The organism is Streptococcus sp. HMSC061D10 (genome assembly GCF_001808865.1).
Classification (GTDB): Bacteria; Bacillota; Bacilli; order Lactobacillales; family Streptococcaceae; genus Streptococcus.
The window spans coordinates 81,076-130,530 of sequence record NZ_KV795020.1; the positions used below are offsets into that span (position 1 = coordinate 81,076).

At 40.8% G+C, this 49,455-nt stretch carries 42 protein-coding genes; 10 read left to right on the top strand and 32 right to left on the bottom strand.

Annotated features, from left to right (window positions below; genetic code table 11):
- Nucleotides 1-238: 238 nt before the first annotated feature.
- Nucleotides 239-508 carry a 30S ribosomal protein S15 gene (gene rpsO, locus HMPREF2728_RS07070; RefSeq protein WP_001018251.1) on the bottom strand — a complete coding sequence of 90 codons (270 nt, stop codon included), beginning with the start codon at nt 506-508 and terminating at the stop codon, nt 239-241.
- Nucleotides 509-712: 204 nt separating this feature from the next.
- Between rpsO and HMPREF2728_RS10985 the strand changes: the two genes are divergently transcribed.
- Both HMPREF2728_RS10985 and thrS read left to right on the top strand, forming a co-directional pair.
- Complete coding sequence (locus tag HMPREF2728_RS10985) at nt 713-1,084, top strand: hypothetical protein (protein WP_075227468.1); 372 nt, start codon at nt 713-715, stop codon at nt 1,082-1,084.
- A gap of 318 nt (nt 1,085-1,402) precedes the next feature.
- Nucleotides 1,403-3,346, top strand: coding sequence for a threonine--tRNA ligase (gene thrS / locus HMPREF2728_RS07080; protein WP_075227469.1), 1,944 nt, complete (start codon nt 1,403-1,405; stop codon nt 3,344-3,346).
- A gap of 210 nt (nt 3,347-3,556) precedes the next feature.
- Here thrS and HMPREF2728_RS07085 read toward each other — a convergent pair whose 3' ends face one another.
- The 5 genes from HMPREF2728_RS07085 to HMPREF2728_RS07105 form a co-directional block, all read right to left on the bottom strand.
- Nucleotides 3,557-4,606, bottom strand: a complete 1,050-nt coding sequence (locus HMPREF2728_RS07085; RefSeq protein ID WP_075227470.1) for a DUF389 domain-containing protein — start codon at nt 4,604-4,606, stop codon at nt 3,557-3,559.
- Between the two features lie 426 nt (nt 4,607-5,032).
- Nucleotides 5,033-7,024: an ABC transporter permease gene (locus tag HMPREF2728_RS07090; RefSeq protein WP_075227471.1), complete on the bottom strand. Its 1,992-nt coding sequence runs from the start codon at nt 7,022-7,024 to the stop codon at nt 5,033-5,035.
- 1 nt (nt 7,025) lies between these two features.
- Complete coding sequence (locus HMPREF2728_RS07095) at nt 7,026-7,784, bottom strand: ABC transporter ATP-binding protein (protein WP_000173364.1); 759 nt, start codon at nt 7,782-7,784, stop codon at nt 7,026-7,028.
- 325 nt (nt 7,785-8,109) lie between these two features.
- Nucleotides 8,110-9,084, bottom strand: coding sequence for a sensor histidine kinase (locus HMPREF2728_RS07100; protein WP_075227472.1), 975 nt, complete (start codon nt 9,082-9,084; stop codon nt 8,110-8,112).
- Nucleotides 9,077-9,754, bottom strand: a complete 678-nt coding sequence (locus HMPREF2728_RS07105) for a response regulator transcription factor (protein ID WP_000548968.1) — start codon at nt 9,752-9,754, stop codon at nt 9,077-9,079. Before HMPREF2728_RS07105 ends, HMPREF2728_RS07100 begins: the two co-directional genes overlap by 8 nt.
- A gap of 95 nt (nt 9,755-9,849) precedes the next feature.
- Between HMPREF2728_RS07105 and HMPREF2728_RS07110 the strand changes: the two genes are divergently transcribed.
- Both HMPREF2728_RS07110 and HMPREF2728_RS07115 read left to right on the top strand, forming a co-directional pair.
- Nucleotides 9,850-10,926 (top strand): DUF2974 domain-containing protein, encoded by a 1,077-nt coding sequence (locus tag HMPREF2728_RS07110; protein WP_075227473.1) that lies wholly within the window; start codon nt 9,850-9,852, stop codon nt 10,924-10,926.
- 105 nt (nt 10,927-11,031) lie between these two features.
- Entirely contained in the window at nt 11,032-11,661 is a 630-nt protein-coding gene (locus HMPREF2728_RS07115; RefSeq protein ID WP_075227474.1) for an MBL fold metallo-hydrolase, read from the top strand.
- A 39-nt stretch (nt 11,662-11,700) separates the two neighbouring features.
- Here HMPREF2728_RS07115 and HMPREF2728_RS07120 read toward each other — a convergent pair whose 3' ends face one another.
- Nucleotides 11,701-13,593: a M13 family metallopeptidase gene (locus HMPREF2728_RS07120; RefSeq protein WP_075227475.1), complete on the bottom strand. Its 1,893-nt coding sequence runs from the start codon at nt 13,591-13,593 to the stop codon at nt 11,701-11,703.
- Between the two features lie 177 nt (nt 13,594-13,770).
- Between HMPREF2728_RS07120 and HMPREF2728_RS07125 the strand changes: the two genes are divergently transcribed.
- From HMPREF2728_RS07125 to HMPREF2728_RS07145, 5 genes are all read left to right on the top strand, one after another.
- Nucleotides 13,771-14,493 (top strand): metal ABC transporter ATP-binding protein, encoded by a 723-nt coding sequence (locus tag HMPREF2728_RS07125; RefSeq protein ID WP_000619164.1) that lies wholly within the window; start codon nt 13,771-13,773, stop codon nt 14,491-14,493.
- On the top strand, nt 14,490-15,338 hold the full coding sequence (locus HMPREF2728_RS07130; RefSeq protein ID WP_075227476.1) for a metal ABC transporter permease: 849 nt from the start codon (nt 14,490-14,492) through the stop codon (nt 15,336-15,338). Before HMPREF2728_RS07125 ends, HMPREF2728_RS07130 begins: the two co-directional genes overlap by 4 nt.
- A 31-nt stretch (nt 15,339-15,369) precedes the next feature.
- Nucleotides 15,370-16,299: a metal ABC transporter substrate-binding lipoprotein/adhesin PsaA gene (gene psaA / locus HMPREF2728_RS07135; protein WP_075227477.1), complete on the top strand. Its 930-nt coding sequence runs from the start codon at nt 15,370-15,372 to the stop codon at nt 16,297-16,299.
- Between the two features lie 122 nt (nt 16,300-16,421).
- Nucleotides 16,422-16,916 carry a thiol peroxidase gene (tpx, locus tag HMPREF2728_RS07140; protein ID WP_075227647.1) on the top strand — a complete coding sequence of 165 codons (495 nt, stop codon included), beginning with the start codon at nt 16,422-16,424 and terminating at the stop codon, nt 16,914-16,916.
- Between the two features lie 89 nt (nt 16,917-17,005).
- Nucleotides 17,006-17,656 (top strand): metal-dependent transcriptional regulator, encoded by a 651-nt coding sequence (locus HMPREF2728_RS07145; protein WP_075227478.1) that lies wholly within the window; start codon nt 17,006-17,008, stop codon nt 17,654-17,656.
- 72 nt (nt 17,657-17,728) lie between these two features.
- Here the strand turns inward: HMPREF2728_RS07145 and dtd are convergent, their stop codons facing one another.
- The 24 genes from dtd to HMPREF2728_RS07265 all read right to left on the bottom strand — a co-directional run bounded on the left by dtd (nt 17,729) and on the right by HMPREF2728_RS07265 (nt 47,084).
- On the bottom strand, nt 17,729-18,172 hold the full coding sequence (gene dtd, locus HMPREF2728_RS07150) for a D-aminoacyl-tRNA deacylase (RefSeq protein ID WP_075227479.1): 444 nt from the start codon (nt 18,170-18,172) through the stop codon (nt 17,729-17,731).
- A gap of 30 nt (nt 18,173-18,202) precedes the next feature.
- Nucleotides 18,203-20,419, bottom strand: a complete 2,217-nt coding sequence (locus tag HMPREF2728_RS07155; RefSeq protein WP_075227480.1) for a RelA/SpoT family protein — start codon at nt 20,417-20,419, stop codon at nt 18,203-18,205.
- Between the two features lie 144 nt (nt 20,420-20,563).
- A complete protein-coding gene (locus HMPREF2728_RS07160) occupies nt 20,564-21,694 on the bottom strand; it encodes an ABC transporter ATP-binding protein (protein WP_075227481.1) in 1,131 nt (376 codons plus the stop codon).
- Between the two features lie 113 nt (nt 21,695-21,807).
- Nucleotides 21,808-22,677 carry a helix-turn-helix domain-containing protein gene (locus HMPREF2728_RS07165; protein ID WP_075227482.1) on the bottom strand — a complete coding sequence of 290 codons (870 nt, stop codon included), beginning with the start codon at nt 22,675-22,677 and terminating at the stop codon, nt 21,808-21,810.
- A gap of 2 nt (nt 22,678-22,679) precedes the next feature.
- Nucleotides 22,680-23,066, bottom strand: a complete 387-nt coding sequence (locus HMPREF2728_RS07170) for a Mini-ribonuclease 3 (RefSeq protein ID WP_045763483.1) — start codon at nt 23,064-23,066, stop codon at nt 22,680-22,682.
- Nucleotides 23,059-24,402, bottom strand: coding sequence for a cysteine--tRNA ligase (gene cysS, locus HMPREF2728_RS07175; RefSeq protein ID WP_070460268.1), 1,344 nt, complete (start codon nt 24,400-24,402; stop codon nt 23,059-23,061). Before cysS ends, HMPREF2728_RS07170 begins: the two co-directional genes overlap by 8 nt.
- 228 nt (nt 24,403-24,630) lie before the next feature.
- Entirely contained in the window at nt 24,631-25,392 is a 762-nt protein-coding gene (locus HMPREF2728_RS07180) for a nucleoside phosphorylase (protein ID WP_075227483.1), read from the bottom strand.
- A gap of 3 nt (nt 25,393-25,395) precedes the next feature.
- Entirely contained in the window at nt 25,396-26,262 is an 867-nt protein-coding gene (locus HMPREF2728_RS07185; RefSeq protein ID WP_075227484.1) for a GNAT family N-acetyltransferase, read from the bottom strand.
- 11 nt (nt 26,263-26,273) lie between these two features.
- Nucleotides 26,274-26,891 (bottom strand): serine O-acetyltransferase, encoded by a 618-nt coding sequence (gene cysE / locus HMPREF2728_RS07190; RefSeq protein WP_075227485.1) that lies wholly within the window; start codon nt 26,889-26,891, stop codon nt 26,274-26,276.
- 15 nt (nt 26,892-26,906) lie between these two features.
- Entirely contained in the window at nt 26,907-29,129 is a 2,223-nt protein-coding gene (pnp, locus tag HMPREF2728_RS07195) for a polyribonucleotide nucleotidyltransferase (protein WP_075227486.1), read from the bottom strand.
- Between the two features lie 449 nt (nt 29,130-29,578).
- Entirely contained in the window at nt 29,579-30,445 is an 867-nt protein-coding gene (metF, locus tag HMPREF2728_RS07200) for a methylenetetrahydrofolate reductase [NAD(P)H] (protein WP_075227487.1), read from the bottom strand.
- Nucleotides 30,446-30,507: 62 nt separating this feature from the next.
- Entirely contained in the window at nt 30,508-32,757 is a 2,250-nt protein-coding gene (gene metE / locus HMPREF2728_RS07205; protein ID WP_075227488.1) for a 5-methyltetrahydropteroyltriglutamate--homocysteine S-methyltransferase, read from the bottom strand.
- Between the two features lie 258 nt (nt 32,758-33,015).
- A complete protein-coding gene (locus tag HMPREF2728_RS07210; RefSeq protein ID WP_000797748.1) occupies nt 33,016-33,309 on the bottom strand; it encodes a helix-turn-helix domain-containing protein in 294 nt (97 codons plus the stop codon).
- Nucleotides 33,299-33,664 (bottom strand): type II toxin-antitoxin system RelE/ParE family toxin, encoded by a 366-nt coding sequence (locus HMPREF2728_RS07215; protein WP_075227489.1) that lies wholly within the window; start codon nt 33,662-33,664, stop codon nt 33,299-33,301. Before HMPREF2728_RS07215 ends, HMPREF2728_RS07210 begins: the two co-directional genes overlap by 11 nt.
- A 144-nt stretch (nt 33,665-33,808) precedes the next feature.
- The gene (locus HMPREF2728_RS07220; RefSeq protein ID WP_075227490.1) at nt 33,809-34,174 is read right to left on the bottom strand and encodes a TIGR02328 family protein; all 366 of its coding nucleotides are present in this window, start codon (nt 34,172-34,174) and stop codon (nt 33,809-33,811) included.
- Entirely contained in the window at nt 34,158-34,562 is a 405-nt protein-coding gene (locus tag HMPREF2728_RS07225) for a YbgA family protein (RefSeq protein WP_075227491.1), read from the bottom strand. Before HMPREF2728_RS07225 ends, HMPREF2728_RS07220 begins: the two co-directional genes overlap by 17 nt.
- Before the next feature lie 130 nt (nt 34,563-34,692).
- Complete coding sequence (locus HMPREF2728_RS07230) at nt 34,693-35,778, bottom strand: HigA family addiction module antitoxin (protein ID WP_075227492.1); 1,086 nt, start codon at nt 35,776-35,778, stop codon at nt 34,693-34,695.
- On the bottom strand, nt 35,771-36,109 hold the full coding sequence (locus tag HMPREF2728_RS07235; protein WP_075227493.1) for a type II toxin-antitoxin system RelE/ParE family toxin: 339 nt from the start codon (nt 36,107-36,109) through the stop codon (nt 35,771-35,773). The genes HMPREF2728_RS07230 and HMPREF2728_RS07235 overlap by 8 nt, the downstream gene beginning before the upstream one ends.
- A 139-nt stretch (nt 36,110-36,248) precedes the next feature.
- Nucleotides 36,249-37,109 (bottom strand): hypothetical protein, encoded by an 861-nt coding sequence (locus tag HMPREF2728_RS07240; RefSeq protein ID WP_075227494.1) that lies wholly within the window; start codon nt 37,107-37,109, stop codon nt 36,249-36,251.
- A 5-nt stretch (nt 37,110-37,114) separates the two neighbouring features.
- Nucleotides 37,115-38,389 (bottom strand): DUF262 domain-containing protein, encoded by a 1,275-nt coding sequence (locus HMPREF2728_RS07245; protein WP_083280568.1) that lies wholly within the window; start codon nt 38,387-38,389, stop codon nt 37,115-37,117.
- Between the two features lie 19 nt (nt 38,390-38,408).
- The gene (locus HMPREF2728_RS07250) at nt 38,409-39,647 is read right to left on the bottom strand and encodes a restriction endonuclease subunit S (protein WP_075227496.1); all 1,239 of its coding nucleotides are present in this window, start codon (nt 39,645-39,647) and stop codon (nt 38,409-38,411) included.
- Entirely contained in the window at nt 39,640-41,244 is a 1,605-nt protein-coding gene (locus tag HMPREF2728_RS07255; protein WP_075227497.1) for an HsdM family class I SAM-dependent methyltransferase, read from the bottom strand. The genes HMPREF2728_RS07250 and HMPREF2728_RS07255 overlap by 8 nt, the downstream gene beginning before the upstream one ends.
- On the bottom strand, nt 41,244-44,306 hold the full coding sequence (locus tag HMPREF2728_RS07260) for a type I restriction endonuclease subunit R (RefSeq protein ID WP_075227498.1): 3,063 nt from the start codon (nt 44,304-44,306) through the stop codon (nt 41,244-41,246). Before HMPREF2728_RS07260 ends, HMPREF2728_RS07255 begins: the two co-directional genes overlap by 1 nt.
- 132 nt (nt 44,307-44,438) lie before the next feature.
- A complete protein-coding gene (locus HMPREF2728_RS07265) occupies nt 44,439-47,084 on the bottom strand; it encodes a DEAD/DEAH box helicase family protein (protein ID WP_075227499.1) in 2,646 nt (881 codons plus the stop codon).
- Nucleotides 47,085-47,220: 136 nt separating this feature from the next.
- On the opposite strand from HMPREF2728_RS07265, the gene HMPREF2728_RS07270 reads away from it, so the two are divergent.
- Nucleotides 47,221-47,841, top strand: a complete 621-nt coding sequence (locus HMPREF2728_RS07270; protein ID WP_045763499.1) for a TVP38/TMEM64 family protein — start codon at nt 47,221-47,223, stop codon at nt 47,839-47,841.
- 286 nt (nt 47,842-48,127) lie between these two features.
- Here HMPREF2728_RS07270 and HMPREF2728_RS07275 read toward each other — a convergent pair whose 3' ends face one another.
- Nucleotides 48,128-49,282 (bottom strand): MFS transporter, encoded by a 1,155-nt coding sequence (locus HMPREF2728_RS07275; protein ID WP_075227500.1) that lies wholly within the window; start codon nt 49,280-49,282, stop codon nt 48,128-48,130.
- Between the last annotated feature and the right edge of the window lie 173 nt (nt 49,283-49,455).

Sequence of the window (49,455 nt, forward strand, 5' to 3'; positions counted from 1 at the left end):
TATATCGAGGTAAGGTGACAAAAATAAAAAAAGCTACTCAACTAGAGTAGCCTTATTTTCAAGATGTGCTCAATTGAACACGGCCTTAGCACTTGGCAAAAACAAAAAAGCCCTCTGAAATCAGAGAGCTTGATTCTTGCTGGACAAAACGTTTATAGACTAGGCGGCAAGCCGAAGATTGTACTGATGGTACATCGAGGCGAAGCCAACGAAGTATAGAAACGTTTTAGACGCAAGATTAGCGACGAAGTCCAAGAGAGTTGATCAACTCACGGTAACGGTTAACGTCGTTTTTACGCAAGTATGCAAGCAAGTTACGACGACGACCGATTTTCTTCATCAAACCACGGTAAGTAGCGTGGTCTTTTTTGTGTTGTTTGATGTGTTCGTTAAGGTGGTTGATTTCCCAAGTAAGGACAGCAACTTGAACCTCTACTGAACCTGTATCACCTTCGTGACGTGCATATTGTGCGATGATTTCATTTTTTTTCTCTTTTGAGATTGCCATGATGTTTCTCCTTTTTATTTGGCTTCATCCGAGTGACAGGTTGGCATGCCTGTAACCAAGAAGAAGTTATTTGTCTTTACGACAATTTCTATTCTACCAGTAACTAACTTCTTTGTCAACTGATTTACTATTCTTACTGCAAATATGCTATAATATTCATAGGAAGGATATCTAAGTTGATAGTTTTATAACGAGGTGATTACCATGCGAAAATTCTTTAAATATCTCCCCTACTATCTGGTCGTATTTTTCTTTTATTGTCCACTTTATGGATTATTTATACTACTATTACAGAATCCAAAACTAACGGAGCTCTATCTTTTAAATATATTCATTATTTCGCCTGTTGTAGTTTTTATAGTCTCTCTTCTTTATAGCTACCGTTTTGGTTTTTCACTACATTGGCTTTTAGGTAGTTGCTTGCTCTATGGCTTTACTATCATTCCTTTCAGAGAATTTATCATTGTTTATTTCCTAGCCTATGAAATTCTTATTCTACTAGGTACAGTTATTGGTGCCACTATCAGGTATCTGGTTCAAAAACTGAAAAACAAAAAACTTTCACAAAATCCTTGAAAAATCTCGCAATCATGCTATAATAATGCATAGAGACAAGTCACTTAGAATCTTTCTTTTAGAGAGTGCGTGGTTGCTGAGAACGCATAGGAAGTCTAAACTGATACTACTCTACTGACTTTTATGCAAACATAAAACGGTGGCCACGTTAGAGCCAATCAGAGGTGTCCCTCTTTTTTGAGGAACATAAATGAAGGTGGAACCACGTTGCGACGTCCTTTTTAGGATGTCGCTTTTTGTTTTTCTTTATTTAAAACTGCAAAATAGGGAAACACTTCTACTTTAGAAATAATGGATAACCAATATAAGGAGAAAATCATGATTCAAATTACTTTCCCAGATGGCGCTGTTCGTGAATTCGAATCTGGCGTTACAACTTTTGAAATTGCCCAATCTATCAGCAATTCCCTAGCTAAGAAAGCTCTTGCTGGTAAATTTAACGGTAAATTGATTGACACCACTCGTGCCATCACCGAAGATGGAAGCATTGAAATCGTGACACCTGATCACGAAGATGCTCTTCCAATCTTGCGTCACTCAGCTGCTCACTTGTTCGCTCAAGCTGCTCGTCGCCTCTTCCCAGACATTCATTTGGGTGTCGGTCCAGCTATCGAAGATGGTTTCTACTACGATACAGATAACCAAGCTGGTCAAATCTCTAACGAAGACCTTCCTCGCATCGAAGAAGAAATGCAAAAAATCGTTAAAGAAAACTTCCCATCTATCCGTGAAGAAGTGACTAAAGACGAGGCGCGTGAAATTTTCAAAAATGATCCATACAAATTGGAATTGATCGAAGAACACTCAGAAGATGAGGGCGGTTTGACTATCTACCGTCAAGGAGAGTATGTGGACCTCTGCCGTGGACCACACGTCCCATCAACAGGTCGCATCCAAATCTTCCACCTTCTCAACGTAGCTGGTGCCTACTGGCGTGGAAATAGCGATAATGCTATGATGCAACGGATCTACGGTACAGCTTGGTTTGACAAGAAAGACTTGAAGAACTACCTTCAAATGCGTGAAGAAGCCAAAGAACGTGACCACCGTAAACTTGGTAAAGAATTGGATCTCTTTATGATTTCTCAAGAAGTTGGTCAAGGACTTCCATTCTGGTTGCCAAATGGAGCGACTATCCGTCGTGAATTGGAACGTTACATTGTCGACAAAGAGTTGGCTTCTGGCTACCAACACGTTTACACTCCACCGCTTGCTTCTGTTGAACTTTACAAAACTTCTGGTCACTGGGATCATTACCAAGAAGATATGTTCCCAACTATGGATATGGGAGATGGTGAAGAATTCGTCCTTCGTCCAATGAACTGCCCACACCACATCCAAGTTTTTAAACACCATGTTCACTCATACCGTGAATTACCAATCCGTATCGCTGAAATTGGGATGCAGCACCGCTATGAGAAATCTGGTGCTTTGACTGGTCTCCAACGTGTACGTGAAATGTCTCTTAACGACGGTCACCTCTTTGTGACTCCAGAACAAATCCAAGAAGAATTCCAACGTGCCCTTCAGTTGATTATTGATGTATATGGGGACTTCAACCTAAACGAATACCGCTTCCGCCTCTCTCTTCGTGACCCTCATGATACTCACAAGTACTTTGATAACGATGAGATGTGGGAAAATGCTCAAACTATGCTTCGTGCAGCCCTTGACGAGATGGGCGTGGACTACTTTGAAGCAGAAGGTGAAGCTGCCTTCTACGGACCAAAATTGGATATCCAAGTTAAGACAGCTCTTGGAAAAGAAGAAACTCTTTCTACTATCCAGCTTGACTTCTTGCTTCCAGAACGCTTCGACCTTAAATACATCGGAGCTGATGGTGAAGAACACCGTCCAGTTATGATTCACCGTGGTGTTATCTCAACGATGGAACGCTTCACAGCTATCTTGATTGAAAACTACAAGGGGGCTTTCCCAACATGGCTTGCACCTCACCAAGTAACTCTTATCCCAGTTTCGAACGAAAAACACGTGGATTACGCTTGGGAAGTAGCTAAGAAACTCCGTGATTGTGGCGTCCGTGCTGATGTGGATGAACGTAATGAAAAAATGCAATTCAAGATTCGCGCTTCTCAAACTCAAAAGATTCCTTACCAATTAATCGTTGGTGATAAGGAAATGGAAGAGCAAGCCGTAAACGTTCGCCGCTATGGTCAAAAAGAAACAGAAACCATGCCAGTAGATGCATTTGTAGAATTGATTCTTGCAGATATTGCTAACAAGTCTCGTGTTGAGAAATAAACCATTTAACCTGGAACAAAATCTCAGCCACCTAAAAAGCAACAACTATTTCAGTTGTTGCTTTTTTATATTTTGATTAAGCTGAGCTAGTAGTGATTGTCAAACTACCACAAATGGCATCCTCATCAACAATTCTTTCTATCCACTAATTTTTGGGTGTAGGATATCCTCCCAAGATTTGCTTCCATGAGTTAGATAAGTTCAATATCCTCAATCCTTGTCTGCTTCATTTTCTTTTACGAGATCTTTTTGTGAATCTTTTTCAGAGAGTTTTTGATCGATATACTTGTTAATGGTTTCATAAAATTCCTTGGTCATCTCACTATCTAATTTTGTCGAATTATGTACCTGATTGACTTTCAATTGAACAGATTGAATACCGTAAGAGGCTTGTTTTTGGCGAATGGTTTCTAATTCTTCTTCTGAAATCGGATCTCCAACAACCGTCAAGACCAATTCATTGTCCCTAGACTTGTAGACTTGATTAATGACCGTATGATTGGCGAACTCTTTTCCTACAAACTGTTTGATCCCTTCTTTTCGTGCTTGATCCATCGTCAGAGTGACTGCTGAATAGCTGGCTGGAAGAACCAATAATACAATCAAGGATATCAACCCAATTCTCATTTTAATGTTTAGCTCTTTAAATGAACTTAAAGGAGATTTTCTCATTAAAATTCTTGTTCCAACAATATTGGTTAGCATGATAAAGACACAGTTAATCAAGAAAAGATAGAGAGCCCCAAATAAAAATCGTACATTTCCATTAGCTAAACCATAGCCTGCAGTACAGATAGGTGGCATTAGAGCTGTTGCAATGGCTACTCCAGGCACGATATTGTTTGCTTCTTTTTTCCTTGAACCAATTACACCTGCTATCCCACCAGCAATAGCAATGAGAACATCCCAAATGGTTGGAGAGGTTCGTGCAATCAACTCGCTACTTGCATAAGATAAGGGAGAAATCCAGAAATACAGAGTCGAGACAAGCAAACTGACCAATACTTGAGTAAATAAAACCTCTAGAGATTGCTTGATTAAACGCGTATCAAAAATAGCTAAACCGAATCCCAGTCCAACAATCGGTGTCATAAGAGGGGAAATCAGCATGGCTCCAATAATGACAGCTGTTGAATTCATATTTAGACCTATAGAGGCAATAAAAATCGCACACATCAAAATCACTGTATCTCTTAATCGAACATGAAGGTCATCATATAGTTTCTCGCGGAATTCACGTGTTGAATAGTTTCCGGACATTGGTTACTCCTTTTATTTCATATAATCTTGTTTCTGCATGGATAATGGTAGAGAGACATCTGTCCAATTTGACATATTTTTAATTCTCACCTGTCATTCTTTTGAACATTTTCTTTTAAATATCTATCAATCCATTCTTGATATTATATCAAAAATTTTACAACCTTTCTCTGAAGAACTCAATCAATTTAAAAGATAGTGAAAGGAAGTAATTTTTGTTTCCTTAGCTGAAGAAGAAAAAACGATATCTCCTCTGAAAGAAGATAACGTTTTAATGTTTAAACATGGTGAGTTTGTAGCAGCAATCCTAGCTGATATCGCCAACAAATCACGTGTTGAGAAATAAGAGATAAAACCTGGTACAAAATGCCAGCTACAAAAAAAGCAACAACTGTTTCAGCTGTTGCTTTTTTGATGTTTCTGTTTTTACATTTGAACAATTCTACGATAGCTTCTTGAAGTAATCATAAAGATTAGGACATAAACTAAAGCAAAGATACCACAAATAGAAAGTGTTACGCTTAACATCATAGCTGTATCTACTACCCCAATAACCTTGAGAATTAAGCTCAACATATGATAGGCAAATGCCAAGTGAAGAAAGGCAAAGATTACAGGGAGGAAGAAGACGGTCAAGACCTGCTTGTTAATGGTTTGTTTGATTTGTTTTTGGTCCAAGCCAACTTTTTGCAAAATCACAAAACGTTCACGGTCTTCATAACCTTCTGAGATTTGTTTATAGTAGATAACGAGTACTGTTCCAATCATAAAGATGATAGAGAGGAAAATACCAATAAAGAGAACTCCTCCAAAGAGAGCATTCATTTGGGCAATTGCATCACTTGCAGTGCCTCCACCATAAACCATACCGTCTTTATTTTTGAGATTATGACTAAAATTATTTGCAAACTCCTCAAAATCATCAGATAGCTTTAACTGTTCCTCTAGACTAGCTGTTACATCCATACCACCGTAGAGCTGTGTGTATATAGCTGAATCCTGGTATTGTTCCAAAAAGCTTTGAAGATCAGCTACTACAAGATAGTTATAATCCGATACCAATAGTACATAAGGATTGGAAACATGATTAGCAATAAAATCCTGCTGGATTGCTTCCTTGATCGTATAGTTCTGATTGTTTAGACTAAATGCTTTCTGTCCTTTAAGTTGGTCATTTCGAACCCAAAGCCCTACTTCATCTCCAGTGAGATTTAATTTCTGACCAGTCATCTTTTCGTAATCTTTTTGGTCGAAAACTAAGAAGACAGTCTTGGGCATAACACTATTTTGCCCTTTTTCAAAGATGGTTAATTTGGTCCCGTCTTGACTCGAAAGACCGAAACTTGCATAACTGAGAACATCCTTAGTGCTGATGGTTAGGTTCTTTTCGCTAGCGTATTGAGTCAAAAGCTTGTCTAAATCCTCAACTTCTACATGTTGCCCCTTGACTTCAAAATCGTGAGGATATAGGAGTTTTTTCATGTTTTCAGAACCGTTGTAGATACTGGTTGCTGCCGACATGGTGATTAAAACCATGGTTGAAAGGATGGCAATGGTTGCTAATCCGACAGCATTTTTTTTCATACGAAAGATAAGGTTAGAAACAGAGATGAGGTTATTTGGTTGGTAGTAATATCTCTTGTTTTTCTTGAGCAACTGCAAGAAAACTGTAATACCAGCATTGAATAAGAGATAGGTCCCTACAATAACTAACATAACCGCAATAAAGAAAGTAGCTACAGCTTTGAATGCATCTGTTACGCTTAGTGCCAAGTAGTAGCCACCACCTAGTGCAATGAGCCCTACTAAAGTTTGAAGGACTAGGAAACGCCCCTTCTTCTCACCTTTTGCTTTCTCACGAGAAAGTTGCAGAGCATCCATACGGATAATGCGGAGAGCGTTTAGGAAGACAATGACTAAAAAGACAAGCCCAAATACCAGAAGGATGGAAAGGACTACGGACCATTGGAAGGTGGCTACTAACTCCACCTTCATCTTTGCAAGTTTGAGCAATAAGGCAAAGATGAGATTGTCAAAGAGAGCACCAATCCCAATACCTGCAGTGACTGTTACTAGCCCAAAAATCAAGAGTTCCTTGAAGGTCATACCAATCAAGTGACGCTTTTCTAAGCCTAACATGCCATATACACCCAGTTCTTTGGAGCGATTTTTCATGACAAAACTGTTGGCATAAAGAACGATAATGGCTGATGCAAGTGTCACTACGACAAGCCCTAGTTGTAGGGTAAATTGTATAGCAGATGCACCACGCAAATCCACAATTTTAGGATTAAAGGCTAGGGAGTAAAAGAGATAGCTAATAGTGACTGCCAAAATGACAGACAGAGCAAAAGGATAATAGAGTTTGCGGTTTTTGATTAAGTTGGATATGGCCAACTTATTGGTTAATCGAAACATACTAGTTCACCTCACTTGCCATAACAGTCAAGGTGTCAGAGATTTCTTGGAACATCTGACGTTCAGTCTTTTCACCACGGTAGATTTGATTATAGAGAATACCGTCCTTGATGAAGAGGACACGTTTTGCACGGCTGGCTGCAGCTGTTGAGTGGGTTACCATAAGAATGGTTTGTCCTTGTTCATTGATTTGATCAAAGATATCAAGGAGGGCTGCAGATGATTTAGAGTCTAGAGCTCCTGTTGGCTCGTCAGCAAGGAGAATTTCTGGTTCTGTAATGATAGCGCGGGCTACTGCTACCCGTTGCTTTTGTCCACCAGAGATTTCATAAGGGTACTTCTCCTGCAATTGATTGATGCCAAGATTTTCAGCCGTCACGACTAATTTTTTCATCATTTCTGTAATAGGCTTTCTAGACAATACCAAAGGGAGTAAGATATTGTCTTTAACAGAAAGCGTATCTAACAAATTGAAATCTTGGAAGACAAAGCCTAACTTTTCACGACGGAAGCTTGATGCTTCAGTATTTTTAATGGTAGCTGTGTCTGTTCCGTTTAGGAAGACCTGACCACGAGTTGGTTTGTCAAGCATAGCGAGAATATTGAGTAGTGTTGATTTACCTGAACCAGATTCACCCATGATGGCAACGTAGTCACCTTTTTCTACAGTAAAATGAATATCTTTCAGGGCTTCTACTTGATTGCCTTGGAAACGTGTTTTATAAATCTTTTGAACGTGTTTTACATCTAATAGTGTCATGATAATCTCCTTTTTAATATCCCATTAATTGAAACTGAGCTTGCATCATTTCGATGCCGAACTGAACTCGCTCGATATCCTTTTGACTTGGTTTACTTGTATGTTTCTTTTGTAAAATTGTTTTCATGGGTTCTCTCCTTTTTCTTTATGCTATAAGTTTACTCCCAAAAAAGAAGACTTGCCATAACATAACCTTACAAAAGAGCCCTTTAATCTTACATTTTTGTAAGATTACATTTTTTATCTAATTGAAGCCTTTTTTCTCACTATATCAAGGTCTAAAGAAGAGCCTGAAAGGATTCTTCCAAGCTCTTAGCAATTCTTTTCATTCGATCAGTAGGTTTACTTCTGAAAACTTAATGCGCACAGTCGTCCCTTGACCAAGTTCAGATTCGATACGGATTTGATGTCCTAATTCTTGGCTAATTTTTTGGGTCAGATAGAGCCCAAGTCCAGATGACTGCTGAGTCATGCGACCATTGTAGCCTGAAAATCCGCGTTCAAAAACTCGCAATTGATCACTGTTTTTAATGCCAATCCCAGTATCTTTGATGCAAAGTTCTTGATCTTCCATATAGATCTCAATTCCACCTTCATTTGTGTATTTGAGGCTATTTGAAAGGATTTGTTCAATGACTACTAGCAACCATTTTTTATCCGTTACAATGCTTCTATCCAAGTCATGCAGATTAACACTTAAACCTTTCTGGATAAAGAAAATGGCATATTTGCGAATGACTTCCTTGATCAAATCCTCCACATTTTCTTTCTTCAACACCAGATCATCATGGAAGCTCTCTAAGCGTAGATATTGGAGTACGAGATTGGTATAGGAATCAATCTTAAAAATTTCCTGCTCCAACTGTTGTTTCAGTTGGCGATCCGCCACCTCGCTCACTAGGAGTTTACTGGCTGCAATTGGTGTTTTTATCTGATGAACCCAGAGTGTATAGTAGTCCACCAAATCATTATAGCGGTTTTCAGCATCTGATTTCTTTTGATAGAGTTCAGATTCGCTTTTCTCTAATTTTTCAGTTAGAAGGACTTCCATTGGGGACTTGGCGTCTCTTTTTCCGTAAAACAATTCCTTACGATAGCGTTGCAATTCTATCAAAAAATCATAGACCAAAAACAAAAGTGTTAAAAAGGTAGATAGAAAGAAGAAATAATTAAAGTAGGGCACTTGGTTATCAAATAAGACCTCAAAGAGAAAAAGTAAACCTGTAAGTAAGAAAATAAACACGAAAAAACGGCTACGCGAACGGATATAAGCTAGAAAAAAACTTTTGAAATCAAGCATGTTTCAATCCGTACCCTATTCCTTTCTTGGTTTCGATAAAACCAATCAAACCTTCTTCCTCCAATTTCTTACGCAAGCGGGCGACATTTACGGACAGGGTATTATCATCGATAAAAAAGTCACTATTCCAGAGCTCCCGCATCAAATCGTCACGCGCTACGATATTTCCCGCATGCTCAAATAAGACACGTAAAATCTGAAATTCATTCTTGGTTAAACTGATAGCTTTGCCATTGACATGCACATCCATAGACTTGGTATTGAGGATAACTCCAGCATACTCTAAGAGACTTTCATCCCGTCCAAACTCATAGGAACGACGCAATAAGCCCTGTACCTTGGCTAAAAGAACCTGCTGGTCAAAAGGCTTGGTTACAAAGTCATCCGCCCCCATATTAATGGCCATCACGATGTCCATAGCCTGGTCTCTCGAAGACAGAAACATAATGGGAACTTTTGAAATCTTGCGAATCTCTTGGCACCAGTGATAGCCATTAAAGAGAGGCAAGCCGATATCCATGAGAACCAGATGAGGCTCAGACTGAACAAATAGTGTTAGAACTTCCATGAAGTCTTCTACCATGACTACCTCAAATCCCCATTCAGAGAGCATTTTCCCAACTTGTTGACGGATAACTGGATCATCTTCTACTAGTAAAATCTTATGCATCTGCTCCTCCTTTTTCTATATTATAGCAAAATTCTCCTCACTACTAGCGAAATTGATGTAAATCTGATAAGATAAAAGTTAAGAAAGGAGTTCCCATGACCAATATTTTCGACTACCTAACTGACGTTCAATACGATTCTTTTTACGATCTTCCCTTAAATGAACTGGATATACTTGCTTTTACAGAGCTGACTTATCTTCCTTTTGATAACTTATTGGAACAGCCTGTCAATCGTCTAAGCGATGTCGCAACCCGTGTTCCTCGTGAGACTAACATGTTGACCAATAAAGAACGTCTTCAACTCCTCGATCAGTTATCCCAGCACAAACGTTTTAAAAATAGCAAACTTTCAAATTTTGTCAATGAGATTGATACGGAGCAACAGAAACAGTTCGCTGCTATGACCTATCGCCTTGATTTAGATACTTATCTGATTGTCTTTCGAGGAACGGATGATAGTATTATTGGTTGGAAGGAAGATTTCCACATGACCTACATGAAGGAAATCCCTGCCCAAAAGCATGCTCTTGAATACTTGGAAGAATTCTTTACCCAACATCCAAAACAAAAAGTGATTGTAGCTGGACATTCTAAAGGTGGGAATCTGGCTGTCTATGCTACCAGTCAAATCCAGCCTGAATTGCAAGAAAAAGTCTCCGCAGTTTATACCTATGACGCCCCTGGTTTGCAGGTTCATCTGACTGAGACCACTGGTTATCAAGATGTTATTCCAAAAATTCACCGTTTCGTCCCACAAGGTTCTGTCATCGGCATGATGCTGGAAGTTCCTGATACTCCTATCGTCGTCAAATCTACGGCTCTCGGAGGAATCGCCCAACACAGCACCTTTAGCTGGCTAACCGAGGGACACCACTTTGTCCAACTAGAGGCCATCAGTAGCGAGAGTCTCCAAATCAAAGACACTCTTAAAGAATGGGTGGATAGTGTTCCCGATGAAGAATTGGAGCTCTACTTCGATCTCTTCTTTGGTACCATTCTAGAATCTGGAATCAGTTCCATTAATGAACTGTCTTCTAAAAATGCTATTGACCATGTTCGACAACTTGTTTCTCAAGCCCAGACACTGGAGCCCGAGCAAGTTGAAATCTTAAAAAATCTGACACAACTCCTACTGGATGCTCGTCTCCAAGCCTGGAAAAATCATTTTTAATAACAAGAAAGTCCCTTCCTTTATGGAGGGACTTTCTTGTTGATTCCTTATTTTATTCTTCTGTGTTATACTAGTAGGAGTAAATGCTTTGAAAGAGGAAATCCTATGAAAATCCATAAAACTGTGAACCCTGTTGCCTATGAAAACACTTATTATCTTGAAGGAGACCATCACCTGATTGTGGTTGATCCGGGTAGCAACTGGGAGGCTATTCGTAAGACTATCGAGACCATCAATAAACCAGTCTGTGCGATTCTTCTGACCCACACCCACTACGACCATATTATGAGTCTGGACTTGGTCAGAGATACTTTCGGAAATCCTCCCGTTTATGTGGCAGAAAGTGAAGCATCTTGGCTCTATACTCCTGTTGATAATCTTTCTGGTCTTCCTCGACACGACGATATGACAGATGTCGTATGTAGACCAGCTGAACATACCTTTGTCTTTCATGAAGAATACCAGATTGAGGAGTTCCGCTTTACTGTATTACCAACTTCAGGCCACTCTATTGGTGGTGTATCCTTTGTCTTTCCGGATGCGCAGCTAGTATTAACGGGTGATGCTCTTTTCCGTGAAACTATTGGCCGAACAGATCTACCTACAGGTAGTATGGAACAACTCCTCCATAGTATCCAAACCCAGCTCTTTACTCTTCCTAACTACGATGTCTATCCAGGTCACGGACCTGCTACGACCATCGCTCACGAAAAAACTTTTAATCCATTTTTCTAGCAAGCTAAAAACCAAGGATAATCATCCTTGGTTTTTTGATTACCAAATAATCACACGGTCTTCTGGTGAACGCCACATTCCGTCGCCTTCTTTGACATCATAGGTTGTAAAGAAATCATCAAAGTTTGGCACTTGGACATTGACACGGAGTTTAGCTGGCGCGTGCACATCGACACTTGCCATGAGTTTCATCAACTCTGGGCGGCCTTTCATACGCCAGATACGCGCAAAGTTATGGAAGAATTCTTCGGCTGAGAAGTCAGGTTCTCTCTTGGCAGCTTCAAGGGCAGCAGCAATACCTCCAAGGTCAGCAACGTTTTCTGATACGGTTAATTTACCGTTAATGGTTGCACCGTAAGATTCTTGGCCGTCAAACTGGTCGATAACCTTCTGCGTTTTCTCTTTAAAGGCTGCATAGTCGCTCTCTGTCCACCAGTCCTTGAGACTTCCATTTTCATCAAAGGAAGCTCCGTTAGTATCAAAGGCGTGAGAAATTTCATGGGCAATAACCGCACCAATACCACCATAGTTGGCAGAAGATGACTGATGCAAGTCATAGAATGGCGCCTGTAAGATAGCAGCAGGGAAGACTATCAAGTTCTTTTGTGGATTGTAGTAGGCATTGACCATATGAGCAGGCATTCCCCACTCCTTGTAGTCAACTGGCTGGTTCCACTTGCTCCAGCTGTGCTTGATTTCCACACGCGCAAAGGCGAGGGCATTCTCAAAGAGGCTAGCAGATTCATCTACTACCTTGTCCTTATAGCGGGCTGGTAGCTCCTCTGGATAACCAATATAAGGCTTGATGACATTGAGTTTGACGATGGCTTTTTCTCGTGTTTCAGGAGTCAGCCAGTCATTCTTAGCCAAACGTTCCTTATAAATGTCAATCATGGTCGCCACTTTTTTCTCTACGTCTGCCTTGGCTTCTGGAGAGAATTTTTCGTGGGCATACCAAAGGCCGAGAGCTTGTTTAAAAGGTCCTTGGGCTAAGTGGTAAGCAGCCTTGCGCTTGTCTTGAGCTTCTGGAACTCCTGAAAGGGCACGTCCATAAGCACCTGACAAGACACGAATCTCGTCTGTCAAATAGCTCGTTGAAAGATTGACCACACTCAAGATCAAGCTTGCCTTGAGCAAAGGCCAAGCTTCCTCACTATAAAATTGCTCTGCTGCTTGCCAGAAACGTTCTTCATCTACTATGACCTTATCAGGAACTTGACCAAGAACAGCTTGGAAAAAGTCATCTAAAGGAAGTGCAGGAGCAAACTTTTTGAAATCTTCATAAGAATATGGATGGTAAAGTTTGGCATATTCTGAACTTTCTTCGTTTGAAAGTACGACAGCTGCGATACGGCGGTCCAATTCCAATCGTTTCTCTAGCAAATCTTCGATTTCTTCATCTGAGAAGTTATAGGCTTTGAGGAGATTAGAAGTACTTTCTTTCCAAAGGTTCAATAATTCCTCACGCTGAGGATGGTCTTCCGCATAGTAGGTTGTATCAGGCAAGATAGTTCCTGGTGCACTAGCCCAGAGAACATTAGTTCTAGCATCCATAAAGTCTGGTGAAACACCAAATGGAAGGAAGTTTGGTTTACCAGCTAATTCGAATGCAGCTAGTTTACTTGCGAAATCCGCAAAACTTTCCAAATCTTGATATTCCTTAAGCATTGGAAGGACTGGCTCAATCCCATCAGCTTCTCGTTTGTCAAAATCTCTGACCATGCTATGGTACTTGACAAAATTTGCCAAGATAGCATCTTCTGGCACATCTTCACCTGCCAACCATTTGTCGGTTGTCGTTAGCATCAACTCTTCAATTTCTTCGTCAAGGTCGATAAAACCACCTGTTCTCGATTTATCAGCTGGAATGACGGCAGTCTTTTCCCATTCACCATTTATAGCATCATAAAAATCATCTTGATAACGTGTCATCTTGTTCTCGCTTTCATTTTTCACTTATTCCTAGCTTAGCAAAAATCCCTGGGGAATGCAATTAAAAATACCGTCTTCTTCTGATTGTTTTCTAGTTAATATTTTAAATATTTACAAAATTAACTTGACTTAATTTTTATTTTAATGTATATTAAAAGATAGGAGGAATATAACTGTATGATACGTATCGAAAACCTCAGCGTCTCCTACAAAGAAACGTTGGCACTAAAGGATATTTCACTAGTGCTCCAAGGACCAACTATTACCGGAATTATTGGTCCAAACGGTGCTGGAAAATCAACCTTATTAAAAGGTATGCTGGGAATTATCCCACATCAAGGTCAGGCATTTCTCGATGACAAGGAAGTTAAAAAATCCTTACATCGAATCGCCTATGTCGAACAAAAAATCAATATCGACTACAACTTTCCCATCAAGGTCAAGGAATGCGTCTCGTTAGGACTATTTCCCTCTATCCCTCTCTTTCGAAGTTTAAATGCTAAACATTGGAAGAAAGTGCAAGAAGCCCTTGAAATCGTCGGCCTAGCTGACTACGCTGAACGTCAAATCAGTCAACTGTCTGGAGGTCAATTCCAGCGGGTCTTGATTGCCAGATGTTTGGTTCAGGAAGCCGACTATATCCTCTTGGATGAACCTTTTGTTGGGATTGACTCTGTCAGTGAGGAAATCATCATGAATACGCTGAGAGATTTAAAAAAAGCTGGGAAGACGGTTCTCATCGTCCACCACGACCTCAGCAAGGTTCCCCACTACTTCGATCAAGTCTTGCTTGTCAATCGAGAAGTGATTGCCTTTGGTCCAACCAAAGAAACCTTTACCGAAGCCAATCTCAAAGAAGCTTACGGTAATCGACTCTTTTTCAATGGAGGTGACCTATGATTGCAGAATTTATCGATGGATTGCAAAAATTCCATTTCTTACAAAATGCCTTGATAACAGCTATTGTCGTTGGGGTCGTTGCTGGAGCTGTGGGATGTTTCATCATCCTACGCGGGATGTCACTCATGGGAGATGCCATTTCACATGCTGTCTTGCCAGGTGTTGCCCTCTCCTTTATCTTGGGCGTTGACTTCTTTATCGGAGCCATTGTCTTTGGATTGCTAGCTGCCATCATCATTACCTACATCAAGGGGAACTCGATTATCAAAAGCGATACCGCCATCGGCATTACCTTTTCTTCTTTCTTAGCCCTCGGTATCATCTTGATTAGTGTCGCTAAAAGTTCAACTGACCTTTTCCATATCCTTTTTGGTAATATCTTGGCCGTACAAGATACGGATATGTTTATTACTATGGGTGTTGGAGCAGTCATTCTCTTGTTAATCTGGATTTTCTTCAAGCAACTCTTGATAACTTCCTTTGATGAACTATTGGCTAAAGCCATGGGAATGCCTGTCAATTTCTATCACTACCTACTCATGGTACTCTTGACTCTCGTGTCTGTGACAGCCATGCAAAGTGTCGGAACTATCCTGATTGTAGCCATGCTGATTACCCCAGCTGCAACTGCTTATCTTTATGCTAATAGCCTGAAAAGCATGATTTTCCTTTCCTCAACCTTTGGAGCTACTGCTTCAGTTTTGGGACTCTTTATCGGTTATAGCTTTAACGTTGCGGCAGGTTCTAGTATCGTGCTTACAGCCGCTAGTTTCTTTCTCATTAGCTTCTTTATCGCTCCAAAACAACGATATTTGAAACTGAAAAATAAACATTTGTTAGAATAAGGGGTAAATCCCCAATAAATTGGAGGATCTAATGAAAAAATTAGGTACATTGTTCGTTCTTTTTCTTTCCGTTATTGCTCTTGTAGCATGTGCTAGCGGAAAAAAAGATGCAGCTTCTGGTCAAAAACTAAAAGTTGTTGCTACAAACTCAATCATCGCTGATATTACTAAAAATATTGCTGGTGACAAGATTGATCTTCACAGTATCGTTCCTGTTGGTCAAGACCCTCACGAATACGAACCACTTCCTGAAGACGTCAAGAAAACTTCTCAAGCCGACTTAATCTTCTACAACGGCATCAACCTTGAAACAGGTGGAAATGCCTGGTTTACAAAATTGGTAGAAAATGCTAAGAAAACTGAAAACAAAGACTACTTTGCAGTCAGCGAAGGCGTTGATGTTATCTACCTTGAAGGCCAAAACGAAAAAGGCAAAGAAGACCCACACGCTTGGCTTAACCTTGAAAATGGGATGATTTTTGCTAAAAACATCGCCAAACAATTGAGCGCTAAAGACCCTAGCAACAAGGAATTCTACGAAAAAAATCTCAAAGAATATACTGATAAGCTAGACAAACTGGACAAGGAAGCTAAGGAGAAATTTAACAACATCCCTGCTGAGAAAAAACTCATTGTAACTAGTGAAGGATGCTTCAAATACTTCTCTAAAGCATATGGTGTCCCAAGTGCCTATATCTGGGAAATCAACACTGAAGAAGAAGGAACACCTGACCAAATCAAGACCTTGGTTGAAAAACTTCGCCAAACAAAAACTCCTTCCCTCTTCGTAGAATCAAGTGTGGATGACCGTCCAATGAAAACTGTATCTCAAGACACAAACATCCCAATCTACGCACAAATCTTTACTGACTCTATCGCAGAACAAGGTAAAGAAGGCGACAGTTACTACAACATGATGAAATACAACCTTGACAAGATTGCTGAAGGTTTGGCAAAATAATCCTCTGAAAAACGTCATTCTCACGTGAGCTGGCGTTTTTTCTATACCCATATTTTCAGTCAAATCATTGGAAAATTCTGACTGTTTCAGCTAAAATGGAAGAAAAAAGATTGGAGTATCTTATGGTAACTTTTCTCGGAAATCCTGTAAGCTTTACAGGTAAACAACTACAAGTTGGAGATAAGGCGCTGGACTTTTCTCTCACTGCAACTGATCTTTCTAAAAAATCTCTAGCTGATTTTGATGGGAAGAAAAAAATCTTGAGTGTCGTGCCTTCTATTGATACAGGTATCTGCTCAACTCAAACGCGTCGTTTTAATGAAGAACTAGCTGGACTGGATAATACGGTTGTCTTGACTGTTTCCATGGACCTTCCTTTTGCCCAAAAACGTTGGTGCGGTGCTGAAGGTATTGAAAATGCCATCATGCTTTCAGACTACTTCGACCACTCTTTTGGACAAGATTACGCCCTCTTAATCAATGAGTGGCACTTACTTGCTCGCGCGGTCTTTGTCCTTGATACTGACAATATCATCCGCTATGTTGAGTATGTGGACAATATCAATTCCGAGCCAAACTTTGAAGCAGCCATTGAAGCAGCAAAGTCTCTTGACTAAAAGAAAGCCCACTTGTAACGGGGCAGAAAGCTAGAGAAATCTAGCTTTTTTTGGTATACTAGATGGAGATAATAAACAAGGAAATACGAATGACACCAAATAAAGAAGATTACTTAAAATGTATTTATGAGATTGGCATAGAAGTTCCTAAGATTACCAATAAGGAAATCGCTGCACGGATGCAGGTATCACCTCCAGCTGTAACTGAGATGATCAAGCGCATGCAATCCGAAAATCTTATATTAAAAAATAAAGAAAATGGCTATATACTAACGGATATCGGCTTAAAGCTGGTCTCTGAGCTTTATCGTAAACATCGACTGATAGAGGTCTTTCTAGTTCACCATCTAGACTATACCAGCAATCAGATTCACGATGAGGCTGAGGTATTAGAGCATACCGTTTCAGACCTTTTTGTGGAGCGACTAGAAACTATGTTAGGCTTTCCAAAGACCTGTCCCCATGGTGGAACCATTCCTGCCAAGGGTGAGCTTCTAGTTGAGGTTAATAACCTACCACTCTCTGATATCAAGGCAGCGGGAACCTATCTTTTGACAAGAGTTCATGATAGCTTTGAACTTCTCCAATATTTGGAAAAACATGCCATCCATATTGGAGAACAACTCCAAGTCAAGCAGTTCGATGGCTTCTCTAATACCTTTACTCTGATTCACAACCATGAAGAACTTCAAGTCAGCCTCGAAATCGCCAAACAACTCTATGTTGAAAAGATGAACTAAAAACCCATCCCTAGAAGTTTTATCTTTTAGGGATTTTCTATAACAAAAAACCAAGCAAAAACTTGGTTTTTCTTATCTATTTTTGGTATCAAGGATGATGGTTACGGGGCCATCATTGATCAGTTCCACCTGCATATCTGCTCCGAAGACACCTGTTTTCACAGGAACTTCCTTGGATAGTTCTCGGTTAAAATCTTGATAGAAAGCCTCTGCAACATCAGGCTTAGCAGCACCTGTAAAGGCTGGACGATTGCCTTTTTTGGTATCTGCAAACAGAGTAAACTGAGAGATGGAAAGGACTTGGCCTTGGATATCCTTAACCGATAAGTTCATCTTGCCTTCAGCATCTGAGAAAATTCGCATATTGACAAGCTTTCTGACTGCATAATCCAAATCTTCTTTTTGATCCTCAGGTCCAACACCTACTAAGAGTAAGAGTCCCTGCTGAATTTTCCCATATACTTGACCCTCAATAGAAACTTGAGCTTTCTTGACACGCTGAACGACAATTTTCATAGCAATCCTTTCTGATGATATCAAGCCAACTTAACCATTGGTACGTTTAACCGAGTAGACTTCTGGTACACTCTTAATCTTATCAACCACGGTGGTCAGCATTGAAAGGTTTGAAATTCCAAAGGAAACATGGATATTAGCAAATTTCATATCCTTGGTTGGTTGAGCATTAACTGTTGAGATATTTTTAGTTGTATTTGATAAGACTTGCAAGATATCATTCAATAGACCAGAACGGTTGAGCCCGTAGATATCGATGTGAGCCATATATTCCTTGTTTGAGAATTGGTCTTCCCATTCAACATCGAGTAGACGTTGTTCGTAGTTTTCCTGCGAACGAAGATTCATACAGTCCACACGGTGGATGGCAACACCACGACCTTTGGTAATATAACCAACGATATCATCACCTGGAACAGGATTACAACATTTGGCAATCCGGATCAAGAGCCCAGAAGCACCTTGGATGACTACTCCACCCTCATGCTTAACCTTGAGGGTTTCTTTGTTTTCAACCTTGACTTCGCCACCCTTAACCAGTTCTTCAGCTTCTGCCTTAGCTTTGGCCCGCTCTTCTTCACGACGTTCCTTCTCAGTCAAACGGTTAAAGACAGTGATAGCTCCGATTTCTCCAAAACCAATCGCCGCAAATAGCGCTTCTTCAGTCTTGTAGCTGGTTTTTTGAAGGACTTCATCCATGTGACGTTTGTCCATAAATTTATTGGCCACATAGCCGTTTTCTTGAAGCTGACTAATCAGCAATTCACGACCTTTATTGATGGACAATTCTTTGTCTTGGTTTTTAAAAAACTGACGAATTTTGTTACGAGCCTTGCTGGTCTTAACCATATTGAGCCAGTCACGGCTTGGTCCAAATGAATTTGGATTGGTGATGATTTCAACCTGGTCACCCGTTTTTAACTTAGTCGTCAATGGAACCATGCGACCATTAACCTTGGCACCAGTCGCTTTTTCCCCAATCTTTGTATGAATTTCATAGGCAAAGTCAATCGGACCTGAATCTTTTGGAAGTGAACGAACCGCTCCATCTGGAGTAAAGACATAAATCTCCTCAGCCAGATAGTTTTCCTTGACAGTATCCACAAATTCCTTGGCATCATCTGCTTGATCTTGGAGTTCCATCATCTCCTTGATCCAGTTCATTCCAATAGCAGATTCCTTGCTATTAACCTGACCCTTGATTCCTTTTTTGTAAGCCCAGTGAGCCGCAACCCCGTACTCAGCAACCTCGTGCATCTCCTTAGTACGAATCTGGAACTCAATCGGCCCTTTTGGTCCATAAACAGTCGTATGGATAGACTGGTAACCATTGGCCTTACGATTGGCAATATAGTCCTTGAAACGTCCCGGCATTGGCTTCCAAAGCTCATGAACGTAACCTAACATCGCATAGACATCACTCTGAGTGTCTAGGATACAACGAATGGCAATCAGGTCATAGATCTCCTCAAAGCGTTTTTTCTTGTCCTGCATCTTGCGATAAATAGAGTAGATATGCTTTGGACGGCCATAGATTTTCCCTGTAAGATGGCGCTCAGAAGAGTATTCCTCAAGTTTCGTCACAACTTCATCGACCAAGGCTTCGCGTTCTTGACGTTTTTCCTTCATCATGTGACTAATCTTGTAAAATTCAGTTGGATTCAGATAGCGGAAAGAGAGGTCTTCTAGTTCCCACTTAACACTTGAAATCCCCAAACGGTGAGCAAGCGGTGCATAGATTTCCATGGTTTCTCTAGAAATACGCTCCTGCTTGTCCTTACGAAGATGTTTGAGGGTGCGCATATTGTGCAGACGGTCAGAGAGTTTGACCAAGATAACACGGATATCCTCTGACATGGCCATAAGCATCTTGCGGTGGTTTTCAGCCAGCTGCTCTTCGATAGACTTGTACTCAACCTTACCAAGTTTGGTAACACCGTCCACAATCACTCGAACATCATGGCCAAACTCACGCTCTAAGTCATCCAAGGTAGCTTCTGTGTCTTCTACCACGTCATGCAAAAAACCACAGGCAACTGTAACAGCATCCAGCTTGAGTTTAGCCAAAATACCTGCTACCTGAATCGGGTGGATAATGTAGGGCTCGCCTGATTTACGATACTGACCACTATGGCATTCTACAGCATAAACCAAGGCCTTATGGACAAAAGCCACATCTTCTTTCGATAAATATTTTTGTGTTAAAGCGACTACTTCATCGCCTGAATAAATTACTTCTTTGGGCATGCATACTCTCCAATTCTTCCTACCATTTTAACACTTTTTAGTGAATATGAAAACTAGAAAAGCCTCTTCTGTAAGAGTTTGCTAAACTTAATAAAAAAACACTACCAGAAAAACTCTAGTAGTGCTAATTGATACAAATCTATCTTAGTAAACTGTTCTTTCAGTTTCTACATCGAAGAAGTGAGCTTTGTTCAAGTCAAATCCAAGTTCAACTGTTGCACCAGCTTGCAAGTAGTCACGTGCGTCAACCTTAGCAACGAACTCATCTTTACCAACTTGGCAGTATAGGTGAGATTCTGAACCAAGCAATTCTGATACAGAGATTGTTGCTTTCACAACTGATTCTGGGAATGTTTCAAGGAAAGCAGGTTCTGCATTCACATCTTCTGGACGGATACCGAAGATCAATTCTTTACCATCGTAACCTTTTTCACGAAGAACTTTCAAAGCTCCTTCTGGAACTTTCAAGTTAAAGCCGTCAGCAACGATGTGGTCACCGTTCAATTTAACGTTGATAAAGTTCATAGCTGGACTTCCGATAAATCCTGCTACGAATTTGTTAACTGGGTTTTTGTAAACTTCTTGAGGAGTACCGATTTGTTCAACACGTCCGATAGTACCTGTACCAGCAGGGTTTTTAGTTGCTGACATGATAACGATACGGTCTGCAAGTGTCATCGCTTCTGTTTGGTCGTGAGTTACGTAGATAGTTGTAGCTCCGATACGACGGTGGATTTTAGCGATTTCAGCACGCATTGATACACGAAGTTTAGCATCCAAGTTTGACAAAGGTTCGTCCATCAAGAATACTTTGGCATCACGGACGATTGCACGACCCATGGCAACACGTTGACGTTGACCACCAGAAAGGTCAGCTGGTTTACGATCCAAGAATTCTTTCAAACCAAGAATTTCTGCTGCTTCTTGTACACGTTTGTCAATGTCTTCTTTACTGTATTTACGCAATTTCAAACCGAAGGCCATGTTATCGTATACAGTCATGTGTGGGTAAAGAGCGTAGTTTTGGAACACCATGGCGATATCACGGTCTTTTGGAGCTACGTCGTTGACAACCACGCCATCGATAGATGCAGTACCTTCTGTGATGTCTTCAAGACCAGCAATCATACGAAGAGTAGTTGATTTACCACATCCTGAAGGGCCTACGAAAACGATAAACTCTTTGTCTTTGATGTTCAAGTTGAAATCTTCAACTGAATAGTGTTCGCTGTTTGGATATTTTTTGTAAATATTTTTAAGATTTAATTCTACCATTGTGGAGAACTCCTTTTGTCATTTGATAGTTTTATTATAGATGAAAACGCTTAACTAATCTATGGCAAGGTGACCAAAAAAATAAAAAAGTTCTGTGCAACTTGCACAAAACTTTATATTATATCTGGTAAAATTAACTGATAACACAAGGTGAGGTCAGTCAATTCTTTCAACTGAAGACCGGTCAATTCTTCCCATTTATCAATCTTATATTGGAGAGAATTACGGTGCAAATACAACTGCTGAGCTGTTTTTGTCAGGACTGCACTGTTTTCCCACAGTGAAAGGATGATTTCCTGAATCTGATCTTGATCTAGAATTTGCTGACGGAGATAGTCCTTGATCAGTCTAAGATCAACCTGTCTTTCGCCCAAACTCCAAAGATAAAGTTGAGAAAAAGTATGGAAACCTTGATGCCCTTGTCGCCACCAGTTTTTGAACAAGTCACGTTCTGCTTTGATGAGATCTGGCAGAGCCTGATGTCCTGTCTGTGACCAGACCTGTCCTAGCATGATGGATAAGCGAACCCCAAAATCGTATTCTACGGCTTCCAAGGTATCCATCAAGATAGAGCGAACAGAGGTGTATTTATCCTGTTGGAGAACAAAAATGTAATCCTGCGCTCCCACCTGAAGCACTGTTTGACAATTTGGAAAGAGGGTTCCCATCATCTCTAACCAAGACGTCAAATTCTCCTGTTGGAAATAGGAGAGGTGACAATAAACAAGCTGCAACTTTTTAAAGTTTTGCGGTGCCTGTCCCTTACCTTCGACCAGATAAGTATACCAAGGATTGAGGGAAATGGTTTGCTCCTGTTTGGTTAAGAGAGCTACCAGCTGTTTTTCACGCTCGCTAAGACTAGCTTCCTCAAGCAAAAGCCACTGATAATTTGACAGAGGTAGACTTAGATAACCCTCTTTATCAACTGGCTGATCTAAGATTTTACCGTCAGGAAACCAATCCAGTAGTTCTTTTGCAATCATCTCTAGCCCTCCACTTTTTGGATGCACCAAGAAATCAAGGTTTCGAGGCGCTCCACATTTTCAGTCATATGAAGATAGCCCATGACCGCTTCAAAACCCGTGGACATACGGTAGGTTACCACATCCGCATTCTTAGCCTTGGTATGACTGTTGGTATTGCGGCCCCGTTTATAGATTTCTTCCTCTTTTTCCGTTAGGACTTCTTCTTCCAGCATGAGGGAAATCAAGTGTGCCTGAGCCTTGGCCGACACATACTTGGTTGCCTCTTGGTGGAGTTTATTGGGTTTGGTCATGCCTTTGAGAATGAGATGGCGACGGATATACATAGAATAAACCGCATCTCCTTCAAAGGCTAGAGCAATCCCGTTAATGAGATTGACATCAATCACGTGTCCACCTCACTCCATCCTTGGTATCAAGCAATTTAATCCCTTGTGCAGCTAGTTGGTCACGAATTTGGTCAGCTGTTGCAAAGTCTTTATTTGCACGTGCTTCTTGACGTTTTTGGATCAAGGCTTCAATCTCTTCATCCAAAACTTCCTCAACAAAGACCACTCCAAAGACTTCCAACATGGCAGCAAGAGTTTCCTTGACAGCCGCATCATAGTTTCCTGAGTTGATCCACTTGGCCATTTCAAAGACAACGGTGATTCCGTTAGCTGTATTGAAATCTTCATCCATGGCAGCTACAAACTTATCTTTAAAAGCTTGCAACTCCCCCGCATCTACAGTTCCAGTAAATGGTTGCTCGTAGGTGTTCTTCAAATACTTGAGATTGGTCTCTGCATCTCGCACTGCTTTTTCCGTAAAGTTGATTGGCTTACGATAGTGCTGGGTCGCAAAGAAGAAACGCAACACTTGACCATCGATAGTTTTGAGAGCATCGTGTACCGTAATGAAGTTCCCCAAAGACTTAGACATCTTGACATTGTCGATATTGACAAAACCATTGTGCATCCAGTAGTTGGCAAAGGTCTTGCCTGTTTTAGCTTCAGACTGGGCAATTTCGTTGGTATGGTGAGGAAACTCAAGGTCAGCTCCACCACCGTGAATATCGATGGTATCACCCAAAATCTCCGTTGACATGACCGAACATTCGATATGCCAGCCTGGACGTCCAGGTCCCCAAGGACTGTCCCAAGAAATCTCACCTGGTTTAGCAGATTTCCAAAGAGCAAAGTCTACAGGGTTTTCCTTGCGAACTGTTTCCTCATCTGTACGACCTGAAGCACCTAGTTCCAAGTCTTCTAGTGTTTTATTAGCTAACTTAGCATAGTTATGAGATTTTTCCACACGGAAATAGACATCTCCTTGACTCTCATAAGCATAGCCCTTTTCAATCAAATCAACAACAAAACGAATAATATCATCCATAAACTCGACTACACGAGGATGACGAGTTGCAGGCTTCACGCCTAAAGCCGTCACGTCCTCACGAAAGGCAGCAATGTACTTGTCCGCTACTTCTTGAGGTGTGATGCCTTCTTCCTTGGCTCGGTTGATAATCTTGTCATCTACATCGGTAAAGTTGGAAATGTAGGCAACCTCATAACCACGGTACTCAAAGTAGCGACGAATGGTATCGAAGGCTACTGTCGAGCGGGCATTCCCTACGTGAATGTAGTTGTATACAGTTGGCCCACAGACATACATGAGAACCTCTCCCTTTGTAATCGGGACAAATTCTCGTAAATCACGAGACATGGTGTCATAGATTTTAATCATAAAATAATAGTCAGGAAAGCTAAAATTCATAAACAGATATTTTCATAACTAACTGTTCAACTAAATTTTAGTCCGATTGCCTGTCACAAATCGGATTTCCTTGCTCCTTTCTAAACATAAAAGAAGAATACAGTAAAAAGATGAAGGGAGTCACTACGGAAGTTTTATTGCTATGTTTTCCGTTAGGCTCCCTTCCTCTCTTGTTTCGAATTTATCGTAAAGACTAGTCTAAACTAACTCTTGAGCAATAACTAGGGCTATCTCAAAGAAAGTCATAGCATCCGCTTTTCTATCCTCGCGTCTAGCATCCCATTCGTGATTTTGATGGTCGACATAGTCAGCTGTGTAGAAAAACTGATAGACATTGGCTAGTCGATATTGGGCCCAGGCCATGATAGCTGAAGCTTCCATATCTACAACTCTAGCTCCTGCTGCTAGTCTTCGTTTGACTTTAGCAGCTGTCTCACGATAGAAGGCATCTGTGGTCCAAGACTTTGTTCGAATATGCTCAATGCCAGCTTTATCCAAGGCTTTTTCCATAGTTAAGAGTAAAGATTGCTCATAGACTATTTCATCACTTGCTGGAGCATAGTGATAACTAGTACCTTCATCACGTAAAGCCGAGCTTGGTAGGATAATCTTATCTGCTTGAATAGACTGGTCTAGAACTCCGCAAGATCCTAAAACGATAAAGTTCTTAAATCCTCTTGCTTTGAGTTCTTCTAAGAGTCCAACAACCATTGGAGCTCCAATAAGAGCCATAGAAACTGCTACCTTACTCCCATCTTTTTCATAGATATACCATGGCAGTTTGCCATTTAGATTGGTAAGATAACCACCTTCGTAGACACCATCTATCTGCTTTACTCGTTCAAGGATTTCTCCATTAAAAGACAAGATAATGGTATCACAGATTTCTCCACCACTAAGGAGGCTTCGATTAGTTGGCTCTATAACAGCAGGCACATTTTCAAATTCTTCTAATAGCATTTATTACTCTTTCGCATTCAGATAAACCACCTGGGTCTGTTTAACAAAGCCAATCTTTTCATACAAACGTTTGGCTCCTACATTGCTATCTTCCACGGCAATCTGAAACTCCTTGTCATTTTGCTCAATCAGTTTGTTGACAAGGGATTTTGCTAGATAGCTTCCGTAGCCTTTTCCACGTTCAGGTTCCGATATTGCTAAACCGTAGAAGTAATTCGTATCGCTTGATAAATCAACCGTGCAAGTTCCAATAACCTGACCGTCTTTTAATAAAATATATAAGCGACTTTCTGGATCTTTCAGAGCTTCAGCGACATATCTATCCACAACTTCTCTAGATTCATGTTCCTCTGAAAATGCCTGAAATTTTAACTGACTAATTTGATCCTGATACGAACAATCTGCTAACAAAACTTCAAGATTGGAAAGTTTTGCTAACGGATAAGGTCTTCTATCCTTACCTAACCAAGTTTCTGTCTCTTCATCCTCGACCAGTCCCCAGTTGTTGACAAAATCAGGGTAACGGTCTAGAAAGACACGCTCTGTCTGAAAAGTAACTGAACGAATAGGAAAAGAAGCTGTTTCTCTCTCAAAACCAGTAAACAATGCACGCGCAATTCCTTGACGACGATGACCTGGATGAACCAGTATCGTCACTTCCACATCTTGGTCATCTGCATAGACGGTTAATAGGCCAACAAGTTCGCCTTTTTCGTAATAAAGGAAAAAGGCGGGCATGTTTGGGTCAAAATTAAGCATGTTAGAGAGATAGGGATCACGATAGGTACCGTCATAGTTTTGGCAACAGTTAATTAGTTTTTTCGCCTCAGATAACTCCTCTTGGCTTAACTTGTTTCTTGCTTGAATCATATAGGTATCCTCTACAAACCAGACGAACTGTGACTGGCATCTCTCGCCTGCTCAAGTTTATTGACGTAGTATTCCCGTTTTACTTCAACTTCGTGAATGGTTGGTTCATCCTTTTGCCCATGCACTCGGACAATCTTGGCAGGAATACCGACAACCGTTACATCACTAGGAACATCTGCTACGACAACCGCTGCAGCACCGACTTTGGCATTTTCACCGATTTCTACAGGTCCAATGACTTGAGCATGAGCAGAGATGAGAGCTCCTTTACGAACGGTCGGATGGCGTTTGCCAACATCCTTCCCTGTCCCTCCAAGAGTTACCCCGTGGTAGAGAAGAACCCCTTTTTCAACGATAGCCGTCTCCCCAATTACAAGACCTGAACCATGGTCGATAAAGACACCTGATTCAATCTGAGCTCCAGGGTGAATCTCAATCTGAGTCCAAAAACGCCAAAACTGGCTGTGCACGCGAGCTAAAAGCTTAAAGCCATGTTTCCAGAGAAAATGAGAGAGACGGTGGGCAGCCAAGGCTTTGACACCAGGATAGGTCAAAAGAACCTCCAAAGTGGTGCGAGCCGCTGGATCATTTTCTTTTACGATATCAATGGTTTCACGCCACCATCCCATACAATTCTCCTTTTCTTATTCTGAGTCTTTTGGTGTTTCTGTAGTTTCTTTCTTAGGTTTGTGGTCCTTGTGGTGGTGACGAGGACGATCGCCATGACGATGACCTTTATCCCCTTTTTCTTCTGAACGTTCAGGTTTTGGTGGACGTGGCAAGAGTGCCTTCATAGAAGCATCTACACGACCTTTTTCATCGATCTTGATAATCTTCACATCTACAAAATCACCAATTTGAACTAAATCTTCTACATTATTAGTACGAGTCCAAGCCATTTCAGAGATGTGTACGAGGGCATCTGTCTTGTCAAAGAGGTTGACAAAGGCACCAAATTTCTCGATCCGAACCACTTTGGCATGGTAGACTTCATCCACTTTTGCTTCACGAACCAAACCAGCAATGATTTCTTTGGCACGGTTAATGGCAGCTTGGTCGCTCGAGTAGATAGACACGTTTCCTTCTTCGTCGATATCAATCTTAACGCCTGTTTCAGCGATGATCTTATCGATGGTTTCTCCACCCTTACCGATGACAATCTTAATCTTGTCCACATCAATCTTAATAGTATCAATTTTCGGTGCAGTTGGAGCCAATTCTGGACGAACTTCTGGAATCGTTGCTTCAATGACATCAAGGATTTCAAAACGAGCTTTCTTGGCTTGAGCAAGAGCTTCAGTCAAGATTTCTGCAGTAATCCCTTGAATTTTGATATCCATTTGAAGGGCTGTAATCCCGTCACGAGTACCTGCAACCTTAAAGTCCATGTCTCCAAAGTGGTCTTCCAAACCTTGAATATCTGTCAATACGGTGTAGTTGTTTCCATCTGAAATCAGACCCATGGCAATACCTGCTACTGGTGCCTTGATTGGCACACCACCAGCCATAAGGGCAAGAGTACCCGCACAGATAGATGCTTGAGATGAAGAACCATTTGATTCCAAGACTTCTGCTACCAAACGGATAGCGTATGGGAATTCTTCCAAGCTTGGCAATACTTGAGCAAGAGCACGCTCACCGAGAGCACCGTGACCAATTTCACGACGACCAGGCGCACCATAACGTCCAGTTTCACCAACAGAGTATTGTGGGAAGTTATAGTGGTGCATGAAGCGTTTCTTGTACTCTGGATCCAAACCATCGATGATTTGCGTTTCACCCATTGGCGCCAAAGTCAAGATAGAAAGAGCCTGAGTTTGTCCACGAGTAAAGAGACCTGAACCATGTACGCGAGGAAGGTAGTCCACTTGTGCATCCAAAGGACGGATTTCATCGACCTTACGGCCGTCAGGACGAACCTTGTCTTCTGTGATCAAACGGCGCACTTCTGCATGTTCCATTTGTTCCAAGATTTCAGCCACATCACGCATGATACGGTCAAATTCTTCGTGGTCTGCATATTTTTCTTCGTAAACTGCTGTGACTTGGTCTTTAACTGCTTGAGTTGCAGCTTCACGCGCCAATTTTTCTTCAACTTGAACAGCTTTTTGAAGGTCGCTGTTGTAGGCTGCGATGATTTCAGCTTGCAATTCAGCATCTACATGAAGCAATTCTACTTCTGCTTTTTCTTTTCCGACTGCCGCAACGATTTCTTCTTGGAAGGCAATCAATTCTTTAACGGCTTCGTGTCCTTTAAGAAGGGCTTCCAACATGATTTCTTCTGACAATTCTTTGGCACCAGACTCTACCATGTTAATAGCGTGCTTGGTACCAGCTACTGTCAATTCAAGAAGCGATTGCTCTGCTTGTTCTTGACTTGGGTTGATGACGATCTGGCCATCCACATAACCCACTTGTACCCCAGCGATTGGTCCGTCAAATGGAATATCTGAGATTGACAAGGCTAATGATGAACCAAACATGGCTGCCATTGGTGCAGATGCATTTTCATCGTAAGAAAGGACTGTGTTGATCACTTGCACTTCGTTACGGAAACCTTCCGCAAACATTGGACGGATTGGACGGTCAATCAAACGCGCTGTCAAGGTCGCATCTGTTGAAGGACGTCCTTCACGTTTCATAAAGCCACCAGGAAACTTCCCAGCCGCATACATTTTTTCTTCGTAGTTGACTTGAAGCGGGAAGAAATCCCCAGTTGCCATCTTCTTAGACATAACAGCAGCAGTCAAGACAGTTGACTCACCATAACGCACGACAACAGAGCCATTTGCTTGCTTAGCAACCTGACCAGTCTCTACAATCAACTCACGACCCGCAAAAGTCGTTTGAAACACATGTTTTGTCATTTTAATCCCCTTTGGATTGATAATATTATACGCCTTGCCTACAAAGATCAAGATACAAAGCCGTTAAGCAACTCAAAGGAAAATAGGAAATCGGACGACGGAGCGACTGCTCCTAGGCAGATTTATCTTTTTCCACAGAGTTGTAGGCGTGTTCAATTCTCAAGATACAAATCATTAGAAAGGTTTGATGCTAAAGCATCTAAGCCTTTCACGCTAATCGCTATCATGCGATTAGCTAAATGCTTTACTAACTCCCTCGTCAAATAATATCGATTTAACTCGCTCGTGTCGCTAAACCTTGCAGTTTGAATGCATTGTATTATTTAATACCCTCATCTTTGTATCAAGTACGTACAGAGTCTATTTTATCATATTTTTCTTAAAAAGTGCTGTCTTTTCTATTAAAAAGGAACCATTCCTCTAGGAAAAGAAGAATGGTTTGCTTTTTATTATCCTAAAGATTGGTGATTAAACAAGGCATGGGTTGCTTGGTGAATGTACTGAGCAGTATCTGCATTGTTCATGGTGTAGAGATGCACGCCTGCTACATCTTGCGTTACCAAGTCCACGATTTGGTCCACGGCATAGGCAAGTCCTGCTGCTCTGAGTGACTCAGGGTCATTCTCATACTTGTCTAAGATAGCTTTAAACTTACGTGGGAGATGGATATTCTCACAAGTCTTCAAGAGACGAAGCGCTTGGTTACGATTCAGGATTGGCATAATTCCAGCATGGATAGGAACATCAATCCCTGCCAAGGTACATTTATCTTGAAAATCGTAGAATCGCTCATTATCAAAGAAAAGCTGAGTGACAAGACTTGAACAGCCTGCATCTACTTTTCTTTTCAGATTTTGAATATCTGAGATTTGGTTTGGTGAATCAGGGTGCCCTTCTGGGTAACAAGCGCCAATAATTTCAAAGTGTGGCGCCTGCTCCTTGATGAATTCAATCAGATCTGTCGCATAACGGAAGTCCTTTTGTGGTTCAACATCTGGAATGAGATCGCCACGAAGAGCCAAGATTTTCTGTACCCCAACCTTATCCAAATCTGCAATGGTCTCAGCCACCTTATCCTTAGTCAGATAGATAGCTGGCAAGTGAGCAATGGTCGGAATCTCCAAGTCATTTTGGATATAGTCTGCCAAACGAACCGTCGTCTCTTTGATATTAAATTTATTATTGCTGGCAGTCACACTGATAAAGTGTGGGGCCAAATCCTGCATATCTTTCAGGGCCGCAATAATTTTGTCATTGCCTACTGCTGGGTTTGGAGGGAAAACTTCAAATGAGAGGGACGGTGTTTGACGTGACATATGTATAAACCTTTTCTAGTTGATTTCTTACTGATCCACCATGTATGGAGAACTGTCTTTTCTTACAATTTCTCACGCGCAGCTTTCGCAGCTTCTACAAGGCGGATCAAGCTTTCTTTCGTTTCTGGAATACCACGTGTTTTCAAACCACAGTCAGGGTTGATCCAAACTTTTCTGCTTGGTACTTTAGCAAGGATTGCTTCGATTGTGTGGTCGATTTCGCCTTCGTTAGGCACACGAGGTGAGTGGATATCGTAAACCCCAGGTCCAACTTCTGTTTGGAAGTTTTTCGCTTTGAGTTCGTCTAAGATTTCAAGGTTTGAACGGCTAGCTTCAAATGAGATAACGTCTGCATCCAAGTTGTCGATAGCTGGGATGATATCTGTAAATTCTGAGTAACACATGTGAGTGTGGATTTGTGTGTCTGGTGCCACTGTTGAGTGTACCAAACGGAAGGCTGGAATAGCCCAGTCAAGGTAGTCTTCGTACCAGTCGCTACGACGAAGTGGCAATTTCTCACGAAGAGCAGCCTCGTCGATTTGGATGATTTTCACGCCTGCAGCTTCAAGGTCAAGAACTTCATCCTTGATAGCAAGAGCGATTTGAAGAGTAGAATCCTTGATAGAGATGTCTTCACGTGGGAATGACCAGTTAAGAATTGTAACAGGTCCAGTCAACATACCTTTAACAGGTTTGTCCGTACGGCTTTGTGCGTAGCTAGACCATTTCACAGTGATTGGGTTAAGACGAGTCACATCACCCCAGATGATTGGTGGTTTAACCCCACGCATACCGTATGATTGTACCCAACCGTTTTTAGAGAAGAGGTAACCTGACAAGTTTTGACCGAAGTACTCAACCATGTCATTACGCTCGAATTCACCGTGTACAAGCACGTCAAATCCAACTTCTTCTTGCCATTTGATCCATTCGTCGATGGTTTCAGCAAGGAAGGCATCGTATTCTTCTTGTGACAATTCACCCTTACGGAAGGCCAAACGTTTAGCACGAACTTCCTTAGTTTGAGGGAATGAACCGATTGTTGTTGTTGGAAGAGCTGGAAGTTTGAATGCTTCTTCTTGAATTGCTTCACGTTCTGCAAAGGCTGGCAAACGAGTGTAGTCTGCGTCAGTCAATCCAGCGATACGCGCACGAAGTTCCGCATTTTCACCAACACGTTCAGTCGCAAAGAGTTCTTTATTAGCTGCAAGAACTTCTGCACCTTGACCGTTGCGGATAGCATCCAAGTCACGGATCTCATCCAATTTTTCAACTGCAAAAGCAAAGTGGTTCAAGATAGCTGGTTCAAAGTCTTCATTTGCTGTTGTAAATGGCACATGAAGAAGTGAACATGAGCTTGTCAAAACGATGTTTTCAGCTGGGATTTGCTCAAGAATCGCCAAGCTCTTTTCGTAGTTGTTGCGCCAGATGTTCTTACCATTGACAATACCTGCATAAAGAGTCTTGTCAGCTGGGAAGCCACCTTTAACGAGTTCAAGAGTTTTCTTACCTTCAACGAAGTCAAGACCAATTGCATCTACTGGCAATTTCACAAGGTCAGCGTAAACGTCACGAACGTCACCGAAGTAAGTTTGAAGCAAGACTTCAAGACCTTTTTTGTCAGCCAATAGTTTGTTGTAGAGGTTCAAGAAGAGAGCTTTTTCTTCTTCTGTCAAATCTTTGACAAGAGCAGCTTCGTCGAGTTGGATACGAGTTGCACCAAGTTCAGCCAATTTCGCAAAAACATCTTGGTAAGCAGCCACTAAGCTATCTACGAAGTCTTCTGCTTTCACACCTTCTTCAAAGTCTGACAATTGAAGGAAAGTGAATGGTCCTACAAGGACAGGACGAGTGTTAAGACCAAGTTCTTTAGCTTCTTGGAACTCATCAAAGATCTTGTGACCAGCCAATTTTACTTGAGTGTCTTTTTCAAATTTAGGAACGATGTAGTGGTAGTTAGTGTTGAACCATTTCTTCATTGGAAGGGCACGAACATCCCCTTTTTCTCCTTGGTAACCACGTCCCAAAGCAAAGTAGCGTTCAAGGTCAGACAAGTCCAAGTTTTGTACTGAAGCAGGAACTACGTTGAAAAGGAAAGCTGCATCTAGGAAGTTGTCATAGTGAGAAAAGTCATTTGATGGGATTTCAGAAATGCCTTTTTCTTTGACGATGTTCCAGTGTTTTGCACGCAATTCTTTAGCCGCAGCCAAGAGTTCTTCTTCTGAGATTTCTTTTCTAAAGTATTTTTCAGTTGTAAATTTTAATTCGCGGAATTCACCCAAACGAGGGAAACCGATAATTGTAGTTGACATGTTTTGTCCTCCAAAAATTGTTGTTGAAACTATCTTAACAGAAAAGAAATCATCTGTATAATTGTAAAAAATTAGGCTTTGATATAGTTTGAAACTATATCACTTTTTAAAGCACAAAAAAAGATTTGGAGAAGATTCCCCAAATCCTTGATAGACAATGGTTAATAGATTTTCAAGATAGCCATGTTCATAGTCAAACTTGATTAAACCGAGAGTTGCCTATGGCTTGTTATTAGAAAAGACTATAGGTCAGTTTAATCAACTTTTTTCCTGTTCAAGTGGAACGACTGCTAGTGTCTTTCCTAAACTGGCTAAAACTTTTAAGACCGTATCCAACTGAGGGCTCGTCTTTCCTGTTTCCATCCTAGCTATGACAGGCTGGCTCACTCCACTAAGTTCTTCTAGCTTTTTCTGACTAATTCCTTGCTCATGTCTAGCCTCAATCAACTCACTCATGATAGCCACTCGCATATCACTTTCAAGGATTTCCTCCTTGGTAAAGAGTTGAGACCGGACATCCTTCCAATTACTCCCAATGGCACTATTTTTCATCACTTAACCCTCTTTCTTTTAAGTCCTTCAGTTCACGCTTGGCTTTTTCAATTTCTCTTCTAGGAGTCTTTTGAGTCTTTTTGACAAAATGATGTAAGAGAACAAAGCTCCCATCAATCCAAGCTACAAATAAAATCCTGTCCCTAAGAGGTCTTAATTCCCATATCTCATCTTCTAAATGTTTAATATAGGGTTCACCAGCTCTAGTCCCATGTTGACTCAACAACTCAATATAGTCGTTTAGTTTATTGAGTTTAATACGACTATCCTTACTTTTCTGACTAGCCAATTCTCTCATATAATCCAAAACTGGCTCGTTTCCATTTTTGTCCTTATAGAAGTAAATCGTATGCACCAACAACCTCTTTCTAATTTAATTATAACTCAAAAGTTATTAAAAGTAAATCCAAATACTTATAAAAAGAAGACCTTAGAATCATTCTAAAGGTCTCATTTTTATTATTCGAAAATTTTACGAAAAGAGTTATAATCCTTATTATCACTCCAGTTCTATCCCCTTTTCACGGAGATTAGCCAGACACTCCTCATAGTAGGCAGCGTCATGTTCGCTATAGATAGGACTTTGCAATTTCTCCTCTGTTAAGTCTTCATAGGAAGGACAGGTCTTGCCACGGTAGTTCTTGTCTAGCCACTCTGGACTGACATTGTAGCCACGGCTAGCCATCTCCTCCATGATCAAACGATGATAGGCATAGAGACGATAGGGCGAGTAGGTAAAGACATAGTCAACCGTCGCATGCTTTCTGCCCCAGCCATTGCCACGAAGGGCACAGCACTCTCGATGTTGCCCCAAGAGCTGAGGACGGGGAAGTTGTGAAATCAAAGTCTCATGCCAAAGTCTCATGGGAGTCTCCTTTCAACAAGGTCGAATGTTGCAAGTAGGTATTTGGATAGCGTTCAAGCAAATCTCTGGTCTCAGCAATCAAGTCCTCCTTGGAAGCTTGACTAAAGCGATAGCGATCCAGCAAGAGCATATAGTCTCTGCGCTCATCAAGGCTGGCTTGCTTTTTAAAATAGCCCCAAATATGCTGGAAGGCATTGCAAACCTGACCCCTATGTTCTGGAAGCTGGCAGGCACGGTCAATCATCTCTTGAACCTGACTCAGCTCCACCACTTCTTGCTTGAGATACTGGCGAATATCCTTGTAAATATTACTAGAATGGCTTAAAACAAGGTATTTATTTTCCGCCCAGAGTTGCTGACAAAGGGCACGTTGGTTGTTGTTTTCCATATTTCTCCTTAACTTCTATTAGTTCCCAGGAAATATGGAAACAAAGTTGTATTTTAAAAATAAGCGAATAAATGATTTCACATGACTGACTGTATGAATCTTTTTTCTTCTTCTAAAAATTTCCTGACTCTTAGGAAACAAAGTAATAATTCTCTTTTAGTTCTCGGAAACGGTCAAAACTGAGAATGCCCTCATTTTGTAATCTGCCTAAAACGACGCTAGGATGAATGTCGATTTCTTCTGCAAAATCTAGAATATCCGACTTATCAAAATTTCCTTTTTTGACAAAAGCTTGATAATCTTCCGGTCTAATCAAGAAATCTTTTGCAAACTGATCTGCTCGTTCCTCAGAACGTCGGTAGGATTCACTATTTCCGTCATCAGATGAAAAATCGTTCTCCAAAATGTGCCCAATCTCATGAAAAAGTGAGAACCAGAAAATGTCTGACACTTTGTTTCTATCCGTAAGTAAAAGCAAGGCACTACCATTACTGAATTTTTTAGTCGCCCCATTCAGATTAGCATTTGGCAAAGCAGGTAGACCGACTAGGACAACACCACAATCTAGCAAGATATCATATAAGCGTTGAGGAAAGACTTCTAGGTCTTGTCTGGTCAACTTTCTCAACGCAGGCAGGCTTCTCTCTAGCTTTCTGCGGTTGAGCTTAGTAGTTGTTGTATCACGTGCTTTTTTTGATGCCAATTCCAGCATGATATTGGAGTTGACTATGCTTTTAGTTGTAAACTCACGCGTATTACGATAGCTGACTAGATGATTAAAGGATGTAAGATTTTCTAAACTTGCCACACCTAGAATCTTGCGAAGCTCGACAATCTTTTCTTTCAATGTATAGCGTTTATCTGGAAGGTAGCCTTCTGCCTTAAAATACTTGAAATCAATCATCTCGCAGATTTCCTTCTCGCGACCTTCTTCTAGCTCTTTTTGTTCTACAATCTCTGCCACTTTTACATCGTAAGCATTCTGAAGATTGAGCCAAGTTTGCATGGAAACCCCGCTTAGCTTGGCAAGCTTATGTGCCGTTTCTTTACTGATGGACTCCTCAGCATTGACCAGCTTGCTGACAGTCTTTGCTGAAACTCCTAAGCGCTCCGCAAATTCTTTCTGAGTTACGTTATAATCTTCAATCAACTCTTCAACATACTGACCTGGATGAAAAGCAATCAGGTCTTTGTATTCAACAATTTTATTACTCATAGTGATTGCTGACCTCCTCTATTTTTAGGATTTCGATTTCAATGGGACTGGAAAATATCTTTTCTACATCCTCTTCACGAAAACCGACAATCAACCGATAGGAACTCCTTCGACCATCTATATCCAAAGCAAACTGTCCCTGTCTCTTTCCCTTGAGTTGGTGAAAGTGATACTTAGGAAAAGCCGTCACACTAGCCAAAGAATCCGCTGCTTCCAAAAAGGTAATCAACTGATGCAACTTTACAGCAACCTTATCCGAAAAATCCTTTTTCGCTCGCCTTAGCTCTGTGCACTGCTTTTCAACAGTTTTGTTTGTATAGATAAGCTTCATATATCCCTTTCCGTTATAATTAAATTACCTTTTAGGTAATTTAATTATAACATGTTTAGACAATAAAAACCAGCCAAAAGTTGATTTGGCTGGGATTGTTTTAACAACAAATTCTAAGAGTTCAAAAATTCTCTTGACTCTATTTACTCATTTTTCTTAAAACAAATTTAATTTCTTCTAATCTAGCTTTTAAAGTATTCTTTGATAACCTCAAATCTAAAGTTTGATATTTTTTAGACTGTTCAAAAATTTCATTATAAACACTTGAAGTACATTCTAACTGACTTTGATAATTCATGATACTTTTTAAATTGTTCTTAAAATCTTTCAATTTATTTTTATAACATGGAGAACGAATATTAAGTTTATCCAACTGGCTTTTCATCTTATCAGAATCTAGTATAAGTTTTTGTAACGACAGCCTTGATTCTAAATTGCTTTCAATATTAATAAATTCGTTTAATAAAAAATCTAAACTAGGTAAAGATCTTTCAACATATTCTGAAATACTAAAATCAGGCTTAATACTATTATGAGCATATTTATGCCTTGCTTTTATTAACGAATCATGTATCTCAGTGAAATCACCATCAGTGTTAAAAAACAAGAAAATTAATTTTTTGTCATTAGTCTGAATATACTTATCTAAAACATCTTTTTTTATGTGTTCAAACCGCGAACTAGGGCTGTATTTATTTCTACGGAAACTATTTTTCAAAAATTTCTCTAAATGCTTATTATCATTTGAGGACTCAACAGTCAAAATTGAAAAAACTAATTCTTTTACTAGTTGTTCTGAAAAAGTATAGTATTCAATCATCAAATTTAATTCACTCGATTCATATATAGTCTTCAAATCTGTATAGTCAATTTCAATTTCTTTTGCAAAATTCCGATGTTTCTCTGGATCATCTGCAAGACTTCCATCTATTTTCTGTACTCTCTCCAGTGTTTCCTTTAATCTTAATAAACGATTTTTAAATTCATTATAATCAATCATTATATTTACTTTTCTAGCATTCCTTCAAAAATCTCAAATCTCTTTTTAATTGATGATACACTCCCAGTACTTGTAGAAAATGGATTATGCGATTCATCTAATAGATAACCATCGAATAACTGTCCCATATGATTGATATACCTCTCATTAAAATTATTAGGAAGTTTATATCCACCAAATACCATAACCCCTAACAGAGATTCCAAAATACCAAAATTTAGAATACCTTCAATATCTCGATTCGCGTTCACTCTTCTAAATAATTTTTTTGCTTCGAAAAATTCTAACAACTGATCTAAGGAACTAAATAATTTGCTAATTACTTCTTCTGAAATACTTTCTGATTTCTTTTGTTCCCCATATTCATCTAGTATATTTTTAATACCTTGTTTGCTAGATTTAAATTTTCCGTAGTATATATCTGACATTGCAAGAATTCTAAGGAACGCTTCTACATGAAGATCTTTTTTAATCTGAGTTGAAGTAAACAATGATAGGTAATTTTCTGATTGACTTGCAGCTCTATACAATGACTCTATAAATGGACCATAAGCTAACGACTTTCTTATTTGCATGCCATTTAATTTTTCTGAACCAGTATTAATTCTTTCAAAAATTAAATATTTTGAACTAAAATCACCTGGGTTCAGCTGTTTAAACTCTACTAGAGATATAGTACTTCTACGAATTTTTCGTTGGTACTCCTCTGGTAGTTCCTTAAAGGATTTTCCAGCAATTTCAGGAAAAACATTCTTTCTTGATAATCGACTTGTTATATTTTTTTTATCGCTTTTAAGACCTGTCCATGGGTGCCCCTCTATAAAGTTATATAATGTAGTTAAACGTTGATAACCATCAATAATCTCGTATCTATTATCATCTACCTCCAAAAGGAAAAGAGGGGGTATGGGAAGACCTAGTATAATCGATTCAATCAGCCTAGAACTCTTAAGCGATGTCCAAACAAACTTCCTTTGCATTTCAGGTTTCTCAATTTCATTATGTTTGAACATATCAACTAGTTCACCAAATGAACGATTACTTACCCAGTGCTTTATTCTAAATCCTTCAGGAACAACATCTTGTTCCTCATCATCTAAATCAGCAAAAGCTTCTTCTACATCTTCTAAAATTTCATCTGAAATTTCTAAGCCATTACTTTTAACTTGACTGTAAAAATCATCTACACTAGAAGCATTAATTGAGCCGTCATAGCCCTCTAATTCCTCTGTATTTACTGCAGTAATTTCATTGTCTGCAAAAAAATAAAAGAAAAACATAAGCACTCCTTAAAATATCTTAATCTGTATAATTTTCCACCTTCACCTGTCCATTCATCAGCATTGGCAAGAGCCAATCGCGAAGTTGGGTAAGTTCTTGGTTTTGTTTTAATAATAATTGTATTTTTCTATCTACCGAATATGCGTAATCGAAAAATTGTTCCATTAAACCAATTGGTGGTTGCGCAATGTGATAGTTAGTAACAAATGAATCAAACAGTAGGTTTTTTATCCCACTTGTCTTTCCTTCCCAACTAAATAAAACACCATTGTCATATAGATTTTTCCATTCATATACAAAGTTATAGAAGGTTTCTTGTTCTTTTAGTGAAACCGCCTTGCAGAAATTTGAACAGATTAAAGGTAAATCAAATCGATTTAATACATTTTCACTGATACCTACTATACGACCTGTAGATTGAGTGGGACTTCCTCCAGATATTTCAATAACAATATCAAAATCTGTCAACAGTTTATTTTTGTTCTTTTCTAGGATAAAACGTGTTGGCATATCTGTTTTCCCATTTCCTGACAAGCCATTTATATCAGCACCACGAATACAATCAACCTCTAATGTATAATTTCCTTCACTAGTCTCTTTCCCCCAATCTCCCGTTTTATTGTCTGAAATCCAACTTGAAAATGTGGTCACTCCCCACCCCTCAGGGATCTCGCGTTTGAGTTCTGGGTTATAGACCATCTTTCCGCCTGATGATTTGTAGGGTTTGCCATTCTGGTCTGGGAAATCAAACTGCACAAACCAGTAGTCATAGAGGGTCTTAGCCATGGCTTCCAACTCTTGGTTGATTTGGTTGTTGATTTGGATTTTCTTATCGATTAAAGATAGAATTTTAATAGTCCTTTGTTGGTATGTTTTATCACGATAAGACCTAACCTTAATCGGATGTAAATGATTTCTATTCATTGTTGGTACACCAGAACCAGATTTTTGATTACCTAAATCCAAATATTGCAATAAATAATATATATATTCAATATCATTCCCTTTAAATTCTTTAACAAAGAGTGAAGTATTGTGAGGGAAAAAATTTTCTCTAATCAAGTGAGGATTACCAACTGTACCACTTCTACCAATTGTAATCCCAGGTCCCTCTACTTTATACTCGTTATGATAGCCTAAGATACCATTTGATGATTGCACCGGATACTTGCCTTCTACAAACTTTGATTTTGGCAAGTCATATCCTCTTTGAAACTCAACTAAATCACCTAGTATACACTCTTCTAACTTACTCATACTTCAACCCCTTCATCTGCTCTTCAATCTCCTGCTCCAATGCATGTGATTGCTGAAAGAGGTCTGAGAGTTTGTTTTGAAAGGCTGTCATCTTGGCTTCAAATTCTTCTGCTGTGATATCTACATAGTCGATCTTGATGTCAAAGTATTGGCCTGCGCTGAGAGAGTAGTTTTTCTCCTTGATATCCTCATAAGAAACGGTGACAGAAAAGTCCTCGACGGCTTCCTTCTTGATAAAGGTCTCAACGATCTTCTGCTCTTCCTCAGAAGACAGCACGGTCTTTTGGTTCTTGCCTTCCTTGACCTTGGTTCCGAGGTTTGAAGCATCGATGAGGACGACATCGCCCTTATTTTTCTTATCGATAAAGAGAATGGAGACATTGGTACCTGTGGTCGCAAAGATATTGGACGGCATAGATACGACACCAGCCAACATTTGATTGTCCACCAAATATTGGCGGATGGTCTTATCAATCCCTGATTGAGCCGTGATAAATCCTGTTGGCAAGACAACGGCTGCTTGACCATCTGGCTTCAAGGAGTAGATGATATGCTGAACAAAGAGCTCGTAAATCGCCATCTTGTCCTTAGACTTGGCTGGAACCTTGGGCACACCAGCAAAGAAACGCTCACTAGCTTCTGGCAAGGTCTCCACTTGGTCACGCCACTCTGAAAAGTCCAGCTTGAAAGGAGGGTTAGACACAATATAATCCATCTTTTCAGGATGACGGTTAGCGGTGATAGTATTTCCCTGTACGATATTGTGAATGGAGTGTTGCAGTCCATTCAAGATGAGATTAAGACGGAGGAGATTCGATGACTTTTGCGATATATCTTGACTATAGACAGTGGTCTTGTCCACACCGATACGACTAGCCAAGTTCATGAGCAAGGTTCCAGAACCAGCTGACGGGTCATAGATCCTCACGTTTTGAGGCTTATCATCTCCCACCAAGATATCGGCGATAATCTTAGCCACAGAGTGAGGCGTATAGTACTCAGCATACTTGCCACCACCGTCTTTGTTGTAGTCCTTGATCATGTACTCAAAGAGGGTAGAGAAAAAGTCAAAGCCTTGTGAGAAAATGATCTCATCAAACTTAACACGCGCAAGAAGATTGATGATGGCCTTTGCGACTTCATTACGCTTACTGCTATCTGAGATAGTATCAGTAATCAAACGCTCATCAAAGAGACGAATGGCTGTGTCGCCGTCTGTATGGACAGAGAAGATATCGTTATTGTCAATAGCGATTTGGTTGAGAGTATTCTCAAAAGTTTCGTAAAAATCAGATTCGTTTTGCTTGCGGTGGAGACTTTCGATCAACTGGTCTGGCTTGAGCCAAGCCGTGCTGGTACCGATATCCTCCAAGAGCCAGTCATAGTCTTCCTCACTCATAGCCAACAAGTTTTCATAGGTGTTGAACTCATCTAGGACCTTGGCTTGATACAAAAACTTGTCATTTAAAAATTTGTAGAGGAAAGACTGGGTGAGGAGTTTATACTCACCTGCTTCTCCTCCTAGTCCCGCGTGGGTAAAGACGGCTTTTAAATCATCTACCAAGCCTTGGACTTGGACTTTGTATGTTTCATTCATTAGTGTTGGTATTCCTCTTCATATCCTTCAAATAGTGACTCGACGATATAATTAAAATCCTCTCTTGTCAAAGCACTTGCAGATTGGTTGGTTTTCATTTCAATCCGAGCTTCTTCTCGAATCATCTTCTTAAGAAAGTCCTCGTTATCGAGCACTCCTTGATTTTGACCGATTTTACGGTCCAGTCTAACTTTAGAACCCTTGATGACATGGTAGATAGCAGGAAACTCACTGACCGTGGTTGAGTTGGTCACGTGCTTATAGGAACGAGCTGCCATCTCATCTCCGTTAAAGTTCATGGTTAGGCGTCTCATACGAGTATGATAATCCTCCACGGACTTAAAGAGTTCTTCATAGTCTTTTTGCGTTTCCTTGATATTTTCCATGGTAAAGCCTTCTTGCCCATGGATGTAATGTTTTTTCATGATGCGCTGGAATTCTTCGTAGAGAGATACCCACTCAGGATCCTTTTCATCGCGTTGGTTCTTAATACCACTGGCAACTCGACGTTTCAAATCTTCCAGGTCATTGGCAGCTAGACGGAGTTCTTCTTCAGCAATCTTGACAAAGTTAAAGCTAGTTTCAGACATGGCAAGATTTAAGAGAGTTCGACTAGAGAAGTCGTCTGGTTTATCGATCAGAGACAGTGTCAGCATCCGTCTAGAGAGGACATTGAGCAGGGTTGCAATCTGAGCAATGTCAATCTGCTCAAGCAGATGTTCATAACCTAAGAGACGGGCAATATTGTAGTACTGCTTGACAGACTCCAAGGCCTTGCGAAGGTCGATTAACTGCTTCTTATCCTTGATATCATTGATGGCTTGGGAGAAGTATTCTAGATTATCCGTTGGATAGTCGATGAGGATATGCTCAGTCTTGCTCAACTCTTGAGAAATCTCATCTGCTGATACAAAGAGCGAGCCAAAGACATCCTCGCCATTTTCCCCAGTCAGAGCCGTATCATACTCTTGGTTGAGTTCTTCCAGATAGGCACGATTGGTCTTGTCAAACTCCTTGGAAATATCCGCAAAGTCAATGACATAGCCAAAGAGATAGTCCTTGTAGGGACGATTGACACGAGTTAAAGTCTGCAAAAGATTGTGAGCCTTGATCTTGCGCCCTAGGTAGAGGCGCTTGAGACGAGGGGCATCAAAACCTGTCAGGAGCATGGAGTAGACGATGATAAGGTCAATCTTTCCTTCCTTGTAGGCGTCTACCTTGTCCTTCTTCTCTTCCTTGTCTCCCTCGTCATGAAGAATGAGAGCTGAGGTCAAGTTGGTTGAACCAGCTTGACGACGTTCATCCAATTGCTTTTCAAGCTCACGCGCCTGCTTGGACGAATCACAAACAATCATGCCACCGATAGTCTGGTCATCAAAGACCAGATCACGCGCACGATTAAAGTCCTCGATGATAAAGTCCAGCATAGGCTCTACGTAATGCGGATGGGCAAAGATATCTTCCTTAGACAGGTCCCCACGTTGGATTTCTTCGTTGATAGATCTGAGATTATCCTTATAAGACGTCTCGATATCTTCTCGCATCAAGCGTAGGGTAAAACCGTCATCTATAGACTGGTTGTAGTAGTATTTGTGGATATAATCCCCAAAGATATCACGTGTAGTCGCATGACTTTCCTTGGTCTTGCCATCTTTCTTATAGGTGATCAATGGCGTTCCGGTCAAGGCAATCTTAATAGCCTTGGTATCTGCCTGATAGAGATTTGGCAGGTAGGAACCACGTTCATTGTAGGAACGGTGGGCTTCATCGATAAAATAGACATTTTGACGATTGAGGTCATAGCCAGAGCGGTCAGTCAGGTCTGAATCATCCTTAAATTTCTGGATATTAACCACAGCCACATCATAGCCGTCTTGTTTTTGATTGAGTTCTCGAGAATTGTTGATACGCTTCACCTTGAGCCCTCGTTTGGTAAACTCTTTAAAGGCTTGGTCTGCCAAGTCCAGACGATCGACGACAAAGTAAAACTGAGGAACAATTCCCTGTTTTGAGAAATAGTTGGTCAGATAGCGGATATTGAAGAAAGCCAAGGCAGTTTTACCTGAACCTTGGGTATGCCAGATGACTCCCTTCTTGACACCTTTTGCAATCGTTTCTTCGATGGCACGTGTCGCGAAATACTGAGGATAGCGCATCACATGCTTCTGCAGTTGCATCTGCCCATCCTTGCTTTGTTCTTCAACATAGACCAGACCAAAATGAAGCATAAAGAGCAAGCGTTCCTTCTGGTACAAGGAAGATAGAAAGGCATTACAAGGTGTATCAGGGTTCAGGTTTGTTGTAAACTCTGGTTGAGATTTGAGGGCAAAACGATTCATATCTTCTAAGACGAAGTCAATTTGGTTCTCCGTTAGCGTGGCAAAGGAATGAAGGAAATCTTCTTCTCTTTCTTCCTTGAAGGCATTAAACTTGGTTTTTGAATAGGCGTTCGAACCGTAATAAGAACCCTGTTTTTGCTGACCTTGGCCACTGATGTAAGGCAAGTTATCAGAGAGGGCTATCAACTGGGTGATATTGTTGAAGCGACGGAACTTACGATTTTCAAAACGGTATCTGGTTCTGTCTTGCTCAGACTGGATTCCAGTCTTCCCATCTCGGACAGCATTTGGCTGTTTGACTTCGATATAAGAAAGAGGCAAACCATTGATAAAAATAACAATATCTGGGCGGAATTCATCCTGACCATTTTGGCAAGTAACTTCAAGGGCTAGATGGAAGGTATTAGCTTCAGGATTTTCCCAGTCAATATAGGTCGTGCTTGTTTCTCCACTGATTCGTTTGTAAAAAGCCCGTCCCAAATCATTTTGATCCAACTCTAGCTTGATGTTAGCAAGTTCTCTCTCGAAGTCTTCCTCTGTCAAGTAGTTATTAAATTTTAAAAATTGCTCCTTAAAAACAGATACAAGGATGTTGGTATCTGGATCTCTTTCTGCAATCTCTTTCCCATTACGAGGAAGATAGGTATAGCCCATACGCATGAGATGCAAGGCTGCTGGGATTTGAACCCTGGTTAATTCAGAAAAATCTTTTCTCTTTGCCATAAAAACTTCCTTTTGCTAGTCAGAATTGTCTATTTTTACTAACAATATCTTTAGACTATCTCTCTAATTTATCACATGGTTAATTATCTATTATTATATCATAGTCCTATCAGAAAAACTTCCTCTCCCTCCCTACTTCAACGCACTTTTTACCTTTTTCTTAGTTATGATGCGGTCATTTTTGTTGGCTAGGGATTTGAGTCGAGCTTCGAGTAAGACTTTTCTGCCTGCTTCGTTGCGGGTGTAGACTAACTGGTAATCACCTAGCTGAGGTGCGATTGCGTCTAGAAAGAGCTGAGCTTCTTCCTTGCGCTTTTCAAAGAGGCTAGGAACTACAAAATACTTGGATTGACCTTCTGGTGCTTTTTTTGCTACTAAGAGGTAGCGTTGATTGTCCACGGGAGCAAAGAATTCGCCCAAGGTCTGAGAGAAGAGCTCCTTATCTCGCATACTGCCACCTTTTAGATAGGCAAAAACGCAATAGCTATCCTTATCTTCTTCCACCTGCACGCGCGACCGATCATCAGAAAGATGCCCCATCTTTAGCATGGCATTACGAATACCTTCACCCACCTGACGTAGGCGTACATAAGGACTCTTGTAAAAGAAGTAACGAACCAGAGCAATAGTAAGCAAGACAAGACTAATAGCCGTTAACCAAGCCAGACGAATACCATTTGTTTTAAAGAGATAGAGGAGGAGATTAACTGCAATCAATAAGAAAGAATAGCGAACCCACTTTTCAGCATCCACTAGTGTCAAGAGAGGGATTTGCTTACGATCCGTCGCTACCTCATTGACAATCTCCAGTTTATCCGCAACTACTAACGCCTCCTGCCATTTTTTGCGAAGGGAGCTACGGTCCTTGGACAGTTCCTTGATTTTCTGATTATAGGCTTTAATCTTACTTTTCTTAAAAGGAGCTTTAGGAAAGTCCAAGCGATCCAGCCCTGTCTCGATGGTATCCTCCTTATAGGACAAGCCAAGGAAATGGTCCATACGACGGGCGAGGGTTTGTAGGTCTTGATAAGGATTGAGGTCTTGTTCTTCTTGATCCTCCTTAGAAAAGACTGGATTTTTGTAAGGTTTGATAGCGACCAGATGCCAGATATTGCTAGTCTTTTCTGGATGGCCTGACCAGACACGAATGGCACGCCCTCGCATCTGATTGCTGAGCATAAAGCTTCCCACAAAACTACCTAAGATCAGAGAATTAACACATGGAGCATCCCATCCTTCACCTAAGAGAGACTTGGTCCCGACTAAGACCTGGATAGAACCACGTTGGAAGAGCTCGGTCACTGCTGCGACCATCCCCTTAAAGCTGGATGGAAAACCTACTTGGAGATAGGTCCCTTGGTCAAGTTTTCCGATGGCAGAGAAGGTCAAGCTAGTGTTTGGGATGAGTGCTTCGAGTTCAGCCTTGACACTGGCAGGTATGATAACCACACTTCCCGAAAGGACTGCTATAGGGACAGAAAGACCTTGCTTTTGTGCACTTCTGCGAATGGTTTCAAAGTAAGGAAGGACACCTAATTGAGTGATGGGTGCTTGATCATCCCCTAGATAGTTAGTAAAGTCCTTACGAATATAGTCTGCTAGGACTAGTTGTCTCAAGTTTTTTCCGAGGCTAGCATACTCGGTCGCAAAGATATCAGCAATTCCAGATAATTTCCCCAATGATTGGTTGAGGATTTGGTCATTGGCCTTGGATTTGACCAAGAAAACCTGACGTTTTTCAATCAGTCCTCTTGATTTCAGTTCTGCTTCTATTTTTTTCTTTGTCTCCTGCGGATCCTCATACCAGTCAGGAGTCTGATATAGAAGGCCTTGCAAGAGGACTTCGAGCCAGTAGTAATTGAGGGCAGGCAAGCCTTCAGCTCCCAGTAAATCTCGTAGATGCTTGGGAATTTCCAGCTTTTGCGCTTGTAAATAAATGAGGAGAGCTGAGAGATACTTGGGATCCTCAAGGAGCATATCCGCAGAAACTTCCCCTTTGAGAACCTTGGAACTCCGAATCAAGTCTTGGAAGTCAGGATCAACGACTATTTGGCTGACATACTGCCACTTGGTGTCTTCAAACTCTTCCAAGCGCTTGTCCTCTTCCTTAGTCGGAAAACAGATATAGACAAAGTCCTGATGAGGGCAAAGAGTGTCTTCCTTGACCAGTTCTGGCACTGTGATTTCTTGGTCAATCTCGCCACACATCTGGAGATAGCGATCCCAGAGTTCTGGTTCACTGTCATAAGGCGGTGTCGCAGTGAGAGAGATGACTTGCAGTTGCTGGTAGTTTTTACGGAAGTCTTCTAGACTTTTCCACCATTCATTTCTCAAGTGATGGCATTCGTCCAGACAGAGGGTTTCAACGCCCCTTTCCTTGAGGCTGGCAAGCAGGTCAAAGCCGACAAAGTCCTCAACCTCGCCGTTATCTTCTTGAGACTGGACCTGTTGCATAGCACTGTGAAAAGCTTGGTAGGTAGCGATGGTGATTTGCTTCATGTCCTTGAGATTTTGAGACACGAGACTTGTGACCTGGTTCTCATCCTCTAAAAAGGCCTGGCGAATTCTATCCACCCATTGTTCCCGAATGGTAACCGTCGGTACCAAAACGAGGGCAGGCTTATCAAAGCGAGCAATCAACTCAATCCCAATGGTTGTTTTACCAGAACCTGGTGCTGCCACCATGTGGACATGCCCATCTGCTTGGTATTCTTGGAAGTTATCCAAAACCTGCTTTTGATAGTTGCGCCAAGTGCCATTAAACTTCAATCCTAACATGATGTTCCTCATTCTAAGCTGTCATTTTCTTATTCCCATTTTACCATACTTGAGACTAAGTCACACGAAGTTTCCCATATAGTCTTTCTCCTTAAAATATGGTATAGTAGAATCATACTACACAAGAGGAGTTTACATGTCACACGATAAAGAAATGAAAGCTGTTTCTCCCCTTCTACAGCAAGCAATCAATATTTCTTCCATCATCGGTGGAGTTGGTACTTTGATTTTCTGTATCTGGGCCTATCAGGCTGGAGTCTTGCATTCTAAGGAAACCCTATCTGCCTTTATCCAACAGGCCGGTATCTGGGGGCCACCACTCTTTATCTTTTTACAGATTTTGCAGACGGTTGTTCCTATCATTCCTGGTGCTCTGACATCCGTTGCCGGTGTCTTTATCTACGGGCATATCGTGGGGACGATTTACAACTATATTGGTATTGTTATTGGTTGCGCCATTATCTTTTACTTGGTGCGTCTCTACGGAGCCCCCTTTGTTCAGTCTGTCGTCAGCAAGCGCACCTATGATAAGTACATTGGCTGGTTGGATAAGGGCAATCGTTTTGACCGTTTCTTTATTTTTATGATGATTTGGCCAGTTAGCCCAGCGGACTTTCTCTGTATGCTGGCTGCTCTGACCAAGATGAGCTTCAAGCGCTACATGACCATCATCATCTTGACCAAGCCCTTTACCCTGGTTGTTTACACTTATGGATTGACCTACATCATTGATTACTTTTGGCAAATGTTCGCCTGACCACTAAAAAAAGGTTGAGCAAAAACTCAATTTTATACTCAATGAAAATCAAAGAGCAAACTAGGAAAAGCCGCAGGCTGCTCAAAACACTGTTTTGAGGTTGTGGATAAAACTGACGAAGTCAGTAACATATATACGGCAAGGCGACGTTGACGCAGTTTGAATTTGATTTTCGAAGAGTATTATCAGAAAATGAAAAAAATAAAACGCATAATATCGAGGCTTTTCAACACCTGATAGTATGCGTTTTTCTGATTGTAATAACTTTTTGCCCAGCCTCTTTTTGTTAACCTTCTTTTTTCAATAGGAGAGAAACAAGGATTGATGTCACAATCATCCATGCTCCTAGAATGATAAAAGTCATTCGACCATCTGTAGTCACCAAGCCAATCCCTGAAAGAACAAAAGGTGTTAACGAAGCACCAAAACTACATCCCAAAACAGCATAGGAAGTTGCTTTGTTGAGAAGTTTTGCTGGGATTCTTTCAGATATCAATTGAAAGACTGTCGTAAGAGCGATGCTGTAGGAAAATCCTCCTAAGACCGAACCTGCAACCACCACCCAGAGTGATGGGGAAAGAGCAATGATGATTTGCCCGATACCAAAGGTTACACCCGCAACCAATAACAATTTTTCCTTAAAGGCAGAGATGAGGAAAGAAAAGCTAATTCCCGCCAGAATCCCAATCAACTGCATGGCACTGAGTACCAGGCTCGACAATTGAGCATCTCCAAAGCCTGCCTCAATCATGAGACTAGGAATACGGAAGGTAATGGCTGTATTGGTACATACAATGACTGCAGCCCCGATGGCTAGAAAGAAAATCAACTGTTTCATAGAACGAGTCAATCTTACTACTTCTTCTGTCTTTTGCTTGGACTCATGAACTTCTTCTTTGTTATAAGGGACAAAGAGAAGGAAGAGTACAAGAACCACTAGACCTGCTGCATAGACTAGGAAGGTTGCGGTCCACCCAAAGGCCAAAAGTTGACCGACTGCCAAGGTCAAGATAGAGGCTCCCACCACCTCAGCTGAGCCACGAAAACCAAGCATCTGGATACGAGTTTTGCCGTGGTATCGTTCACTGATGATAGAGATAGCCTTGGCGTTTAGCATCCCCACACCAATCCCAAATAGCAAGCGTGTCGCAAAAACAAAGTAATAACCCTGATACCAGAAAGGAGCTGTTCCACTGATTGATAAAATCAAGAGTCCCAAGGTTAATTGGAGACGTTCTGGAAAAAGTCGTTCTAAAACTCCATTTAAGAGGAGCATGGCCATAATTCCAAAGGAAGGGAGGCTGACCAAGAGCTCGACCTGACCGGTCGAATAGCCCTGATAATAGTCAAACATGGCTGGTAGGGCACTTGATATTGAAAATGATGTGATTAATACTAACGACAGGGAAAGTATACTCACTTTTTCCAAAAATTGTTTCATTTTATCCTCATTCATTATTTATGTTAAGTCAAAAGAGCTAGATATTACTGTAGAGATAAAAGTTATCTTTCATCTAGTCCCTATCACTCTTTTATCAAAAAGGTCCTTTCCTATCATACACTGTTTCCCAAAAATTGGCAAGCAACTGATACTCAATGAAAATCAAAGAGCAA

Excerpts from the sequence above, each read along its gene's own strand:
- HMPREF2728_RS07270 (WP_045763499.1), top strand. The coding sequence starts at position 47,221 with ATGTCACACGATAAAGAAATGAAAGCTGTTTCTCCCCTTCTACAGCAA.
- HMPREF2728_RS07090 (WP_075227471.1), bottom strand. The coding sequence starts at position 7,024 with ATGTTTCGATTAACCAATAAGTTGGCCATATCCAACTTAATCAAAAAC.
- psaA (WP_075227477.1), top strand. The coding sequence starts at position 15,370 with ATGAAAAAATTAGGTACATTGTTCGTTCTTTTTCTTTCCGTTATTGCT.
- HMPREF2728_RS07225 (WP_075227491.1), bottom strand. The coding sequence starts at position 34,562 with ATGGAAAACAACAACCAACGTGCCCTTTGTCAGCAACTCTGGGCGGAA.
- thrS (WP_075227469.1), top strand. The coding sequence starts at position 1,403 with ATGATTCAAATTACTTTCCCAGATGGCGCTGTTCGTGAATTCGAATCT.
- HMPREF2728_RS07240 (WP_075227494.1), bottom strand. The coding sequence starts at position 37,109 with ATGATTGATTATAATGAATTTAAAAATCGTTTATTAAGATTAAAGGAA.
- HMPREF2728_RS07165 (WP_075227482.1), bottom strand. The coding sequence starts at position 22,677 with ATGATTGCAAAAGAACTACTGGATTGGTTTCCTGACGGTAAAATCTTA.
- HMPREF2728_RS07100 (WP_075227472.1), bottom strand. The coding sequence starts at position 9,084 with ATGCTTGATTTCAAAAGTTTTTTTCTAGCTTATATCCGTTCGCGTAGC.
- metF (WP_075227487.1), bottom strand. The coding sequence starts at position 30,445 with ATGTCACGTCAAACACCGTCCCTCTCATTTGAAGTTTTCCCTCCAAAC.
- metE (WP_075227488.1), bottom strand. The coding sequence starts at position 32,757 with ATGTCAACTACAATTATCGGTTTCCCTCGTTTGGGTGAATTCCGCGAA.
- HMPREF2728_RS07110 (WP_075227473.1), top strand. The coding sequence starts at position 9,850 with ATGACCAATATTTTCGACTACCTAACTGACGTTCAATACGATTCTTTT.
- cysE (WP_075227485.1), bottom strand. The coding sequence starts at position 26,891 with ATGGGATGGTGGCGTGAAACCATTGATATCGTAAAAGAAAATGATCCA.
- HMPREF2728_RS07210 (WP_000797748.1), bottom strand. The coding sequence starts at position 33,309 with ATGAAAAATAGTGCCATTGGGAGTAATTGGAAGGATGTCCGGTCTCAA.
- cysS (WP_070460268.1), bottom strand. The coding sequence starts at position 24,402 with ATGATTAAAATCTATGACACCATGTCTCGTGATTTACGAGAATTTGTC.
- HMPREF2728_RS07250 (WP_075227496.1), bottom strand. The coding sequence starts at position 39,647 with ATGAGTAAGTTAGAAGAGTGTATACTAGGTGATTTAGTTGAGTTTCAA.
- HMPREF2728_RS07095 (WP_000173364.1), bottom strand. The coding sequence starts at position 7,784 with ATGACACTATTAGATGTAAAACACGTTCAAAAGATTTATAAAACACGT.
- HMPREF2728_RS07230 (WP_075227492.1), bottom strand. The coding sequence starts at position 35,778 with ATGAGTAATAAAATTGTTGAATACAAAGACCTGATTGCTTTTCATCCA.
- HMPREF2728_RS07220 (WP_075227490.1), bottom strand. The coding sequence starts at position 34,174 with ATGAGACTTTGGCATGAGACTTTGATTTCACAACTTCCCCGTCCTCAG.
- tpx (WP_075227647.1), top strand. The coding sequence starts at position 16,422 with ATGGTAACTTTTCTCGGAAATCCTGTAAGCTTTACAGGTAAACAACTA.
- HMPREF2728_RS07130 (WP_075227476.1), top strand. The coding sequence starts at position 14,490 with ATGATTGCAGAATTTATCGATGGATTGCAAAAATTCCATTTCTTACAA.
- HMPREF2728_RS07180 (WP_075227483.1), bottom strand. The coding sequence starts at position 25,392 with ATGCTATTAGAAGAATTTGAAAATGTGCCTGCTGTTATAGAGCCAACT.
- HMPREF2728_RS07105 (WP_000548968.1), bottom strand. The coding sequence starts at position 9,754 with ATGCATAAGATTTTACTAGTAGAAGATGATCCAGTTATCCGTCAACAA.
- HMPREF2728_RS07155 (WP_075227480.1), bottom strand. The coding sequence starts at position 20,419 with ATGCCCAAAGAAGTAATTTATTCAGGCGATGAAGTAGTCGCTTTAACA.
- HMPREF2728_RS07125 (WP_000619164.1), top strand. The coding sequence starts at position 13,771 with ATGATACGTATCGAAAACCTCAGCGTCTCCTACAAAGAAACGTTGGCA.
- rpsO (WP_001018251.1), bottom strand. The coding sequence starts at position 508 with ATGGCAATCTCAAAAGAGAAAAAAAATGAAATCATCGCACAATATGCA.
- HMPREF2728_RS07115 (WP_075227474.1), top strand. The coding sequence starts at position 11,032 with ATGAAAATCCATAAAACTGTGAACCCTGTTGCCTATGAAAACACTTAT.
- HMPREF2728_RS07145 (WP_075227478.1), top strand. The coding sequence starts at position 17,006 with ATGACACCAAATAAAGAAGATTACTTAAAATGTATTTATGAGATTGGC.
- HMPREF2728_RS07185 (WP_075227484.1), bottom strand. The coding sequence starts at position 26,262 with ATGATTCAAGCAAGAAACAAGTTAAGCCAAGAGGAGTTATCTGAGGCG.
- HMPREF2728_RS07265 (WP_075227499.1), bottom strand. The coding sequence starts at position 47,084 with ATGTTAGGATTGAAGTTTAATGGCACTTGGCGCAACTATCAAAAGCAG.
- dtd (WP_075227479.1), bottom strand. The coding sequence starts at position 18,172 with ATGAAAATTGTCGTTCAGCGTGTCAAGAAAGCTCAAGTTTCTATTGAG.
- HMPREF2728_RS07235 (WP_075227493.1), bottom strand. The coding sequence starts at position 36,109 with ATGAAGCTTATCTATACAAACAAAACTGTTGAAAAGCAGTGCACAGAG.
- HMPREF2728_RS07245 (WP_083280568.1), bottom strand. The coding sequence starts at position 38,389 with ATGTTTTTCTTTTATTTTTTTGCAGACAATGAAATTACTGCAGTAAAT.
- HMPREF2728_RS07120 (WP_075227475.1), bottom strand. The coding sequence starts at position 13,593 with ATGACACGTTATCAAGATGATTTTTATGATGCTATAAATGGTGAATGG.
- HMPREF2728_RS07275 (WP_075227500.1), bottom strand. The coding sequence starts at position 49,282 with ATGAAACAATTTTTGGAAAAAGTGAGTATACTTTCCCTGTCGTTAGTA.
- HMPREF2728_RS07160 (WP_075227481.1), bottom strand. The coding sequence starts at position 21,694 with ATGGTAGAATTAAATCTTAAAAATATTTACAAAAAATATCCAAACAGC.
- pnp (WP_075227486.1), bottom strand. The coding sequence starts at position 29,129 with ATGACAAAACATGTGTTTCAAACGACTTTTGCGGGTCGTGAGTTGATT.
- HMPREF2728_RS07260 (WP_075227498.1), bottom strand. The coding sequence starts at position 44,306 with ATGGCAAAGAGAAAAGATTTTTCTGAATTAACCAGGGTTCAAATCCCA.
- HMPREF2728_RS10985 (WP_075227468.1), top strand. The coding sequence starts at position 713 with ATGCGAAAATTCTTTAAATATCTCCCCTACTATCTGGTCGTATTTTTC.
- HMPREF2728_RS07255 (WP_075227497.1), bottom strand. The coding sequence starts at position 41,244 with ATGAATGAAACATACAAAGTCCAAGTCCAAGGCTTGGTAGATGATTTA.
- HMPREF2728_RS07085 (WP_075227470.1), bottom strand. The coding sequence starts at position 4,606 with ATGTCCGGAAACTATTCAACACGTGAATTCCGCGAGAAACTATATGAT.